A 53,415-nucleotide genomic window follows, 5' to 3' on the forward strand; every position below is an offset into this window, starting at 1 on the left:
CGTCGGCCGGGACCGGACCTACATCGTGAGCAAGCGGTGATCGGGGAGATCCCGGCCCGGATCCGGGAGCGGCTCGCCGAGCGGTCCCTCGAGCTCCCGGTGCTCGGCCCGCCGCGCTACGCCTACGAGCCGGCCGTGCTCTGCGGCGACGTGCTGCACGTGTCCGGCCAGATCTCCCGCACCGCGGCGGGGAAGCTCCTCCGCGGCACCCTCGGCGAGGACGCGACGACCGACGACGGAGTGGCCGCCGCCCGGGTCTGCGCGCTGAACCTGCTGGCCCGCATGCACGAGGCCGTCGGGTTGGCGAACGTGCACCGCGTGGTGAAGCTCAACGCCTGGGTGGCGAGCAGCCGGGACTTCGTGGACCAGCCGACCGTCGTCGACGGGGCGTCGCAGCTGCTGCGTGACGTGCTGGGCGACGCGGGCGGGCACGCCCGGACCGCGCTGGCCGTGCACGTCCTGCCGCAGGGAGCGTTGGTCGAGATCGACGCCGTGGCCGCGGTGCGGGTGTGATCCCGGGAACCCGCGCCGCGGTCACCAGGTCATGACGGCAGGCGCAGGCGGCCCTCAGGAGGGCGGGGTCAGCAGGCCGCGTCGGTAGGCCGGGACGAGGTTGCGTGGCACCAGGTGTCGGCGGCCCTCCACGGTGATCGGCACGAGGTCGGGGGCCTGTGCCTTCCAGCTCGACCGGCGGTGCCGGGTGTTCGCGCGCGACATGCGTCGTTTCGGGACGGCCATCAGTTCTCTCCCTCTCGTTCGTCGCGGGCGGCGAGGTCGCCGCCCACCGGCTCGGGGTTCGAGCACGGCTCGTCATGCGCCCAGCCGAAGGGGTCGGGCAGGGCGGACCAGGCGTCCTCCCCGGCGGCGACCTCGGCGTCGGTCAGCAGCGCCTCGCGCAGTCGCGCGTCGATCTCGTCGGGGTCGGCCTCGTGACAGAGCACGACCAGGTCCTGGGCCCGGTCGCCCCAGCGTGGGTGCCAGCCCAGCGCGGCCAGCGCCCGCCGCTGGTCGCTCACCTGCTCCCAGGCTTGCTCATCGGCGCCGTCGAGCCATTCGCCGACGTGCCCGATCTGCAGGCCACCGCCGGCGCTCTCGAGCCACAGCACGGCTTCGGGCCTCGTCGCCAGCCAGAACCGGCCACGGGCCCGCACGACACCGTCGAGCAGGGAGCTGATCGCGTCGTGCAGCCGGTCGGGGTGGAACGGCCGCCGGGCGGAGAACAGCAGCGTCCGCACGCCGTTCACAGCATCGAGCGGTGGGGTGCCGCGCAGCAGTGACTCGTGCACGTCGCTCGGCACACCGCGCCGCGCCTGCTGCGGTAGCCCGGCACAGAACAGCCGGTCGTCACCCCGCTCCGCGACCTGTCGCGGTGCCATCGGTGCCAGCCGGTCCAGGACGGCGGTGGTGCGGTCGACCTCGGCCGGTCCCGTCGATCGGGTCGTCACGATCACGTCGGCGAACTCGACCTGTCCGACGGCGAGCTGGGCCACGGTGCGCTCGTCCTCGGGCAGTGTGGACAGTCCGCGCTCGGGCAGCGTCGCGTCGCCGGTGGCGTCGTCGAGCCAGGTGTCCGGGTCGAGCACGGTCACCACGCCGCGCAGGTCCACCAGGTCGGTGACCGGGCGCGGCTGTCCCGGCGGATCCGAGCGCGAGTCGGCAGCGGTGCCGTTCGGCTCGACCGGTACCGAGCCGAGCGTCCAGCAGACCGGTTCCGGTTCCAGGCGCGGGTCCAGGTGCAGCACGATCCGGCGCACCTTCCCGGCCAGTGCTGCGAGCGTCGGTAGCACGTCCTCGCGGATCGTGCAGGTCACGCAGCCGTGCGCGAGCTCCAGCACGGTGCGCTCGTCGAGTTCGCGATCGCGGTAGCGGCGCCGCACCCGGCCGCGGTCCAGGTCGTGCAGCTCGTGGTGCAGGACGACGACATCCGGGTCGAGCTCCCGCATCCGCGCGACCGTCCGTTCCACCGCGTCGGGCACGGTCCCGCACAGGACCACCAGTTCGGTCATGACTTCCTCCCGGAGTGGACGTGGACAACCTCGGGTGTAGCCTAAACGAAAATGATTCTCATGTTGAGGAGGGTGAGGGATGGCCAAGACGACCGACGTCCGGCCGATCGTGAAGCTGCGGTCGACGGCCGGCACCGGCACGACCTACGTCACGCGGAAGAACCGCCGCAACGACCCGGACCGGCTGGTGCTGCGCAAGTACGACGCGCGGATCCGCAGGCACGTCGAGTTCAAGGAGGAGCGCTGATGCCGCCCCGGAACAAGCCGCTGCGCACCACCCGCCGCAAGCCGAACCCCCTGCTTCCCTACCCGAACGCGGGGCGGTGAGCAGGTGTCCCGACGTTGCGATCTGACCGGCCGCGAGCCGTCGTTCGGGAACCGGGTGTCGCACTCGCACCGGCGCACGAGCCGGCGCTGGGATCCGAACGTGCAGTCGAAGCGCTACTGGTTCGCCGAGGAGGGCCGCTGGATACGGCTGACGCTCTCGGCGAAGGGGATCAAGACCGTGGACCGGATCGGCGTCACCGCCGCGGTCGCGCGGATCCGCACGAGGGGAGTACGTGTCTGATGGCCACCACGGGACAGATCGCCAAGAACGAGCGCCGGAAGGCGATCGTGGCTCGGTACGCCGAGCGGCGGGCCGAGCTGAAGGCCGTCCTCGCGCGGCCGTCGGCCACCGCGCAGGAGAAGGCCGCCGCGGCGGCAGAGCTGCGTCGCCAGCCGCGCGACGCGAGCCCCACCCGGGTCCGCAACCGCGACTCGGTCGACGGGCGCCCGCGCGGGCACCTGCGCAAGTTCGGGGTGTCCCGGGTCCGGTTGCGGGAGCTGGCGCACGACGGCGCCCTGCCGGGGGTGCGCAAGTCCAGCTGGTGACTCACCCGCCGACGTCCAGCGGTCCCGGCCCCGGACCTCGAGTTCGGGGCCGGGAACCGATGGAGAGAACACGGTGTCGCGCTCCGGCGTGGCCGCCATCTCGAGGAGATGCACATGAAGGTGCGCACGTCGCTTCGTTCCCTGAAGAACAAGCCGGGAGCACAGGTGATCCGTCGTCACGGAAAGGTCTACGTGATCAACAAGAAGAATCCGCGGAACAAGGCCCGGCAGGGGTGACCGGATCGGGCCGCGCTGCAGCGTGATCCACGCGACGGTGTCGGTCCCGGAAAGTTTCGGGCTACTGTCCGCAGTCGCGCCCGAAGCCGTCCACGATGCGGAGTACCCGAGTGATGAACGTGCCGGTGTCGACGAGTCTCCCTGTCCTGGACATGTCCCTGCTCGACGGCGATGAGGCCTCAGCGGCCACGTTCCGGCACGCCGTGCGCCGCACGACGCACGAGACAGGGTTCTTCTACCTGACCGGGCATGGAATCCCCGGCGAGGTGGTCGACAGGGCGTTCGCCGCAGCCGAGCGGTTCTTCGCTCTGCCCGAGAAGAACAAGCTCGAGGTCGAGATGCTGCGCAGCCCGCACTTCCGTGGCTACAACCGCACCGGTGGTGAGCTCACCCGGGGCCGGGTCGACTGGCGCGAACAGATCGACATCGCTGCCGAGCGCGACCCCTGGAAGGAGCCGGCGGCTCCGGCCTACATGCGCCTGGAGGGGCCCAACCTCTGGCCGAGCGCACAGCCCGAGCTGCGGACGGTGTTCCTCGACTGGGAACAGCGGTGCTCGGTGATCGCACGCCGGCTGATGCGGGCCTGGGCGGTGGCGCTCGGGAGCCCCGCCGACGTCTTCGACGCGACCTACGGCGATCGCCCCTCGACGCTGATCAAACTCGTCCGCTACCCCGGCCGCGAGGACCGCGGACAAGGGGTGGGCGCGCACAAGGACCCCGGTGTGCTGACCCTGCTGATGCTCGAAGGGGGCAAGGGAGGTCTCCAGATCGAGCGCGACGGCGAGTGGCTCGAGGCTCCGGCGGTGCCCGGCGCGTTCGTGGTCAACATCGGCGAGCTGATGGAGTTCGCCACCGACGGCTACCTCAAGGCGACCGTGCACCGTGTGGTCTCCCCGCCGATGGGCGAAACCCGGTTGTCGATCCCGTTCTTCTTCAATCCCGCGCTGGACTCCACCGTGCCCCGGATCGATCTACCGGCCGAGCTCGCCGAACACGCTCGTGGCGTCAGCCAGGACCCCGACAACGTCATTTCCGGCACCTTCGGCGAGAACCTGCTCAAGGCCCGTCTCCGCGCACATCCCGACGTCGCCGCCGCGCACCACGCCGACCTCGTCACGAGCACGCCCTGACCCCGGTCGACCCGGCACGTCGTTGATCAGCGAGGGAAGGTCCCTTCGGCGCCCGCGGACGTGATGAGCCGGGTGATGCGCTCGGAGTGGACGCCGACTCGCCCGTAGAACTGGGGCGCGTCCCGATCGGCGCCGGGACGCCAGTTCGACACCCCGACGAGCTGCCCGTCGACGACCAGCGGCGAACCGCTGTCGGTCGGGCGCGACACGAACGCGCTCGGTCCTTCGCCTGCGCACAGGTAGGCGGCCGGGTCGTAGCGGTAGCCGTGCCACACCACCGGCGGTATGCGGCTGAAGGCATCGGCGGCCGCGGCGCTGCACCGTGCGTCGTCGAGCGTGGTGGTCGGGGTCTGCCACAGCACGGGCTCGTCGTGCGGCGACACGCGCCAGCCCGTCACCCGTTCCTGCGTCCCGGCCGCGGGCCACGCCCGGTCGAGGTCCGCCATGGGCAGGGTCGGCCCGGACACGGCGGTCGCGAGCAGCAGCACCCCGATATCGGGCGGGGAGTCGACGGGTCCGAACAGGCCGTCGAAGACGCCCTGCTGGTCGCCGGGCCACCCGGGCGACACCCACTTGTCGACGACCGCGACCGTGCGGCCCTCCTGGCTGCGAAGATCCGTGCGCCCCACCACGACGGAGATCTCGGCCGGCTCACGGCCGATGCAGTGCGCGGCGGTGACGACGGCCCGCGGCGCCACGAGCGTGCCGACGCAGGTCTTGCCCGGAGGCCCGCCGGGCGGTGGGCTACCGCCACCGTTGATCGCGACGACCCAGGGCTCGTCCGCGCTGGTCACCGGCCCGTGGCCGGCCACAGGGGGCAGCGTGGGCGCCGGCAGATACGCCCACACCACATAACTCAGCACCAGCGCCACGGGCAGTCCGAGCGCGAGCAGCCATCCCCGACGTCGGAGCTTCCCCCGATGCTCCCGCACCGGCAGACGCTAGCACGGTGATCACATTCACCACGTCGTCGTGATCAGGACGCGATTCGTTCCGGCGAGTGCGGCGAGCAATCTCGGAGTTCGGGCAGGCTGTAGTGGTCGGCGATGAGTTCCACCGTGCGGGCCTGCGTCCGCCGTGAATGCCCCATGACCACCAGCATCATCTCGTCGACCCCTGCCTGGTCATGGAGACGTTCGAGAGCGTCGGCGACCTCGGGGCCGGTGCCGTTGAGGAAGTGCTGCGTGTACGCGTCGAGGATCTGCTGTTCCTGCGCGGTGGCGCGGTGGACATCGACCTCCTCGGGCGGGAGGACCAGATAGCTGTCGCGCTGGAACATCCTGAGCATCGCCATGGCCGCCGTCCTGGCCTGGCGCCTGGCCTCGGCCGGGTCGTCGTGCGCGACGACGCCGACGCTGAGCAGGCTGTAGGGCTCGTCCAGCACCTCGGAGGGCCGGAAGCTCTCCCGATACAGGCGCATGGCGGTGGCGACGTCGGCGTTGCCGAACTGCAACGCGAAGGCATAGGGCCGGCCGAGCCGACCGGCCAGCTGTGCCGAGTACGGCGAAGACCCCAGGATCCAGGTCTCCGGACTCGTGGTGGGGAGCGGTACCCGGTTCTGTCCGGCCTGCCACGGCCCCGGTACGGCGTGAACGTTCGTGTAGGGGTGGCCCTGGGGAAAGTCGTCCGCCAGGAACCCGAGAAGTTCCAGAACCTGCTGGGGGAACTCGTCGTTCGCGTCACGGCCTCGACGTAGCGCCGCAGCGGTCGCGGCATCCGTACCGGGCGCGCGGCCCAGACCGAGGTCGATCCTCCCCGGAGCGAGAGTGTCCAACATGCTGAACTGTTCGGCGATCATCAAAGGCACGTGGTTGGGCAACATCACCCCGCCCGCGCCGAGGCGGATGCGCTCGGTCTCACCGGTCAACCGGGCCAGCATCATCTGCGGCGACGAGGTGGCCGCGCCCGGCATGCCATGGTGCTCGGACATCCAGAAGCGGCGATAGCCACGCCGCTCGGCCAGCTGAGCCAGCGCGATGAGCTCCGCGAAAGCCTCCTGCGCTGTCTGCCCGACGCCGGTGTGGGCGTTGTCGAGCACGGAAAGCGCGAACGGGGCGGTGCCGGAGGGCTGTGCCGGGGTCATACAAGATCTCAATTCTCACGGATGGATCGACGGTTCAACGTGACAGCCACGCTAGCACGGGTGTCATGGAAACTGGCAGCTGATAACGTGAGGCTGGTGGCGACGATCCCTCTTCCGCCCGCGCCAGGAGCTGACGACCACGTCAGCCTCGCGCTGGTCAACAGCACAGTGAGCCTCCCCGGTGGACGCCGGGCGGACGAGCTGGGCAGTCCCGAGGAAGCCACCGACTGGCTGCTCGGGCACGGTCTCGTCCCGGAGCGGACGGCCCTACTCGCGCACTGCCAGAATCAGCTCACCGGGTTACGGGAGAGCCTGCGGGTCGTCTTCGCCGCCCACGTGGAAGGCGACGTCCCGGACCCTCGGGCCCTGGACGGCGTCAACCGAGCCCTGACCACAGTGCCCAGCACGCCGCTGCTACGGCACGATCCACGCCACGGACTTCACCGGGCTCCGGAGCATCCCGTGACGCAACTCGTCGAACATGCCATGGCCCAGATCGCCGAGGACGCCGCCACGCTGCTCACCGGCGAGTCGGCCGGGCTGATCGCGCACTGCGCAGCGCAGCCGTGCTCGCGGTTCATGCTCCGCACCCACGCCCGTCGGCACTGGTGCTGCACCCGGTGCGGCGACCGTGTCCGAGCTGCCCGGGCCTACGCGCGCAAGCAGGATCGGAGCCCCGGCGCACGGCCTGCCCGCTCCGGGAGCACACAGGGGGCGGTGCCGGAGCACTGATCGCACGGTCGGTCAGCGGACCGGTTCCGCGGCGTCGTGGCCGGCTCCGCCGGAACCGGCCCTGCTCGGCCTCGCCGCGTGTCGGCGAATCACTGCGACGCGCAATCTTTGCGGGATCTTGACGGTGCCCTCCGCCCGTCGTGCGTCGCCCGGGCCTACTGTCGTGGGCGGTGTGCCGGGAAGTCTGGTCGGCGAGCGGAAGCGCACGTTCGTCGAAGGGACCACAATGGACACCTACCGTTCGGAACCCGGCCAGCGGATCCTCCAGCAGTGGTGCCGTGCCGAGCTGGACCGGGCCCTGCCGTCGGCGGACCGGCGTGTGGCCGCGACGTCACTCGGCCCGACCCACCTGGTCACCGTGGGGACGGGCCCGCAGGTTCTGCTGCTCCCGGGTACGAACTTCGGCGCCGCCACATCACTACCGTTGATCTCGATGCTGGCGGCGTCGTTCCGGGTCACGACGGTCGATCTTCCCGGGCAGCCGGGTCTGAGCGCCGGAACGCGCGTCGACGACGACGTGGTCAGCCGGCACCGCCGATGGCTCACCGAGGTCCTCGCCGCGATCGGCGACGCCCCGGTACTGATCGTGGGGGAGTCGCTCGGGGCGGCGGTGGCGCTGTGCGCCGAACCCGGCCCCAGCATCGGCGGGCTCGCGCTGGTGGTCCCCGCCGGTCTGGTGTCGGCCCGGGTGGATGCGGGCATCCTCGCGGCCTCGGTGCCGTGGCTGCTGCGGTCGACCCCGGCACGCGCAGAGCATCTGCTGGCGACGATGGACGGTGGCGCGCGTGTCGCCGACCGCGATCGGCTGGTGGAGTGGATGGCGATGGTGCCCCGGCACGCGCGCTCGAGCCTGGCGCCCTCTCCACTGCCCAACCAGGTGCTCACCGGGTGGCGGGACACGCCGTGCCGGGTGGTGGCCGGCGAGCACGATCGGTTCTTCCCTCCCGAGCGCCTCACCGTGCCGGCACGGAACCTGCTGCACGCCGGAACGACGGTCGTCGCGGGGGCCGGTCATCTTCTCGCCCATACCGCCCCGGAGGCCGTGGTCGAGGTGGTCGCCGACCTCCACCGGTCCGCGGACGACACGCCGTGACCACCAGACAGCACTGATGCCCGGGCAAAGGTGGACCGTGGACCCCGGACCTCGTTACGGCCATCATGATCAGACAAACGGAACCCGTCAGAATGGAACTCACATGAGCAAGCCGGTTCTCCTTGTACACGGCGCTTTCACCGGCGCCTGGGCCTGGACGGACGTGATCGAGAAGCTGGGCGAGCGCGGGGTGTCGGCGACGGCGATCGATCTGCCCAGCCGGGGACCGGAAGGGACGCTGGCCGGTGACGCGCAGGCCGTCCGGGACGCGCTCAAGGATCTGGGGCAACCGGCGGTGCTGGTCGGCCACTCCTACGCGGGCGCCGTGATCACCGAGGCGTCCGCGGACAACAGCGACGTCGCGCACCTGGTCTACGTGTGCGCCGCCCTGCCCCAGGCAGGCGAGTCGGTCGCCGCGCTCATGGAACGTGACCCCGATCCCGGCCAGCTGGGCACGGCCATGCGCCCGGCCGAGGACGGCACCGCGACGCTGGACCGCGCGGGGGCGAAGGACTACGTCTTCAACGATGCCACCGACGAGCAGGCCGCTCCTGCCCTCGATGCCCTGGGCTCGCATGCACTCGTGACGCTCGGGGAAGCCGTCACCGGCCTGGGCTGGACCCAGCATCCGTCCACCTACGTGCTCTGCACCCTGGACAAGTCGTTCTCACCGGCGCTGCAGCGCGAGTTCGCCGGCCACACCACATCGGTCGTGGAGATCGACGCCGGGCACGGGCCGATGCTCACCAGGCCGGCCGAGCTGGCGGACGCCATCGCCACCGCTGCGACCTCGTAATACCGAGCGCTATCCCGTTGACAGCGGAGCCCGGGGTGGCAGCAGGCAGGACGAACCGGCCGACGGCGATGGGTGGCGCGCGGCACCCACGTCGTCGCCGCGGTGCACGCCGACACCCACCCGGCCGGGCGCGAGGTGGGGGAGCAGGACCAGCCGCTCGTCGTAGTCCCCGCCCCGCTGCGGCCGGTACGCGAGCGGGGTCGCGGTGCCGATCTGTGCCAGCCGCTCCCGGAGCTCGGCCCGGGCCCGGTCGGCGTCCGCGTCGGTGAAGCGGTCGGCGCCGGCGAGGAGCAGCGGAGGCAGCACCTGCGCCCCGGCGTAGAACAGGGTGCCGTGCAGCAGTGGGAACAGCAGGTCGTCGACGTGCCCGTTGATCCCGCGGGGCCCGAACACCGGTGACGGGCCGCCTGCGCTGGTCACCACGAGCGCGCGCGTGCCGGCGAGCACGCCGTCGCCGTAGCGGCGGGTGCGGCCGTCGTCGCCGCGGACGCCGTAGGCGAAGCCCTCGACGAAGACGCGGTCGACCCAGCCCTTGAGGATCGCGGGCACGCCGAACCACCACAGCGGGAAGTGCAGCACCAGGGCGTCGGCCCAGCGCAGCTTCTCCTGTTCCGCCACGACATCGTGCGGGAGCTCGCCCGCCCGGTAGGCGCGTTGCGACGCCTCGCCGACGCGCAGTCGCTCGTCGGGCGGGTGGCGGTAGTCGTCGCCGGTGACGACGGGGTTCCAGCCCATCGCGTAGAGGTCGGACACACGGACCGCGTGCCCCTGTTCCTCGAGCGCGGCCCGGCCGTCGGCGGCGAGCACGCCGGTCAGCGAGCGGGGTTCCGGGTGCGCGACCACCCACAAGACGTTCACGGCACCGATCCTCGGCCGTGCCCACCGCTCGGACCAGTGGCCCGATGGCCACGTCGTGCGAGGATCGGGCCATGGCCTCACACGTCGGCCGACCGGCCGTCCACCGCGTCGCCGTCCTCGTCCGCGACGGGCTGCTGGCGATGGAGCTCGGGATCGTCCACCGGCTGTTCGGGCAGGCCAGGGACGCCACCGGCCGGGCGCTCTACGACGTCGTGACCTGCACGCTCGTCCCCGGACCGGTGCGCACCGACGCCGACGTCGAGGTACTCGTGCAGCTCGGGCCGGAGGTGCTCGACACCGCGGACACCGTGATCGTCCCGGCGTCCGACCTCGACTACGCGCCCTCCCCGCCGCCCGCCGGGCTCGCCGAGGCGCTGGCCCGGATCGGTCCGGGCGCGCGGATCGCGTCGATCTGCACCGGCTCGTTCGTGCTGGCCGCGGCCGGGCTGCTCGACGGGCTCCCGGCCACCACGCACTGGAAGTCGGCCGACCGGTTCGGCGAGCTCCACCCGCGGGTCCACCTCGATCCCGACGTCCTCTACACCGCCGCGGGCCGGATCCTGACCTCCGCGGGCGAGGCCGCCGGCATCGACCTGTGCCTGCACATGATCCGCACCGACCACGGCGCCGCGGTGGCCAACGATGTCGCGCGCGGCACCGTCGTCCCGCCGCACCGCGACGGTGGCCAGGCCCAGTACGTCCGCCGCCCGATCCCCGATCCGGCGGTGTCGTCGACGGGCCGGGCACGCGCGTGGGCGCTGGAGCGCCTGCACCGCCCCGTCACGCTGCGGGACCTGGCGGCGCGCGAGTCGGTCAGCACCCGCACGTTCACCCGTCGCTTCCGCGACGAGATGGGCACCTCGCCGGGCCGGTGGCTGGCGCTGCAGCGCGTGGAGCGGGCCTGCACGCTGCTGGAGGAGACCGACCTGCCCGTGGACGAGGTCGCGGAGCGCGCCGGGTTCGGCACCGCCGGCTCGATGCGGCTGCACCTGCAGGCCGAGCTCGGGACGTCCCCGACGGCCTATCGGCGCACCTTCCGCGCCCGTCCGGCCGCGTGACGGCGTGCGGCCCGGTCGAGGGGACGGTGCTGTTCGGAGCGGTAGGTTCAGCGGGTAGGACCGAAGGCACTCGCACTACCCCCGAAGGAGCGCGCCCGAGTGGAACGCAGTGTGGCGATCACCGGTACCCGCAGCATCAGCGATGCCCCTGGCGGCGAGCTGGCCGAGCTGTTCCAGGCGTACCTCAGACCGTTCTCCGAGTCGGCGGCCCGGTTCTACGTCGGTGGAGCCTCCGGCGTCGACACCGCCGCTCTGCAGTGGCTGGCGGAGAACTCCGAGGCTTCGCTGACCGTTGTCGTGCCCTGCCGGGTCGTCGATCAGCCGGCCGGTTCCGCCGAGGTCATCGACCGGCTGCGTGGCGAGGACCGGGCTGACGTCGTCGAGATGGGTGCCACGCTGCTGGGCAAGGCCGCCTACCACGAGCGCAACCGGTGGATGGTGGATCACTCCGGCCTCGTGATCGGGTTCCCGCGTGGTGACGAGTCCGTCGGGGGCGGTACCTGGTACACGCTGAACTACGCCGCCGAGCAGGGAAAGGCTCGGCTGGTGGTCCCGCTCTGACAGCTGGTCGGCGGGACGGGGTGCGTCGTCGCGACTGTTGTTGCGAGCACGACACGTCGTCCGCACGATGTCGACCGATGCCGAGGCCCGAGGGGCTGGCGACATCGGAGCCTTCCGGTCAGGATGGCCCGGTGAGCGACGGCGCGAGCGAACATTCGGTCCCGCGAGGCCGTGTTGAGCTGCGCCATCTCCGTGCGTTCGTGGCGGTAGCCGAGGAGCTCAGTTTTTCGCGGGCTGCGCGGCGGCTCCATCTCGTCCAGCAGTCTCTGAGCTCCCAGATTCGCCAGTTGGAGGATGAACTCGGGACGCAGCTGCTTCGCCGGACCACGCGGACGGTCGAGCTGACCACTGCCGGCGAGGTCTTCTTGACGCACGCGCGCTCGATCCTCGAGGCGGTCGGTGCCGCAATCGCGCAGACCCGCCGTTCCGCCGTCGGCGAGACCGGTCGACTGACGATCTGTTACACCCCGACCCTGGCCGCCGAGACGCTGCCCCGCCTCGTCACAAGGCTGCACGAGCGCTGTCCGGAGATGACACTGCAGCTCTGCGAAATGTGGCAGGCCGAGAGTGTCGATGCCGTCCGCACCGGCCGGTTCCAGGTGGGGATGGCTCGGTGCCCGGATGTCGTGAACGACATCGAGTACCTGCGCCTGCGCGACGAACCGCTCGGTGTCGTGGTCAGTGCACACCACCGTCTCGCCACACTCGGACAAATCGGAATGTCCGACTTGGCCGATGCCGCGCTGGCCATCTGGCCCCGGAGCTTGTCTCCCGGCTTCTACGACCTGACTGTGGATTTCTTCCGCGCGCACGGGTTCACCGGGCCGGTCCAGGAGTTCGAGTATCTCACCTCAGGTGTATTCCACAGTGATCCCGCGGCGCGCACCGAGGTTTTCGAGGGGCGAGCGTTCTCGGTCGCCTTCGCGACCCAGTTCGATCCAGTCCCGGAAGGCTTCGTGTGGAGACCGGTCGACCCGGCTCCGATGATCCCGGTGCACCTGTTCTGGCGCACCCGGACCGACGCTGTGACCCGGGCGTTCCTGACGGTGGCACAGGAGGTCGCCCAGCGGGCGGGCTGGCTCGCCGGGGCACATGTCCAGGTCGCTCCTCGCTGATCGAAAACCCGGCTCGATGTACCGGAGCTGCGCTGTTGGTCTCAAGCCACGCAGTGCAACGGCTCTCCGCCGTTGAAGGCCACCATGTCGTCGACCACCCCGTCGAAGTCGAGGGTGCATCCCAGAGGTTCGCCGCGCAGCTCGGAATAGGCCCTGTGCAAGTTGCCCACCAGGCGCTCAGGATCGGTCAGTCCGGCGAACTCTCCGAGGTCGGTCCGGCGCCCGCACTCCAGCGGCTCGACTCCCTCGGTAAAGCCCGCCTTCGCCCGATCCTGGAGGAATCGCAAGTACGTCAACTGGTCCCCGATGGCCCGAGGGCCGGTGACGGCACCGTGCCCTGGCGCGACGGTGCGGGCGCCGAGCTCCTGCACCCGGCCCAGAGCGTCGATCAAGCCTTGGACAGAACCCATCACGACGAACGGCGTTCCGCCGTTGAAGACCATGTCGCCGGCGAAGAGCAGCCCGATCTCCTCGATCCACACGGTCACGTCGTTCGTGGTGTGCGCGGGCCCCCAGTACCGCAGTGTTCCCGGCATGTCGTCGAACCAGACCTTCAGGTCGTCGGTGAACGTCACCTCCGGCGGACGGATCTCGATCTCCCCCCAGTCCACGCCGGGGAACCACTTCTTCGTCTCGAACCCGGTCGCGATCGTGGCCTCGCGGCACAGCTCATGCCCGATGATGGTTGCCTCCGGGAACAAGAAGTTGCCGTAGGTGTGGTCCGCATGGTGGTGGGTGTTGATGACAGTGCGGATGGGCTTGTCGGTCAGCTCGGCGACGGCCCGGCGCAAGGCCCGCGCGCGGTGCTCGGTCATCACGGTGTCGATCAGCGTTGAGCTTCCCCCGCTTCGCCGGAGTCTTCGAAGACTGGTCCCATCGTGAGGGACTGGGAAGGAAGGCTCTGTTGGCAGCACCGAGGAAGTACCCCGATGAGCTGCGGGAACGGGCGGTTCGGCTGTATCGACAGTCCGAGCCGCGGCCGTCGTTCAAGCGGCTGGCCGAGCAGCTCAACGTGCACCCCGAGGCCTTGCGGAACTGGGTCCGCCAGGCCGAGGCCGACGCCGGCGAACGGCATGACCGCCCAAGCACTGACATGGTTGAGGAGAACCGCAGGTTGGCGGCCGAGAACGCTGAGCTGCGGCGGGTCAACGAGGTCCTGCGCGCGGCGAGTGCGTATTTCGCCAGCGAGATCGGCCCGACCCGGAGGTGGTCATGAGCTTCATCGACACTCATGGCTTCCCGGCCGGTCTCGTACTGCGGGTCCTGGGCATCCCGGAGTCCACCTTCTACGACTGGCGGGCCCGCCAGGCCGCCCCGAGCCGGCGCGAGCTCGACGACGCGGCGCTGCTCGAGCAGATCGTCAAGGTGCGCAGCGTCAGCGAGTTCGCCGCCACCTACGGCTCGCCGCGGGTGTGGCTGGAGCTGCGTCGCCAGGGCGTGCGGGTCGGGCGCAAGCGCATCGAGCGGATCATGCGTGAGCACGGGTTGCAGGGCGCGCACCTGCGCCGGGGCTGGCGCCACGGCTCGACCCGGCAGGATCCGAACCACACCGCCGCCCCGGACCGGGTCGAGCGCGACTTCCGGGCCGACGCGCCGAACCGGCTCTGGGTCGCTGACCTGACGCGGCTGGTCACCGGCGAGGGCGTGCTGTGGCTGGCCTCGGTGCGCGACGCGTTCGCCAACCGGGTCGTCGGCTGGGCCACCGGTGAGCGGGCGACCACCGCGCTGGTGCTCACCGCCCTGGATCATGCGCTGCGCTCCCGATCGGCGCGCTCCGGCGAGTTGATCTTCCATAGCGACAAGGGCGCCCAGTACACGGCGCTGCGGTTCACCCAGCGCCTGGTCGACTCCGGTGTCGCACCCTCGACCGGGTCCACAGGCGACAGCTACGACAACGCCCTCGCGGAGAACCTGTGGTCCACGCTCAAGATCGAACTCGTGTACTGGCCGGGTACGACGTTCGCCACCCGCGCCGAGGCCGAGCACGCCCTGCTGCGCTACATAGACGGCTGGTACAACCCCCGCCGGATCCAGGCCGGGCTCGGCGGGCTCTCACCTGACGAGTACGAGGACGCCTACGATCGCGGCCAGCGCGACGATCACAGATAACCCGGACTCCGCGAAACCGGGGGAACCTCACGTGACAGCCTCGCGCCCGACGTGGATGCCGACGTTGTTCAGGCCCCAGCTGCCGTCGAGCTGGACGTAGAGGTGGAAGCCGTGGCCCAGATCGTGCACGAAGGGCTCGGGCACGGTGGCACTCACGAGCCCGCCACCGGTGCCTCGGATCCGGTGAGCCCGAACTCCGGCATGATCTCGTTACCGAACAGCTCGAGCATCGGCAGCGCCTCGTCGCGCGGGATCATCCCCCAGTGGTAGAGCCACACGAAGAAGTCGATCGGCATCTTCTCCAGGAAGCCCTCCACCTGGCGCTTGACCTGGTCGACAGTGCCCCCGATCAGAAGCCCACTGTTGATCAGCCGGTCAGCCAGGTGCTCGCCCGGCTTCGGCACGGGGCCTTCCTCTCCGTCGTAGCGGGCCGCCTCCATGAACCCGAACTGCTCATACCAGCCATGCCACACCGGCGCCTCGTACAGCTCCACGCTGCGCCGGATCCGAGCCCGTACTTCATCGTGAGGTTCCCCCGGTTTCCCGGAGTCCGGGTCATCTGTGATCGTCGCGCTGGGATCGATGGTAGGCGTCCTCGTACTCGTCGGGTGAGAGCCCGCCGAGCCCGGCCTGGATCCGGCGGGGGTTGTACCAGCCGTCGATGTAGCGCAGCAGGGCGTGCTCGGCCTCGGCACGAGTGGCGAAGGTGGTGCCCGGCCAGTACACGAGCTCGATCTTGAGCGTGGACCACAGGTTCTCAGCCAAAGCGTTGTCGTAACTGTCGCCTGTGGACCCTGTCGAGGGCGCGACACCCGCGTCGACCAGGCGCTGGGTGAATCGCAGCGCCGTGTACTGGGCGCCCTTGTCGCTGTGGAAGATCAACTCTCCGGAGCGCACCTGACGCGAGCGCAGCGCATGATCCAGGGCGGTGAGCACCAACGCAGTGGTCGCCCGCTCACCGGTGGCCCAACCGACGACCCGGTTGGCGAACGCATCCCGCACGCTGGCCAGCCACAGCACACCCTCCCCGGTGACCAGCCGCGTCAGATCCGCCACCCAAAGCCGGTTCGGCGCGTCGGCCCGGAAGTTGCGTTCGACCCGATCCGGGGCGGCGGTGTGGTTCGGATCCTGCCGGGTCGAGCCGTGCTTCCAACCCCGACGCAGATGCGCGCCCTGCAGGCCGTGGGCGCGCATGATCCGCTCGATGCGCTTGCGCCCGACCCGCACGCCCTGGCGGCGCAGCTCCAGCCACACCCGCGGCGAGCCATAGGTCGCGGCGTACTCGTTCACGCTGCGCACTTTGACGATCTGCTCGAGCAGTGCGGCATCGTCGAGCTCACGGCGCGAGGGATACTCGCGGCGGGTCCGCCAGTCGTAGTAGGTCGAGGCGGGGATGCCCAGGACCCGCAGTACGAGACCGGCCGGGAAGCCATGGGCGTCGATGAAGCTCATGACCACCTCCGGGTCGGGCCGATCTCGCTGGCGAAATACGCACTCGCCGCGCGCAGGACCTCGTTGACCCGCCGCAGCTCGGCGTTCTCGGCGGCCAACCTGCGGTTCTCCTCGACCATGTCAGTGCTTGGGCGGTCATGCCGTTCGCCGGCGTCGGCCTCGGCCTGGCGGACCCAGTTCCGCAGGGCCTCGGGGTGCACGTTGAGTTGCTCGGCCAGCCGCTTGAACGACGGCCGCGGCTCGGACTGTCGATACAGCCGGACCGCCCGTTCCCGCAGCTCATCGGGGTACTTCCTCGGTGCTGCCAACAGAGCCTTCCTTCCCAGTCCCTCACGATGGGACCAGTCTTCGAAGACTCCGGCGAAGCGGGGGAAGCTCATCGTCGGGCGTGCCGTTCGGGTAGACATAGAATGTCCGGCACACACCGATGCCCTGGCCGAAGCGTGGGGAACGGCCGCGGGCCGCGGCGCCCTCCTGGTAGATCTCCATCAGCTGGCGCAACATCTCGTGCGAGCCCATCAGGATCGTCGGGGTGACGTCCTCCTCCCCGCACCAGCGCAGGGTGCCGGGGCTGGCACCGAAGGCCTGGAACAGCTGCGGGTGCGGGGTGGTGTGGGGCCGGGGAACCACCGAGACACCCTTGATCGTGCCGTTCTCGTCGACCTCGCCCGGAGTGCCGTAGCGGCCGGTGATCGACTCGGCCGGGGGCCAGTTCGGGATGCCTTCGCGGGGGTACGGCACCTGATAGGTCGGCCCGTCGTAGGTGAGCAGATCCTCCGCCCAGGCCTTCTTCATGATCGCGAAGTTCTCGGTGAACAGTAATCGGTTACGGGTGTCCGCCTCGCTCGCGTCGGACGCTGTGGAGGTCACTCCGAAGCGTTGGCACAGGATGTTCTGCCAGCGAGCCTGGTAGCCACGGGCCATGCCGACGAACAGCCGTCCGTCGAGCATGTGGTCGGCGACCGCGATCTCCTCGGCGAGCCGGATCGGGTCGTGCGCGGGCAGCACCAGCCCGAGCTGGCCGTGCCGGAGCCGGGTCGTGTAGCGGGAGAGGTAGACGTTGAGCAACAGCGGGGCCGGCGAGATCTCCATCCCCTCGGAGTGCATGTGGTGCTCGGTGTGGCAGATACCCCAGTACCCCAGATCGTCGGCGGCCTGGCACAGGTCGACCAATCCGGCCAGCATCCGGTGGTAGGCCCCGCTGTCCCTCCCGATTGGGCGCCGAGCGAGCATCTCGTCCTCGGCTCCGAGCGCGGGGTAGACCTGCAGAATCACCTCGGTCATCGTCTGCCTCCTCCGGTCAGATCGATCGCCTTGCGGCTCGCCGTGCGCTTCGCGCCGACGGTGTTGCGCAGCACCCCGATGCCCTCGACCTCCAGCTCGACGACGTCGCCGGGCTTGATCCAGCGGTCGAGTTCCAGCCCGCAACCGCGCCCGACGGTGCCGCCGCCCAGAACGTCGCCCGGGTGCAAGGGCTGGTCCTCGGAGAGCAGCGAGATCACCTCGGGAAATCCGAAGTTCATCGCCCCCAGATCCCCGTGCGACCAGGTCTCGCCGTTCACTCGCGCGGCCACCCGCGCCGTGGTGATGTCCATCGATTCAGCTGTGGTCAGGCACGGGCCGAGTGAGGTGGCGAAATCCTTGCCGAACGCGGGACCGATCCCGACGGCCATTTCGCGGAACTGGATGTCGCGCGCGCTCCAGTCATTGAAGATCGTATAGCCTGCGATGCAGGATTGCGCCTCCTCGGGGCCGACTCGGAACGCAGGTCGGCCGATCACAGCGGCCACCTCGAGTTCGAAGTCCAGCTTGTCCGTGTAGTGCGGCCAGGGCACCTCGTCGTCGGGCCCGATGACAGTGTCGGGGTTGCCCTTCCAATGAACGGGGATGTCGTACCACTCCGAGGGGACTGTGCCGAAGCTGTTCTTGACGTGCTCCTCGACCAGCATGAAATCCCGCATCGAGTTGGGTCGAGGCAGCGGAGCTCGGAGCCGCACACGATCCGCCGGCTCGCTCCGCCCGACTTTCCGTGCTGCCGCCTCGGCGAGCGAAGTCCCCTCGTCCCCGAGACGAAGAAACTCGATCATGGTGGCCGGGCCTCGGATCGCGACCACGTCATCCCCGCGGTGCACGCCGATCCGCGGGACTCCCTCGTCAGCACTGACATAGGTCACTAGTGGCCGAGTTCGTTAGTTCGTCGGGGGTCATGCGGCGGTAGTGAGGGTGCTGGGCTGCTCTGGCGGGCCGATCCGGTCGAGTAGGGCGCGGAGATCGCGGCGGGTGAAGGTCCAGTCGAAGGGTGTCGCGGCGCGGTTGTAGCGGTCTTGGAAGGCCAGGATGCGCTCGGCGAGGGCGTCGAGGTCGGCGAAGTCGACCGGGCTGATAGCTTTGCGTTGCAGGATCGAGAAGTAGATTTCGACCTGGTTGAGCCAGGAGGCGTGGATCGGTAGGTGGACCAGTGTCGCGCTCGGCCAGGTTGTGTTCATGCGGTCGATCGAGGCCTGTCCGGCGTGGCTGGAGCCGTTGTCCACGACCCAGAACACCCGCCGTGCCGAGGCGTAGGGCTCGCAGCTCATGACGTGTGTGACCAGGTCGGTGAACGGTTCGATCCCGGTCTTCGGGGCGATGGTGCCCATGACTCGGGCGTGGTGGATGTCGTAGGCGGCGAAGTAGGCCAGGGTCCCGCCGCGGCGGTATTCGAACTCGACCTGGCGGGTCCGGCCCGGCCCGGCGGGCCGGCCGGGGTGGCGGCGACGCAGGGCTTGGAGCTGGGACTTCTCATCGGCGCTGATCACGTAGTCGTCCGGGCCCAGCGGTGCACCGTTCCAGGTGCGGGCGTAGAGGTCCAGGACCCGGGCGGCCTTGGTCTCGAAGTTCGGGTCGCGGGGGAAGATCCAGGAGCGGTGCTGCCAGGGTTTGATCACCGCACGGGTCAGCGCCCGACGCACTGTGGACGCCGAGATCGTCTCGGCGATACCGCGGGTGACCGCTTCGGTGGCCAGTTCGGTGCTGCTCCAGCGCGAGAGCGGTATCCCGGTCTCCGCGGGCAGGGTGCAGGCCAGCGCGGTGATCGCCGCGCTCTGCACGGCGGTGAACCGGCGCGGTCGCCCGGTGCGGGGCCGATCGGCGAGACCGTCGAGGCGCTCGGTGGCGAACTGTCGTCGCCACCTGCGCGCGGTGTCGACACACACTCTGAGTTCGACGGCGATCGCGGCGTTGGTCGCACCGGCCGCGGCAGCGAGCACGATCCGGGCCCGCAGCCGGTCGCGGTGCTCGGTGCGCCCGCTGCGCGCCCGCGCGGTCAACACCGCCTCCTCCGCCGCGGTGAGCACGATGATGAACGGGCTGGTGACCGGCACACCCGGGTTGTCGACCCCGACCACGATTTCGGCCACCGCGACACGCCGTGATCACCCGTAACAGCGGCCGACGGTCGATCGCGAGGGCCGGGCAACGCCGACCAGGGCTGTCACGATGGGCAAGTGGCGCCCCGTTTCCCCGAGTCGACCAAGACCTCCGTGCGGCAACGGTTACGCGCTCGGGCCCGTGAGCGTTGGCCCCAGATCACCGAACTGCACATGCGTCACCACGGCGTGTTCACCTACATCGGGGCCAGCACCGAGACCGAGATCCTGCCGCTGTGTCGGCTGCGCTACGTCGGATCGGCCCATGACTGGCAGGTCGCGATCTACCGGGCCAGCCACGACGACTACGCCGAGTCGATTTTCCCCGACGGGCTCCCGTTCGGGACCTGCCAGGACGCACTCGACCTCGCCTGCGGCCTCTACCTCAACGACCCCACCGCCTGGCACGACCTCAGACCCCCGACGAACTAACGACCGGAACCACTAGTGGCCGAGTTCGTTAGTTCGTCGGGGGTCATGCGGCGGTAGTGAGGGTGCTGGGCTGCTCTGGCGGGCCGATCCGGTCGAGTAGGGCGCGGAGATCGCGGCGGGTGAAGGTCCAGTCGAAGGGTGTCGCGGCGCGGTTGTAGCGGTCTTGGAAGGCCAGGATGCGCTCGGCGAGGGCGTCGAGGTCGGCGAAGTCGACCGGGCTGATAGCTTTGCGTTGCAGGATCGAGAAGTAGATTTCGACCTGGTTGAGCCAGGAGGCGTGGATCGGTAGGTGGACCAGTGTCGCGCTCGGCCAGGTTGTGTTCATGCGGTCGATCGAGGCCTGTCCGGCGTGGCTGGAGCCGTTGTCCACGACCCAGAACACCCGCCGTGCCGAGGCGTAGGGCTCGCAGCTCATGACGTGTGTGACCAGGTCGGTGAACGGTTCGATCCCGGTCTTCGGGGCGATGGTGCCCATGACTCGGGCGTGGTGGATGTCGTAGGCGGCGAAGTAGGCCAGGGTCCCGCCGCGGCGGTATTCGAACTCGACCTGGCGGGTCCGGCCCGGCCCGGCGGGCCGGCCGGGGTGGCGGCGACGCAGGGCTTGGAGCTGGGACTTCTCATCGGCGCTGATCACGTAGTCGTCCGGGCCCAGCGGTGCACCGTTCCAGGTGCGGGCGTAGAGGTCCAGGACCCGGGCGGCCTTGGTCTCGAAGTTCGGGTCGCGGGGGAAGATCCAGGAGCGGTGCTGCCAGGGTTTGATCACCGCACGGGTCAGCGCCCGACGCACTGTGGACGCCGAGATCGTCTCGGCGATACCGCGGGTGACCGCTTCGGTGGCCAGTTCGGTGCTGCTCCAGCGCGAGAGCGGTATCCCGGTCTCCGCGGGCAGGGTGCAGGCCAGCGCGGTGATCGCCGCGCTCTGCACGGCGGTGAACCGGCGCGGTCGCCCGGTGCGGGGCCGATCGGCGAGACCGTCGAGGCGCTCGGTGGCGAACTGTCGTCGCCACCTGCGCGCGGTGTCGACACACACTCTGAGTTCGACGGCGATCGCGGCGTTGGTCGCACCGGCCGCGGCAGCGAGCACGATCCGGGCCCGCAGCCGGTCGCGGTGCTCGGTGCGCCCGCTGCGCGCCCGCGCGGTCAACACCGCCTCCTCCGCCGCGGTGAGCACGATGATGAACGGGCTGGTGACCGGCACACCCGGGTTGTCGACCCCGACCACGATTTCGGCCACCGCGACACGCCGTGATCACCCGTAACAGCGGCCGACGGTCGATCGCGAGGGCCGGGCAACGCCGACCAGGGCTGTCACGATGGGCAAGTGGCGCCCCGTTTCCCCGAGTCGACCAAGACCTCCGTGCGGCAACGGTTACGCGCTCGGGCCCGTGAGCGTTGGCCCCAGATCACCGAACTGCACATGCGTCACCACGGCGTGTTCACCTACATCGGGGCCAGCACCGAGACCGAGATCCTGCCGCTGTGTCGGCTGCGCTACGTCGGATCGGCCCATGACTGGCAGGTCGCGATCTACCGGGCCAGCCACGACGACTACGCCGAGTCGATTTTCCCCGACGGGCTCCCGTTCGGGACCTGCCAGGACGCACTCGACCTCGCCTGCGGCCTCTACCTCAACGACCCCACCGCCTGGCACGACCTCAGACCCCCGACGAACTAACGACCGGAACCACTAGCCGCACAGCTTCGACCTCCTCGCACACCTCCGACGGTATGCGTAGGTGGCTCGACCACGGAAACACCGGTTGATGGTCGATTAACCATCACGAATGGTGAATGTCCAGCGCGTCGGGACGAACACCTCCACCGTGTTCGCGCCGGGTGCGGGCTGGGCCGACGGGATCCTCGCCCCGGTCGGATGCTCGTGGGTGCTGTCGTGGTCGGCCTGCTGACAGACCTGGACGGGCGCGGGCGGCTGGTGCTCGCCGGCGTGACGGTGGTCTCGCCGGCGATGCTGCTCTGCGGGCTCGCGCCCGGTGCTCGGCTGTTCGTCGCCGGGTGCTCTCGTCGAGCTCGGCGGCGCGGACCCTGTGCTATCTGCTCCTCCCACCCCCTGCGTCGCGCTCGGCCTCGTACTCGTCCCGGTGGTACCGGGCCGGGTGGACGATCCGGCCGGCATCGCTTCGATGAGGAACAGGGGAACCGCACCACCGACATTCGCCCGACTCGGCGTAGCTCAGTTGGTCGAGCAAGCGGGCATCCCGTTCGGACTGTCCGGGATGCGCCTGGTGGGTGTTGCCGAACGCGGCTTGCGGCAATGACGGCGCATCGATCGCACTTGTGGCCCCCGGGGAGTGACGGGGCGTATACGTCGGCGGAGGCTGAGCGGGTCCGTTGACGGCGGCGTGGATGGCTTCCTCGACATCGAGTGCGTGCCAGTCGCGCGGGTGCACCGCATGCCCGTTCTGGGCGCGGTGTGCTCCGGGATGGCCGCACCACATGCAACCTCCGATCGCGTCGACCGTAGCCCGGGACTCGATGTCCGCGCGGATCTCGGCGGCCCGAGCCTCTGCAGCCCGTGCGGCCGCGGCCGCTCGCTTCTCCTCCTGCGCGGCGCTGATCTTCCCGACCACTGTGAACACCACGGCGAGCGCGATCACGCCCACGAGCAGGCTCCCGAGCACCGGTGAGGTGTCGAATGCCGTGCCGATGAAGCCGACCATCATGACCAGACCGATCACGCCGAGACAGCCGAGGCACCCAGTGTTGCTCGCCGCATCGTTGGTCTGGGCATTCGTCTGGTTGACGTTGACGTTGACGTTGACGTTCACCGGTCCGTTGCGTTCGACCATGTCCAGCCTTCCGTGGCGTCGGCGTGGAGCTGACACCCATTCAGCGGCCGGAGGCTCTAGTAGACCGTCGCATCTAATTGTTGGGGTAGAGGTGGCGGAGCTTGATGCGGGCGTCGGTGGTGGTGAATTGCCAGTTGACCTGACGGTGGTCGGTGTTGGTGGCGTCTTGCCAGGCGGCGAGTTCGGTGTTGAGGGTGTCGATGTCGGTGATGCGCCGGTCGAGGCACTGGCGGGTGAGAGCTGAAAGTTCGATCTCGGCGATGTTGAGCCAGGAGCCGTGGCGGGGCGTGTGGTGGATCTCCAGTCGTTGTGCCAAGGCAAAGGCCGTGGAGGGTTCGAACGCTTCGTAGAGAGAGCCGACTCCGTGGGTGTTGAGGTTGTCCATGACCAGCACGACGGTGTCGGCGTCGGGGTAGTCGTGGGTGAGCAGGTGCTGCACCTGACGGGCCCAGTCGATCTTGGTTCGGCGTGGTTGAGCGTCGACGCGGCGCCAGCCGCGTAGGGGTTCGGCCCAGACGAAGATCGAGCAGGTGCCGTTGCGGACGTACTCGCTGTCCTCTTTGCGGTCGTGACCGGGCTCGGCGGGGATCGGCTCGCGGACCTGCCCTAGCAGCTGGTAGGGCTTCTCGTCCATGCACACCACCGGTCGGCGGGGGTCATAGGGGCGGGCGTAGACAGCCAGGACGTCTTCCATCCGAGCGGCGAACTCGGCGCTGGCGTGCGGTGGGATCGTCCAGCACTTCTTCAGATGAGGACGCAGTTTCGTTTTTTTAACACTCGGCCGATGGTGGAGTGATCCAGATCGGGCAGGTCGGCGACCAGGGCGACCTGACGCTCGAGCAAGCGCAGCGACCAGCGTGTATAGCCCTGCGGTGGGCTCGAGCAGGCCAGTGCGATCAACCGGGCCTCGACCTCGCCGGTCACGATCGGCGCTACCGGCGGTGTCTCACGCGGCTTGCGGCCGATCGTGGCCAGCACGTCGCCGTCGGTCTCGTCGAACCGTTTCGCGATCGACCGGACCGTGTTTTGGGAGACCCCGACCCGATCCGCGACCATCGACCGAGCGTCCACCGGGCCGACGTTCTCGTCCAGCTCCAGCAGTACCCGAGCACGGATGATCATCCGCGCCGGATGCGTGCCGGTCACGGTCAGCTTGGACAGGAACTCGCGATCAGCAGCCGACAGGCCGATCGTGAACACCTTCGGACGAGCCATCGTCTGGGCATCCTCTCAACACGAGCAACATGATGAGAGGCTCATACACCAGATAGCGATAGTTTTAGCGGCGACACGCTACTAGTCCGTTAGCGCCACTGATCAGAATTGATGACGGCCGGCCGTCAAGCGGTGGCCGACGCCCGGAGGCTCTGCAGGACACCGCCGGCCGCCCGCCCGGTCGGTGTCCCGTCGCGCACGGCCTGCACACCGTTGACGAACACGGTGTGCACTCCCTCGGCCAACTGCCACGGGTCGGTGTAGGTCGAGCGGTCGACCACGCTGTCCGGATCGAACACCACGATGTCGGCGACCGCTCCCGCACGGAGCACCCCGCGGTCGTGGAGAGCCAGCCGGCCCGCAGGTAGGGACGTCATCTTGCGCACCGCGTCCTCCAGCGTCAGGACACCGCGCTCGCGCACGTACCGGCCCAGGACCCTTGCGAACGTGCCGAAGCTGCGCGGATGCGGTACGCCGTCGCCGGTCGCGTCCAGCACGGCACCGTCGCTGGCGACCGAGACCATCGGGTGCCGCAACACGGTGTCCACATCGTCCTCGGCCATCGCGTGGTTCACGATGCTGACCTGCACCCGGTGCATCTCGAGCACGTCGAGCGCGGCGTCGACCGGATCGACGCCGTCGCGAATCGCCAGATCGGTCAGCGAACGGCCGATGTCTCCTGTGTACGGTCCCTCCCCGAGCTCGGCCAGCACGACACCGCTCGGGTCGATGTCCTCGGTGAAACGCGTGCGCAGCGCTTCGGCGATCCGCGCCCGGGTCGCGGGTTCGGCCAGCCGCTGCAGCAGGGCGTCCGGGCCACCGTCGACCGCCCATGGGGCAAGCCGCGACGCCAGGCCGGTGCTCGACGCCGTGTACGGGTACACGTCCGCTGCCACATCGACACCACGCTCGCGAGCGGCGTCGATCAGCTCGAGCGCGCGGCGCACCGAGCCGTGGTTCGGCCGCCCCATGCACTTGAGGTGCGAGACCTCCAGGCGTGCACCACCGCGCTCGGCTGCGTCGATCGCCTCGGCGACGGCGTCGACGACCCGGTCGGTCTCGTTGCGCACGTGAGTGGAGTAGAGCATCCCGTGCTCGGCCGCCTCCGCGACCAGCGCCGTGACCTCCTCGGCGGTGCCGAAGACACCCGGGGCGTAGATCAGCCCCGATGACAGTCCGAGCGCACCGGCACGGGCCGCGTCGGCCACGAGCGCCCGCATCCGGTCGAGCTCGCGGGGCGTAGGTGGCCGATCGGCTCCGCCGAGCACCGCGTGCCGGATCGTGCCGTGCCCGACCTGCAGGCCGATGTTGATCGCTGGTCGGGCCCGCTCGACGGCCCGCCGGTAGCCGGCCGCGTCGTCCCAGTCCCAGCTCAGTGTGCCCTCGCCCAATGGCAGGCGGTGCCGTTCCCCGTCCGCCCGTACGGGAAACGGTGAGAATCCGCAGTTGCCGGTCAGCAGCGTCGTCACGCCCTGGTGCAGCTGTGTCGTGGCGTGCGGAGATCCCTCCACGGTGAAGTCCGCGTGGGAGTGCAGGTCGATGAACCCCGGTGCGACGACCGCTCCGTCGGCCTCGACGACGGTCTGGCCTTCGAGCCCCACTCCGACCCCGCTGATCCGGCCCGCGCTGATCCCGACGTCGGCACGACGGCGCGGTGCACCCGTCCCGTCGACGACCTGTCCGCCGCGGACGACGATCTCGTGTTCGGTCATGCTCGGCTCCTCAGACCTCGAAGAAGAGGATCACGGCGTACATCAAGGCCGCCGGTAGCAGCACCAGCCAGCCGGCTACGAGCAGGCTGCGCAGGTTCGACGACCGGGCCAGCCCCATCGCGCCTACCATGTTCGCGTTGGGGAACGGCCCGTAGGTGTCGATCTTCGAAGCGAACAGCAGGACGATCACCCAGGCGTTCACCCCGATCCCGAGGCTCGCCGCGAGGCCGCCGAAGACCTCGTCGAGCAGCACCACCTGCGCCGCGGTCGCGCCGGGCACGCCGACCCACCCGAGCAGCGCGATGACGGCTACGAACAGCAGCGGGGACATCGCGCCGAACTCGGCGGAGAAGGTCTCCAGGACGACGTCGAACGGCTTGAGTTCGTCGACGACCAGGAAGAAGGCGGCCAGCAGCCAGAACAGCAGGAACATCGTGACCTGCGTGCCGGCCCCCTGGATGACGTGCCGGGCGATGGAGGACACCCGCAGACCGGCGGCCAGGCCGGTGACGACGGCGAGGACGGGCAGCGCGAGCAGCGGGAAGGACGTCCCCGCTTCGGTCGCGACGGCGTAGACGATCGATGCGAGCAGCGTCGCGACGAACGCCACCGTCGCCGGCCCGCGCCGGAACGAGGCATCGGTCGGCTCCGGAGCGGCGACGTCGGCGTCGTCGTACCCGTCACCCGTCCCCTCCGTGCGGCGCTGGATCCACGGCACGATCAGCAGGCCGGCCACGATCGACAGCAACGCCAGCGGGCCTGCGCCGTACAACAGGTACGGCAGGTAACCGACCTCGGCCGCCGACATGATCGCCACGTTCGACCCGGCGAACGGCGCGATCGCCAGACCGGCGCAGCCACCGATGAACATCATCGCGGCGGTCGCGGAGCGGGTGAAGCCCAGCCGGGCGACGACCGGAAGCAGGATCGGGGCGGCGATCGCGAGCGCGCCGGCCAGGGTTCCGAGAGCGGCGACCAGCGCCAGGCACGCCAGCATCACTCCGAGGATCGTCCGGGTCCGGCTGGTGTGACCGACCACCCGCAGCACCGACTGCACGATCGTGTCCGCGACGCCGGTCACCCGCAGGATCTCGCCGACACCGGCACCGAGCATGATGATCAGGCCGATCATCGTGACCATCTCGCCGAGCGAGTCCCCGAGCAATTCGGCGGCCGCGACCGGTGTCGGCAGCAGCACCAGCAGCGCGGAGATCACCGCGACGGCGGTCGCGACCGTGATGTTCATGCCCGACAACGCCAGGCCCGCGTAGAGCACGATCGGGAGGAGTCCCCACAGCGTCGGGGGAGAGGTGACCATGCCTGCGACCAGCGACGTCAGCAGCCCGGCGACGGCGGCACAGGACACCAGACGTTCCCGTAGGACTGATCCGCGCGGGCTCTTCCCGGTCTCGGCCGGCGGCGAGGTGTCGGGCGACGCGGTGCCTGCTCGTGCCGGCGCGGCGGGACCCGGCGGATCGTTCGATGTGCTCATCGGTCTTCCTTCATCGGTGGGAGAGATTGGTGAGCAGGCCGGCCGGCTCCGGCTCGGTGTCCGCGCCGAGGGCGAACGTCCGCTGCCGGACCTGCGCGAGGAACTCGTGGTCGACCGTCACACCCAGCCCGGGCCGCGTGGACACCCGGACGACGCCTCCCTCGGCGGTGATCGGTTCGGTGACGTCACGGGCGTAGTACTTCGCCGATGCCGAGACGTCGGAGGGGAGCGTGAACCCGGGCAGGCTCGACAGCGCGACGTTCGCCGCGCGGCCCACTCCGAACTCGTGCATTCCGCCGCACCACGCCGGCCAGCCGAGTTCGCGTGCCGCGTCGTGCGCGCGGACGGCTGCGGTCAGCCCGCCCATCCGTGACACCTTGATGTTCAGTACACGTCCGGCGCCCAGGGCGTCCGCGACGCGCAGGTCGTCGACGGTTTCGACGGACTCGTCGAGGCAGACGGGCGTCGTGAGGCGCGCCTGCAGCGCCGCAGACGTAAGAAGGTCTCGCGGGGCGAACGGCTGCTCGATCATGAGCAGGCCCGTGTCGTCGAGCGCCTCCAGCGCGGCGAGGTGTTCCGGATCGTCCCGGTAGGCACCGTTCGCGTCGACCTGCAGCATCAGCTCCGGGAAGGTGGATCGGACGGCCCGCACCGGCTCGGTGTCCCAGCCCGGGGCAATCTTGAGTTTGACGCGCCCGTAGCCGGCGTCGACGTGCCGGCCCACCTGCGCGAGCAGGTCGTCCACGGTCCGCTCGATGCCGAGCGAGACGCCCGCGACGACCGTGTCGCGGGTGCCGCCCAACGCCGAGCCGAGCGGCACGCCCTGGCCGGTCGCCCACAACGCCCATGCCGCCGCGTCCACCCCGGCAGCGGCGAAGCGGTTCCCCCGCACCTTTCCGAACAGATCCGGCACCCGGTCCGGCGATTCGACGTCCGCGCCGACGACCGCGGGCAACAGGTACTCGGTCGCGATGAGCCAGCTCGTGCCGACGGTGTCGGCCGCGTAGTACGGGTCGCTCGGTGAGGCGATCTCTCCCCACCCGACCCGGCCCCGGTCGTCGGTCAGCTCGACAAGAATGTGGTCGAGATGGGCCTTGCGGTGCGAGCTCGTCTCGAACGAATGCACCAGCGGCAGCCGGACGAGATGTAGCCGGCCTTGCACGATCTTCATCAGGATTCCTCAGCGGGGTCGATGTGGAGGCCCAGCTCGGCGGAGACCCGGTCGCGCTCCTGCAACCGGCGCCGGGCTCCCTTCGCGCTGGCCGTGGTCAGGGCGGAGAGGATGTGGGTGGCGGACGCGACGGCGGTCGGCGAGTCCGACCAGGAAGCGCTCTCGGTCGGCACGACCACGACCTCGGCCGCGACGTCGGTCAGCGGACCGTCCGCGGAGTCGGTGATCAGGACCAGCGAGCCGCCGGCCTGGACGAACGCCCGGCTGATCTCGACGGTGTCCTTCCGGTAGCGGCGGAACGAGTAGGCGACGAGCACATCGGTGTCGCGGACCTCGGTGAGGACGTCGACCGCCGGAGCGAGGCTTCCATCGATCTGGGTCACCTGGGACAGCGCCGCCCCCAGGTCGCCGGCGAGCAGCCGGGCGAACGCGAACGACTTCCCGGTACCGAGGATGAACCGGCGGCGGGCTCCGACGACGTGGGCCGCGGCTCGCTCGATGCTCCCGTCCTCGGTGAAACGCTCCAGGACGGCCTGCAACGAGGCCAGCTCCTGCTCGACCAGGCGCCTGCGCAGCACGCTCCCGGACCGGCGCTGCATCCGCGCGTCGAACCGCTGGCTCGGGCTGACCAAATCCCGGTCGGCCCCCGGCTCGCCGGGCTGTGCGGGGCTCACGACGTTGCTCCGGTGAAGACATAGACGGCCCGGTCCGGTGCGACTCGCACGCACGACCGGGCGACCATGCCGTGCCCCAGCAGCGCCCGGAAACCCTCCCGGATCCGGTCGCGAACAGGTGCCGGTACGAGCCCGTTCGCCGGTACGACGAGGCTTCCCACATCCCCGTCGAGTGTCCAGTGCCCCATCTCGCCCGTGGCCGGCCCGGGCGTGGGCGGAGCGACCGGCGGCTCGGCCACGTCGGATTCGGTGAGGTCCCAGTCGACGACGACGCGGTCGGTGCCGGGGCGGTGGTAGAAGTCCTCGACGTACCAGCGTCCGGCTGCCCCGAGCACGTCCAGGTTGAAGTGCCCGTTGCGGGCGACGGCCGGGTCGAACGACCAGCGCATCCTGGTGGCGCCGGCAGCACGGGCGGACGCGGCCTGGGCGAGTTTGATCGTGCGACCGAGACCACGGCCGCGGTGCTCCGGTGCGACCGCAGCCGTCTGGGAGTAGTGGTAGACGCTCCCGTCTCGGGAACCGCAGAAGCCGACGGCGAACCCCAGCAACGCGCCGTCCTCGACCATCCCGAGTGCGGTGCCGCCGTTGCGCAGCACCGCGCTGAGCAACCGGGTGTTCAGCTCGAGACCGGACTCCGGAGCGCCGCCGAACACGCTCCGGTAGAGCGCGACCGCCTGGTCCTGAAGGTCCGGATCGTCGAGATCGCGGACCACCGCAGCCCCCCGAAGCTGCTCGACCATCACGAGCGGAGCAAGGTTGTGAAACGCATGGACGTACAGTTGTCGACGTAGACGCAGGTAGTCAAGATCTACTTGAAAAATTCGGTAGTGATACGTTCCGTATCTATGAACCCGCTCGCCGCGGACGCGGCTCGAATGCAGGCCGATGTGGAGCGTTACGTCCGGCTCGAATCACCGTCCGCCGACGCACCGAGGCTCGACGCGCTGCTCGAGGTCGTCGCCGCCGGCTGGGAACGGCTCGGGGGACGGGTGTGGACCGAGCCCGCACCGCAGGGCGCGCACCTGTGCGTCGAGATCGACGGCGCAGCGGGGCGGGAGGCCGAGCTACCGGTGCTCCTGCTCGGCCACCACGACACCGTCTGGCCGGTGGGCGCCCTTCCGCTGCGGGCCGCCGACGGGATCCTGTACGGCCCGGGCGTCTACGACATGAAGGGCGGTCTCGTCGTCGCCGAGACCGCCGTACGAGCGCTACGCGCCTCCGGGCGGGCACACCGCCCGATCCGGGTGCTGGTGGTCGCCGATGAGGAAGTCGGGTCACCGACCGCTCGACACCTGGTGCGTGATCGGGCCACGGGCAGCGCGGCGGTCCTGGGGTTCGAGCCTCCGCACCCGGACGGCGGGCTCAAGACCGCTCGGTGGGGTAGCACCCGGCTCCGTCTGACCTGCACCGGCCGGGAGTCTCATGCGGCCCTCGCGCCGGACGACGGGGTCTCGGCAGTCGATGAGCTCGTCGACCAGCTCGGCGCGGTCCGGGCTGCGACCGAGCACCGCGAGGGCGTCCTCTGCAATGCGGGAACCGTCGGGGGAGGGGGACGGACCAATGTCGTCGCGGGTGACGCCTGGTGCGATCTGGGCCTGCGGTTCGAGACTCCCGATCAGGAAGCCGATGTACTGGCCCGGCTTGCGGCACTGCGACCCGTCCGGCCCGGGGCCGTCGTACGTACGGAGATCCTCGGCGCCCGTCCGCCGTGGGCCGCCACTCCGATGACCGCGCAACTGCTCACCGTCGCCACGACGGCGGGCGAGGCATGCGGCCAGAGCGTGACCGGGCGGCCGGCCCGCGGGGGCGCGGACACGAACCTGGTCGGCGGGCTCGGTGTCCCGGTCCTCGACGGCTTCGGTCCGGTCGGTCGGGGCGCACACGCTCCCGATGAGCAGATCGTCATCTCGTCGCTCGCAGAACGGGCGGAGCTGGTCACCGAGCTACTCGCGCGGCTGTAACCCCTTGGGCCGTGGCGCTTCGACGACGGCGCGGGAGGTAATCGGAACCGGGCCGGATCGGACCACCCGGCGTCCGCGTAGCCGACGTCGAAGTCCGTCGTCCAGCGACGATGTACAGGGTCCGCCGCCGTGGTCCAATGATTTCATCGACCGGTCGGTCGAAAGGTGGCTGGACGCACGGGAGAGGCGAAGCACGCATGACGACACGCGAGAGCCGCGCGCGGGACGAGATCGCGCGCTCGGTGGTCGGCCGGGAACGCGAGCTGACACTGGTTCTGGCCGCGGTCGCCGCGGGTCGTGACGTCGTGCTCGAGGGGCCGCCCGGCACGTCGAAGTCGACGATGCTCCGGGCGATCACCGAGCACTGGGGGGTGCCCTTCGTGCTCGTGGAGGGCAACGCCGAGCTGACCCCGGCTCGCCTGGTGGGACACCACAATCCGGCCAGGGTCCTGCAGGAGGACTACTCGCCCGACAACTTCGTCCCGGGGCCGCTGGTCGAGGCGATGCGCACCGGCGGGTTCCTCTACATCGAGGAGCTGAACCGCGCGCCGGAGGACACGCTCAACGTCCTGCTCGGGGCCATGGCGGAGCGGGCGGTGACGGTGCCCCGGGTCGGGACGATGCGCGCCGAGCAGACCTTCCGGGTCCTGGCGTCGATGAACCCGTTCGACAACGTCGGTACCGCCCGGATCTCCGACTCGGTCTACGACCGGTGGAACCGGCTGGCCGTCGGCTACCAGTCCGATGTGGAGGAGAGCGACATCGTCGCGCGCCGTACCGGCTGCACCGATCGAGGGCTGGTCGACGACGGCGTCGCGCTGACCCGTGCGACGCGCGCGCACCCGGAGCTGCGCCGCGGCTCGTCCGTACGCGGGGCGATCGACCTGGTCGCGATCGCGATGGAGTTGGAACGGATCTCGCCGGAGGGCGAGCGCCCCCCGCTGATGCTCGACGCCGCGCTGCTCGCCCTGTCGGCGCGGATCGGGGTGGACGAGGCGTCGGACGCCACCCCGGAGCAGGTCATCACCGAGATCTGGGAGAACCATTTTTTCTCCGTCCCCGGCGGGCAGCGCCGGGTCCGCACAGCCTGAGGGTTCCCAACGCTGTCGAGCTGCCCACCGCTGAGCGCGGTGACCGACGGACACTGCAACCCCTGCGCCGCAAGCCCAAGAAGCTCTCCGCGGCTCCGGACCTGTTCCGCAACGGCCCGGGGGTCCCGGTCGTCGCCGAGCTCGATCCCGAGCGCGGCGCCGGGGACGACGCCCGGCCCGTCGGTGGGCAGGGCGTCCTGGTGACCGCTCAGCAGGCCGCTCGCAAGGACCTCGCCGATCTGCTGGAGGAGACCCCGCCGGACCCGGCCGTGGCGTCGATGGCACAGACGATCGCCCGCCGGCTGTCGGTACGGCGCCGTCCTCGCGACGCCCGCGCCGAACGCGGCACCGGCGTGCTCGCCTCGATGCCGTACGCCTACCGCTCCGACGAGATCGATCTGGACGCGACCATCGAGCGGCTCGTGGAACGGCCGGTGCCCGATGACACCGACGTGATCGTCCGCGAACGGATGAGCTCGCGGCGCGCGGCCGTGCTGATCGTGGACGTGTCCGGGTCGATGCGCGGTGAGAAGGTCCGGATCGCCGCCGCCACGGTCGCGGCCCTCTCCGCGGACCTGGCCGGATCGGGGGATCAGCTCGCGCTGATCGCCTTCTGGTCCGACGCCGCGGTCGTCAAGGGTCTCACCGAGCGGGCGGAGCCGTCGGCGCTGCTGGACTCGTTGCTCCGGATCCCCGCCCGGGGACTCACCAACGTCGGGTTCGGGCTGTCGGTCGCGCGCGCCGAGCTCGCCCGGTCCGCGGCCCGGCGCCGTACCGCGATCCTGCTCACCGACGCCGTCCACAACGCCGGCCCGGACCCGCGGGATCTCGCCCGGCGCTTCCCGGAGCTGCACGTGCTGCTCGAGACCGACGGCGAGCACGACCTGCCGCTGGGCCGGGACATCGCTCGCCTGGGGCGTGGGACCTGCACGCCCGTGGCGACGCATCGCGACGTCGCGCCGGCCCTCAACCGGATCATGAACCGCTGATCAGTCAGCCGTCCCGGGGCCCGTCCCGGAACGCCCCGCGGAACCGGGCGCCGGGGTGACGCTCGGGTAGCCGGTCGTGCCCGAAGAGCCTGCCCCGCAGGGTCCGCGCGTCGCCGTAGGACGCCTTGGCCAGCCCACGCTCGCGCAGCACCGGCAGCACGAGCTCGACGAACTGCTCGTAGCTCGACGGCAACCGGTGGTTGACCAGGTTGATCCCGTCCACACCTACCGCACGCCAGCGTTCCAGCTCGTCGGCGATCATGTCCGGGGTCCCGACGACCGTCTGCCCGTCCATCCGCCGCCGGGCGAGATCGGCCAGCACGGGCTCCCGCTCCGGGTTCTCCGCGCGCAACCAGTCGACGTGTCCGCGACCACCGTTGTTCGGGATGTCGCGCAGCGGCGTGTCGTCGGGCAGCCGGGTGCCGTCCGGGAGGATGCCGAGGGAGACGTGGGTCCGGTACCCGGTCACCGACGCCCAGGCCCGCAGCTCGTCGTACCGCTGCTGGGCCTCGGTGGCCGTGCGGCCCGCGGCGATGCTGAGCAGCTGGAAGAAGCGGATGTCGTCGGCGCGGCGGCCCTCCGCCTCGGCGAGCGCGCGGGTGCGGGCGATGTGGTCGCGCGCGACCTCCGGCGACGGGGTGTTGATGAAGACCGCCTCGGCGTGCCGGGCGGCGAACGCCATCCCGCGCGGCGACCCACCGGCCTGGAACAGCAGCGGCGTCCGCTGCGGGCTGGGGGAGGGCAGATGCGGGCCCTCCACCTGGTACCGGGGACCCACGTGCCGGATCTTGTGGATCCGCGCCGGGTCGGCGTAGCGGCCGCCCTCCCGGTCGACGAGCAACGCGTCGTCGTCCCAGGACCCCTCCCACAGCTTGTAGGCGACGCTGACGTACTCCTCGGCCCACTCGTAGCGCTCGTCGTGCTCGACCAGCCCCGTCATGCCGAAGTTGCGCGCCGCGTTCTCCTGGGACGAGGTCACGATGTTCCAGGCGATCCGGCCGCGACTGAGGTGATCGAGCGTGGAGATCTGCCGGGCGAAGTTGAACGGCGGGTTCTGGATGATGCTGGACGTCGATGCCAGACCGATCCGGCGGGTGGTCGCGGCCAGCGCACCGAGCAGGACGATCGGGTCGTTGCTGGGGATCTGCACCGCCTCGTGGACGTTGTCGGCGTACCGGCCGTCGACCGGGCCGAAGATGCCGGAGACGTCGGCGAAGAACAGCGCGTCGAACATCGCGTCCTCCAGCAGCTTCGCCACCTCCACCCACAGGTCGAGGGTGTCGAACTCGACCTGCCGGGCGTCCGGATGACGCCACTGGCCGTGGTGGAGGTGCGAGGGCGTGTTCATCAGGAACGCGTTGAACAGCAGCGGAACGCTCATGGCAGGGTCCTCCCGGTGGTGGAACGCTGACGGGCCGTACTCACCACGTGACGGGGAGCGCGTCCACACCGACGATGAGCGGGTTCTGCTTGAGCGCGAGGTCGTCGATCGCGACCGCGGGCCGGATGCCCGGGAAACGGCGCAGCAGCATCGGCAGCGCGACCTGCAGCTCCGCCCGGGCCAGGGTCTGGCCGACGCACTGGTGTACGCCTGCGCCGAACGCGATGTGCCGGTCCGGCTCCACGCTGGTGACGTCGAGGACGTCCGGCGCGGCGAAGGCACGCGGATCGCGGTTGGCGGCCGGAACGTTGAGGATGACGCCCTCGCCCGCACGGATCAGGTGGCCGTCGATCTCGACATCGGCCAGCGCGACGCGGTTGAGGTTGTTCTCGATCACCGACATGTAGCGCAGCAGGTTCTCCACCGCGGTGGCCACGACCGCGGGATCGTCGGTGTCGCGCACCAGGGCGAGCTGCTCCGGGTGCTCGGACAGCACCAGGAAGCTCATCGCGATCATGCTGGCGGTGTTCTCGTACCCGGCGACCAGCAGGAGGATCGCCATGACGACGCACTCGTCCTCGGTGATGTCGCCGTTCGCCAGGTGGGTGTTGACCAGCCGGGAGTAGGTGTCCTCGCCCGGTACCCCGCGCTTGCGCCGCATCAGTTCGCCCAGGTAGGCCTGCAGGTCGCGGCCGGCTGCGAGCGTCTGTTCGCGGGAGGCGTTCGGCGTCATCATGGTCGAGATCCGGTCGCGGAAGTACCCGGTCTCGTCGAAGGGCACGCCGAGGATCTCGCAGGCGATCAGCGCGGGGGCCGCATGTGTGTAGGCCGGAACGAGGTCGACCGGAGGTTCCCGGCGGGCCATGTCGTCGAGCAGGCCGGCGCAGGCCTGCTCGATCCGCGGCCGCAGCGCCGCGACCCGCCGTCCGGTGAAGTCACGGGCGATCATCCGGCGCAGCCGGGCGTGTTCGGGGTCGTCCTTGCGCAGGAGCGAGGTCCGGGTCGGCGTCGGCGCGCTGGTGCCCTCGGAGATCGTCGGCATGCCCGGGTGGCTCCACTCCACGCTGAAGCGGTCGTCCGCGAGGATCCGGCGCAGGTAGTCGATGCGGGTCGCGACCCAGGCCTGCCTGCCGTCCCACAGGCGGACCTTCGTCAGCCCCTCCGCCTCCCGCCACTGCCCGTACTCCTGCGGCGGGTGGAAGGGACAACGGCCACGGGCCTTCGGATACGTCGGCATGTCGACCGGCGTGCCGGACATCGAACCTCCTCCGGCTCGTCGCCGGTGGCGACGAGCCCCGACCGGGACGGGCGGGGGCCGGTGGTGGCGATCCCCGTCTCCACGCTAGCGCCCCGCCGGCCGGATTGATCGACTGGATCACCGGTGCAGGGCCGAGAAGAGCGCCCTCTTCTGTTCTAGGATCCCGGGTTCGTCGTCATCACCACGGCCGAGTCGCCGCCGCACCGACATCCACCTGCAGCACGCGCTCACCCCGCGCCTCGGGCAGCGGCAGCGTCGATTCCGTCGGGTGGGGACCGACGCCGCACCCCGGGGAATGAACGACGATCACGTGGGTAACCGCGATCTCGGTCGGTCTGCCGACCGTTGCCCTGCAGCACCGGAACCGGCGGTAGGAGTGCGATGAGAGCCACGATCGGCCCGCGGGTCCCGGAGAGCTGGGAACTCGTCGGCCAGGGCGGACCACGTCCGTTCACGTCCTATGTGGAGTACCGGCGCCCGGACCGGAGCACCTACCGTTACGAGTCCCGGCTCGGCCGGAAGGGGTACGGGCCTCGCCGCCCGTCCGGCCCCGCCGGCACGCGGTCACACCGGAGCCCGTGGCAGCGGTTCTGGGCGCCGGACCGGCTCGCCTGGTGGGTCGCGATCCTCTTCGTCGCCGGCTCGCTGTTGTTCGTGCTGGGCGCGGCGGCCTCCCTGGTGCCGAGCCTGTTCGGCGGAGAGCACGCGATGTCACTGGTCGCCGAGGGGTGCTACACGCTGGGCGCCGTCCTCTACACCGTCAGCGTCTACGGGCAGCTGCTGGAGTACCTCAACGCCGACGACCGGATCACCACGGCGGAAGGCAGCCGTCCGCCCGAGCACTGGCGGTGGTGGGCCTGGGATCCCACCCGGCTCGGCTTCCTCGTGCCCTTCGTCTTCCTCGTCGGTGCCGTGGTGTTCAACTACGAGACGATCGCCGCGCTGCTGTCCACGCTCGGACTCGTCCCGGGGACGGTCGGGCTGTGGGTCACGTGCCTGGTCGGTTCGGTGCTGTTCCTCATCGCCTCGGTGCTGCAGATCGCGGAGGTGGGTCATGGCCGGCTCCGGGCCGAACCGCGCAACATCTCGTGGTGGGTCGCGGTGCTGTTCGTGATCGGTTCGGTCGGCTTCATCGTGGGTTCGCTACCCGGGTTCGGCACCGGCGACGGGTTCCCGACCGCCGAGCAGGAATCCGGAGCGCTCATCGTGAAGATCGGCTTCCTGCTCGGCGGCGTGGCCTTCACCGCCGGCAGCTACCTGATGCTGCCGGAGTTCTTCGAGGAGCTCGACCGCAGGCGTCCGGTCACCCGCTGACGAAGGGGCTGCCCTCGCCCGGGCCACTGTGGATCGCCTGGGGGTCGGCACCGCGGCGGACGAGTTCCGAGCCGCGCTCGTAGTCGTCGTCGGCCTCATGGGTGGCCACGCCGCACACGACGCCGTCCTGCCGGTACCAGGCGGTGAAGCCGCCGCCGCCGTGTCCGGAGACGGCCACCTCGTCGAAGCCGTCGCCCCAGGCGGCGTACTTGAGGGTGCGGTCGCCGATCACCGTCCAGAACCCGGGTGGGGAGTCCCAGTACGTGTCGGCGCCCGCCGCCGTCGTGCCGGCGATGCGCCCCATGGTCTCCGCGTCACCCCAGTGCTCGACGGCCAGGTGGCGACCGGCGGCGGCGTTGCGGGCCAGGGCGACGTCCCCGGTCGTTGCTGCACACCGTCACGTCGCAGCCCCGCAGGGCCATGGACACGGCGGCCTCGCACCCGATGAACCCGGATCCCACGACGACCACCGAGCGCGCCTGCCCGACCCGGTCGCACAGCACGCGGGCGTCGGCCAGGGTCCGCAGGTACAGCGCACCCTCGGCGCCGGGTACCGGCAGCCGGACGGGCGCGGAGCCGGTGGCGAGCACGCAGCAGTCGTAGCCGACCGTCGTGCCGTCGTCGAGGTGGGCGCGCCGGGCGCCGGTGTCCAGGGTGGTCACGGCGCACCCGGTGCGGACCTCGACCTCGTCGACGCCGTCCGGGGCCAGCAGCAGATCCGTCTCGGCGGGCGCGTCCGTCCCGCCACGGAGCAGGTCCTTCGACAGCGGGGGCCGGAAGTACGGCGGGGTGTCGTCGTCGGAGACGAGAAGTACCCGTCCCTGCCCGCCCCGGTCGCGGTAAGCGGTGGCCGCGTGGTGCGCCGCCGGACCGCCCCCGATGACCAGGAGACCGGCCGCTGACGTGGGTGCGCTCCTGCCACGGGCCTACCCGCGCCGGGCGCGTCGACACCGGTCGCCGCGGTCCGGCGCGGCAGGTCGGCGAGCCCGCCGCGGGCCCGGCCCCGGTGCCGCGGGCTGGTGCGGACGGTTCCCGGTACGCCGGGGACGACCCGGAATCCGGCCGCCCGCAGCCGGGCAACCATCCCGTGGTCCTTGCCGCTGGCCAGCGACGGGAACCCGCCGACGTGTCCGAACGTGTCCGCCCGGAGCCCGAGGTTCGCCGCGTAGACGGGGTGCTCCGGGTCCGGTGGCTCACCGGGCGGGCGGGGCGAGCCGGGCAGGTCGAGGACGACGCCGCCGGCCACCGCGTCGGCTCCCGCCGCGGCCAGCGCGAGGTGCCCGGTGACCCAGCCGGGCGCGACCGTGCTGTCCGCGTCGGTGCTGAGCAGCCAGGTCCGGGTCGGTACCCAGCAACTGCAACACCGTGCGGGCGGCCGCCGAGCGCAGCGACCCGACCGGCAGGGCCGGGGCCTCGGCGCCGTGCTCGCGCACCAGCGTACGTACCCGGGCGGCGGCCGGATGGGTTGCGGCTGCCGTCCGGGCCCGGCCGGCCGTGGCGTCCGAGCACCGGCGGCGGGTCCGTCGACGACGGCCCGGGTTTCCGGGCGGGCGTGCCGGGTACGAGCGTTGCGTGGCAGGCGACGACCGCGGCACCCGCGAGGAGTTCGACGACGCGGTCAACATGACCCGCGCGGAGCTGCAACGCTGGCTGGACACCGACGAGTCGAAGTCGGTGGGGGACACCGGCGGGCAGGGCGAGTCGACCGGACACGAGATGGGCCGCCGGATCGTGGAGCTGCAGCAGACCAAGGCCGGGGACCTGGACGACGACGACCTGGCCGCGATGCGCAAGGTCGTCGGGTACGTGTACCGGCACCTGCAACAGCCGCCGACCAAGCAGGACGTCGAGACCTCGAAGTGGCGGTACTCGCTGATGAACTGGGGTCACGACCCGCTCAAGGACGAACAGCCGTCGGTCCACGAGTTCTGAGCGCAGAGGAGAACAGAGTGCGCCGGTCGACAACCCTGGCCCGCTGGACACTGGGCGTCGTCCTCATCACGTGGCGATACATGTGGTCGACCACCCCGCTCCACCGGACGACCGCCGCGGGCGATCTCACCGATGTCGGACCACCACTGCCCGACGAGCTGACCGACAGCCGTTGCCAACCGATGGGGACCGGTGTGGGTCCGGTGTTCCACCGGCTGTTCACTGTGGACATCGACGGCTCGCGGCTGTCCGGGTCCGAGCTGCTCGCCACCCTGGCCGCCGACCTCAACCGAGCGGTGCCCACCGAGGTCGTCGGCGTCGAGCGGATCGCCGGTGGGGCCAGAGGTCTGGCCCTCGGGGACGAGGTCGTGGTTCACATGCCGGGGCCGTGGGACGGTCCGGTGCGCGTGGTGGACGCCACGAGTACCTCGTTCCGCCTCGCGACCCTTTCCGGCCACATGGAGGCGGGACAGATCGAGTTCCGCACGGTTGCTCACGGGTCGCTTCTGCGGTTGGAGATCGAGGTGTGGGCCCGGCCAGCCAGCCGGACCGTGCAGATGCTCTACGCCCGGCTGCGGGTGGGCAAGGAGATCCAGCTGAACATGTGGGTGCGGTTCTGCCTGAGCGCGGTGCGCCTCGCCGGAGGGCGTGCTCGCGGCGGCGTGACGATCCGGACCCGGGTGGTGGACGAGGACCTGCTCCCCGGGGCCCGCGCCACCATCTCGGAAAGGAGCAGAGCATGAGCAACAACGAGTTCCGCAAGGGCGACAAGGTGTGCTGGAGCAGCCACGGTGGCGAGGCCGACGGCGAGGTGATCAAGAAGGTCACCTCCGACACCGAGGCGGCCGGGCGCACGGTGCGCGCGTTTCCCGCCGACGGACGGTCGCCCGGTCCCGACGGGGTGTAGCGTCGCAGGTGGGTCGAAACCACGGCTTAGAGCGTCCGGCAAATGATGTTCAGCGGAGTCGGCGGGTGGTCGGCCGGGTGGGCCAGCGGTAGAGCACGCGTGCGCGGTTGATCAGGCGGCGGATCACGGTCAACGCGGCGGCGAGGTTGAGGTAGAACTCGGCGATGTCGCGGCGCTTGTCGGTGAACCGGCGCAGCTTGCCGAACCCGTTCATCCACGCGTGCAAGCGCTCGACCGGCCACCGCCGCCCAGCCTGGATCGGGGCGGGTTCGCCCTTGAGCGCGATGTGGGCGTCATAGCCGAGGACCTCGAGCAGGTCGCGAGTCTTGGCCGAGTCGTAGCCCCGGTCCAGATGCATGCCCGGCAGATCGGGCAACGGACCGATCATGTCGCAAACCCCGGCCAGGGTGGGTTCGAGCAACGGCGAGTCGTGATCATTGGCGCGGGCGGCGACCAGGTGCAGCGGGATCCCGTTCCCGTCGCCGGCCACCGAGCGTTTGGTGCCCTGTTTGCCCCGGTCAACCGGGCTGCGCCCGGATACCTCACCGCCGCACGGGGACTTGGTGATCGACCCGTCCACGGACAGGTCATCGAGGTCGAGTCCGATCATCTGGTCGTAGCCGGCCAGGGCCTGGCGCAGCGTTTCTCGACCGACGCCGGCCCGGGCCCAGTCGTCAAGGCGGCGGCGGATGGTGCGGTCCGAGCAGCCCGGTGAGGCGAGGCGTTCGTAGCCGCTGCCGTGCACCAGCGCGGCGAGCACGTGTTCGAACACGACCCGGTCCGGGATCCGGCGGCGGTGACAGCCCCACGGATGGGTCGGGGAGAACTCGGGCCGTCGTTCGGACCCGATCAGGTCAGCGAACTCGACCCACAGCGGCTCGATCAGGGATGCTGGCAACAGAGGCACGGACCCTCCAGGCGATCACAGGACTTCAGCAATCCCATGATCACTTCTGGGTCCGTGCCTCTACCTGCAACGACACGCGGCGACCTCATTTGCCGGACGCTCTTAGTCCGAGACGGGCGCAGGTCTTCGTTGCCGCGCGTTCCGGTATGCCGCCACGGCTCTGCCGTTCTCGCCCAGGGCTTCCTGCTGCAGCCCGTGCCTCACTCGTCGCGAGGGGTACCCGCACATGCAGCCAGACCAGAGCGACCAACTGGTCGTCTCGCTCCGTAGAGCCGCCCACGAGCTGCTGGGCCGGCGCAGCATCAGCGATCTCGAACAGACTCTCGCGCAGATCGTGGCTGCCGCGGTGGACACCGTCCCGGGAGCCGACGCCGGCGGCATCTCGATGACCGAGGACGGCACCATCGGCTCCCGTGCACCGGTCGGCGGGGACGTGCGCAAGCTCGACGAGCTGCAGGCCGAGCTCACCGAGGGCCCCTGCATCACCGCGGCGATGGAGCCGCCGGCCGACGGGATCGTGCACGCGCGGGACCTGGCAAGCAGCCCGGACGCCGACCGGTGGCCGCGCTTCGCCCCGCAGGCGGTCGGGCAGGGCTACCGGTCGATCCTGTCGACCCAGCTCTCGACCAACGGTGGTACCCGTGCCGCGCTCAACCTCTACTCCCACGAGCCCGACGCCTTCGACGATGCCTCCCGCACCATCGCCGGACTGTTCGGCGTCCAGGCCGCCGTGCTGCTCTACGGCGTCGACCACGCCGCCCACATGCAACAGGCCCTGGACACCCGCGACGTGATCGGGCAGGCCAAGGGCATCCTGATGGAACGCTTCGACGTCGACGAGGACCGCGCCTTCCAGATGCTGGTGCGCTCCTCGCAGGACCTCAACCTCAAACTCATCGTCATCGCCCGCTGGCTGACCAGCCCCGAGGGCCGCCACAAGGCGAGCTCCCCACCCTCGGGTCGATGACGCCCGGCATCGGTCGGCTCACGGCGTCGAGCCGACGACGCCGTTCACAGGTCGATCCGCCCGGTGGTCAGGGGTGGAGGCGATGTGGTGGAGCTTGATGTCGAGGTTCTGCGAGGCGCCACGTAGGGCGTGGGCGGATGGCAGCGCTGTCCGCGATTTGCGTACCGTCGGCCGTGGAGCGGATGCCCGACACCGTCTTTCTGGTGTGGCGCAGAACGATGAGCTCCGCGCACCGGTACGGTGCAAGATCCCTTGCCGAGGTGGTCTCACGTGACCATGGCCGCCAGGCCGAATCCTGCCCCCGAGGACCCGGCCTCCTCCGACGTGCTCCAGTACGCGCGCCCGGTACCCGCTCGCGAATCCCGCCTCGCGAGCTCGATGCGACCACCCCGGCCGCCCACGTGATGCGTTGGGTCCTCGACGCCGGTCCGGTGTCCGCGACCGTGACCGAGGCCCTGACGGCGCGCGCCGGATGAACCCTGTGCCGGGCCGGAAGCCGTCCTGCCGGGTCGGTCCGATGACGATCGAGGTCGCCGACGTCGGCGATCGCCGTGGCGCGACGGGGCGGATCGCGGGAGACCAAGCGGTAACGTGAACGCCCTCCTCTCCGATCGATGTCCGACCGGGATTCCCGGACGCCGAGAGCCAGGAGCCGACGATTTGACCGACACGCAGCAGCCGACCGGTGAACCGGACACCACGGTCGACGCACGCTGGGTCGCCGCGCCCTGGGCGGCGCTGACGGTCAGCGTCGATGGCACCGTGCTCGAGGCCAACGACGCGGCCTACGGCGAGCTGCCGCAGCTGCGCCCCGGACAGCCCCTGGCGCAGGTGCTACCGCGGCTGGCGACCGCGCACGAATCGGTGGACGTGCGCAGCGGCGCGTCCGCCCCGGTCTCCGACGTCGTCGACGGTCGTGCCGTACAGGGCCGGCCTGTCCGGCACCACGACGGCTCCGTCACCTGGTGGCTGACCGATGTCACCGACGTCGACTCGCTGCGCGACCAGCTGCGCCGCGAGCAGACCCGGACGTCGTTCCTGTCCGAGGCGTCGGCGGCGCTGTCGGGCTCGCTGAACCCGCTGCGCTGCACCCAGGTGATCGCCGAGCTCGCGGTGAGCGGGAGCGGGCCGGCCGACGGGCGCTGGTGATCACATCCGAGGGCCGCGAGCAGTTCCGGGTCGCGACGGCGGTGCGTGCGGGCGGCCCGGCCCGCGGGATGTCGCTGCGCGTCGATCCCGATCAGGTGCCCGGCATGGCGGAGGCACTGCGGGGCTTCCCGCCGGTCCCGTCCCGCCGGATCGACCCCGCGGTCGCGCCCGACTGGCTCGTCCCCGCCGGTCTCGGCGAGGTCGGTTCGATCGTCGTCGCCTCGCTGCCGGGGCACGGCGTCCCGGCCGGGGCTCTGGTCCTGCTGCGCCGGGCCGGTACCGGCCCGTTCGGTGAGGACGACGAGGTGACGCTGCGGGAGTTCGCCGGCCGGGCCGGGTTCGCGATGTCCGCGGCCCGGACGTTCGCCCAGCAGGCCTCGATCACCGAAACGCTGATGCGCGACCTGCTCCCGCCGACGTTGCAGCAGGTCGCGGGCATCGACTTCGCCGGCGGATACCGGCCCGCGCAGGACCACGGACGAGTCGGCGGCGACTTCTACGATGTGCACCCGGGGGCCGGGGACGGCGAGGAGATCCTCGCCGTCCTCGGCGACGTGTGCGGCAAAGGGCTGGAAGCGGCCGTACTCACCGGCAAGATCCGCAGCGCGCTGCAGGTGCTGCTGCCGCTCGCCGGCGACCACCAGCGCATGCTGACACTGCTCAACGGCGCCCTGCTGACCGACGCCGCCGACGCCCGCTTCGTCACCCTCGTGCTCGCCTCCGTGACACGCCGGGGTCCCCGCGTCGCGCTGCGCCTGACCTGCGCCGGCCACCCGGCGCCGCTGCTCATCCGGGCCGACGGCCGGGTCGAGGAGGCCGCGACACGGGGCACGCTGGTCGGCGTGCTTCCCTCGGCCGAGGCCACCACCGTCGAGACGGTGCTGGCCCCCGGCGAGACCTGCCTGCTCTACACCGACGGGATCACCGAGGCCCACGGCGGTGCGCTGGGCCGGGACCTGTTCGGCGAGGAACGCCTGCACCGTGTCGCCGCCGAATGTGCCGGGCTGCCGGCCGAGGCCGTCGTCGAACGGGTGCAGATGGTCGCCGCCGAGTGGGCCGGCAGCAACAGCCACGACGACATGGCCGTACTGGCCATCACCGCACCCCGCGAACCCCGTCCCGATGCGGTCGACGGCCCGGGCCGGGGCACCGCGTGACCCGGACCGACCACTACGTCACGCTGCTCTGGGACGCGGTGTCACGCGCCGACGAGTACGCGGCGGCCGACGTCGTCGCCGACGCCCTGCGTGACGGCGTGGCCGCCGAGTCCGTGCTGCTCGACGTGATCGGCGCGGTGCAGGCCGAGGTCGGCGTCGAATGGGCCGCGGACCGGCTCTCCGTGGCTCAGGAGCACGGGGCGACGGCGATCAACGAGCGGATCATCAGCTCGGTCGTGCCGGCCGACGGGCGTGGCACCGGTGGTCGCGGCCGGGTCACCGTGGCGTGTGTGGACGGTGAGTGGCACGCGCTGCCCGCCCGGCTGCTCACCGAGGTCCTCCGGCTGCGCGGCTTCGACGTCGACCACCTGAGTGCCCGGGTACCGGCCGAGCACCTGGTCGCCCACCTGCACCGCACCGGTCCGGACGCGGTGGCGCTGTCGTCGTCGCTCGCGACCCGGTTGCCCACCGCGCACGCCACCATCTCCGCATGCCGGGCGGCGGGCGTCCCGGTGCTCGTCGGAGGGCCCGCCTTCGGTAGGGACGGCCGGTACGCCCGGCTGCTGGGCGCGGACGCGTGGGCACCCGACGCGCGGGCGGCGGCGGACATCCTCGCGGCCGGTCTGCCGAGACCGGCGCACCCGCACGCCCGGTCGGCCGACCTGCCCTCCGTGTCCGACCAGGAGTTCGGCCTGGTCAGCCGGAACGCGCCGGCACTCGCCGCCTCGGTGCTGGAACGGCTGACCGAGCAGTACCCGCAGATGGCGGACGACGACAGGCAGATGCTGCGGACCACCGAGGACGTCCGGCACACCGTCGACTTCCTCGCCGCCGCGCTCTACACCGGTGACGCCGGCGTCTTCACCGACTTCCTCGACTGGAGCACGTCGATCCGCGCGGCCCGCTCGGCCCCGGCCCACGTGCTGGTGTCGGCCCTCGAGCTACTGGGCGCGGAACTGCGCGAGTCGCCCCGCGCCGCGCACCTGCTGGCCTCAGCATCGGCCACGCGATGACGATGTCGACCGGTCCGCTGCGGGCCGGAGGGTTCAGCCGCCGAGTTCTTCCCGCAGTCGGGCGACGACGCGGCTGAGCAGGCGGGAGACGTGCATCTGGGAGACGCCGATCTCGGCGGCGATCTCGGACTGGGTGCGGTCGCCGAAGAAGCGCAGCAGCAGGATGCGCCGTTCGCGTGGGGGTAGGGCGTCGATCCGCTCCCGCAGCTCGTCGCGCATCGTCGCGGCCTCGAGGTCGGGATCGTCGGCGCCCAGCCGCTCGCCGAGGGTGAGTTCGCCGTCGGGGCCGGGGATGTCGAGGGAGGCTGCGCGGTAGGACTCGAGTGCGCCGAGTGCTTCGACGACGTCGGCGATGGTGGTGTCGAGTTCCTCGGCGAGCTCGCTGGGTCGGGGTGCGCGTCCGAGGCGTTGGGTGAGTGTGATGGTGGCGCGGTTGATGCCGACGCCGAGTTCTTTGAGGTCGCGCGGGACCCGCAGGGCCCAGCTGTGGTCGCGCAGGTAGCGCAGGATCTCACCGCGGACGCTGGGGATGAGGTAGCCGAGCGGCCCGCCGGTGGCGGCGTCGGGGTTGTAGCGGTCGAGGGCTTTGATCAGGCCGAGGGTGGCGGCCTGTTGGATGTCCTCGGCGGAGTGGGTGGCGGTGAGGTAGCGGCGGCTGAGGTTGCGGACCAGGGGCAGGAACTCGCAGATCAACCGGTCGCGCAACGGCCCGCGGCCCGGGTCGTGGGGTTGCATCGCGGCGAGCCGGCGCAGGTCGGGTTCGAGGTCGTCGTAGCCGTGGGGCCCGTCGCGGCGTGTGGGCTGGGTCCGCTGGGCGGGCATTCGGGTCTGTGTGCGCACGGAGATCTCCCCGGGTCGTGTGGTCACCGAGTCCGCTGCGTCGTTGAACGGGCCGGACGCGATCGAGACCGCGGTGTCCGGTGAGGACCACGGTAGGAACGGGTCCCGTGCGCCGCAACCGCTGGTGCCCCGGGCCATCAGCGGGGGTGGCCCGGCGCCGGTGCGGCCGGATCCGAACGCTCCGGCCCGGTGTAGACGTCCGGGCCGACGGTGGGAGCGGCCGGGGCGTCCGGACCGTCAGATGGTGGCGCCGAACCTGTCAGCTGGTGGGGCCGGGCTCGTCAGTGGTGATCGTTCGATCAGTGCCGATCGGTGCCGAGGATGGCACCGATCGGCACCGATCCGATGATCACCCGTGTAGGCCGGCGGGCGCCGGGCAAATGATCACTCCCGCAGGCCGGCGGGCGCCGGCAAAGGGCCCGAGCTGCAGCCGAGCTCACGCCGCGGCCGGGTTCGTGTCCCCGTCGCACCGGGCGAGCGCATCGGCGATGGCATGGCGGGCGCTACGGCCGGTGAGCAGCTCCAGGTGGCTACCCGTCACCTCGACGTTGTGCGCGGATCCGTCGATGCTGGCGCGGACCGGAACGACCCGGTCCGATCGGCTGTAGATGCTGGTGAACGGCGTCCCGTCGGGCCACGGAGCGCGCAACAGTTCCCGGAAGCGACGGCAGCAGCCGCCGAACAGGCAGCTCATCCGGGCCATATGGGGCAGTCCCACGGTCCCGGCCACGGTGACGGTCGCCGCCACGGCCAAGGTGGGCAGGGCCAGGCTGAACAGGTCGAACGGCGACCCGAGGGTGACCAGGCCTGCCACGTGGTCGGGGCTCTGCGCGCCGGCTGCACGGGCGAACTGCCCGCCGCGGCTGTGGCCGAGCAGTCGCACCGGTCGCCCGGCCTGTTCGGCGCAGTCACGGATCCGGTCGGTCAGGACGTCGACGCTGCGTTGCGCGCAGTCCAGCCCCGCGCCGATCGCCATCGGAGTGGCGTCGTAGCCGAGGCCGGTCAGCCACTGCGTCATCGGCGTCAGCACGCGCGCGGTGGTGGCGAGCCCGCCGACGAGCACCACGGGATTTCCGGTGACCGGCGCGGCCTCAACCTTGTCGCTCGGTCCGTGCGGCGCCTCGCCGTCGAGGACAGGAAGAACCGCGCCTGCGATCCGGTCGACGCCGCGGATGATCAGTTCGGTCGCCATCGGTCACCCCAGCCGATAGATGTCGTTGTGGGCTGCTGGCTCAACCGGAAGGTGCCGCGGCTACCCGCCGATACGTCGGCTACACCGCCCCAGTCCGTACGAACGGCGCCTGGCCGGTCACACCACTCGGACCGAACGGGCGCCGTCGGGTCGCGCACAGGCCTATCCGGTGCGTGGCCGCCCGATCAGCGGGTAGGTCCGAGGGGTGGACGCCTCGGACACCCGCCCGGACCCCACCGGCCCCACCCGGTACGGCTTCGCGATCGACCCCCGGTACCGGGTACTGCTCCTGCCTTTCGGCGTGCTCGACCCGGCCGACGCCGAGGTCGTGCTGGACGAGGACCGGCTATTGGTGCGCTTCGGGCACTGGTCGCTCGCGACCCCGACCCGGAACCTGGCGGGCGCGCAGGTCACCGGCCCGTACAGGGCGTCGAAGGTGCTCGGTCCGCGCTTGCCGCTCGCCGACCGCGGCGTCACCTTCGGCACCAGCACCGAGCGCGGGGTCTGCATCCGGTTCCACCGGCCGGTCCCCGGCCTCGAACCACTCGGCGTACTGGTCCATCCCGCCGTCACCGTCACCGTGCAGGATCCGGAGGCGCTGGCGGCGGCCGTCGAGGGCCACGCCGCGTAGGTCCGTGCTCGGGCCCCGGCTCGCCCGCAGCCGCTCCCGTGTGACATCCGGCCCCGCTCGCGAGATGTCCAGGGCGCCGCGGACCGAGCTACCGAAGGCCGTAACCGGCGTCAGCGGTGGAGGTACTCCTCGCGGCGGTGCAGCATCGCCAGCGCCATGGCGGGCAACATCAGCACGTGGCCGGCGACCATGACGTCGTGCCCGGAGAGGGCGCCGAGCCAGTACCCGGGGAACAGCACCACGAACGACAGGTACATCGCCGATCCCATCTCGGCGATCGCCGGCCACGAGTGCCGCCGCCACACCATCCAGGCGGCCATCCCGGCCGTCATCCAAGTCGCCATCAGCAGGCTGTGCGCCTCGACGCCCACGTCGCCGACGAACATCGACAGCGGCCCGAGCACGAGCATTCCCACGCCCATGGCGGCGAGCATCTGCAGGTAGTGCACGACGAAACCGCGGTCGGTGAGCGCGCCGCGGACAGTGGGGGCAGTCATCACCGGCCGACGTCTCGGCGGTACACCCCGCCGAGTCCCGGCCGCTGCGCGCCGACGCCGCGCGCAGCGTCGTCAGAGGACCGGGCGATCGCGTTCCGCGGAACGCCCGCATCGTCGCCGCGGCCGGGTCGAGAGCCTGCTCCGGTGAGCTCAGGCTGAGGACGCGTGCGCCGGATCCTCCGACAACGCATCGGTGAGCAGCGCGACGAGCGCCTCGTGCTGCACGTCGCCCGACGTCCCGCCCTCGTCCTCGACGCCGTCGAGGGCCTGGGCGGCGAGGCCGGCCTTGCCGTCGATCAGCTCGGCGATCCGGGCGTCGATCGTCTGTGCGGCGATGATGCGCCACGCGGTGACGGGCTGGGTCTGGCCGATGCGGTGGCTGCGGTCGATGGCCTGGGTCTGTTCCGCGGCGGTCCAGGACAGTTCCGCAAGCACGATGTTCGACGCGACCTGCAGGTTGATGCCGACGCCGGCCGCGGTGAGCGAGCAGACCGCGACGGCGACGTCCGGGTCCTCGACGAAGGCGTCGATGTTGCGTTGGCGCGCGGCCGGAGTCTGGTCGCCGCGGATCGAGGCGAACCGGACGCCCTGCTTCGTGAACGTCTCCTCGGCCGTGTCCATCACGTCGACGTGCTTGGCGAAGAACACGACCTTGCCCGCGCTGCGAGCGAGCTGCGCGGCGTAGTCGGCGGCGAGGCCGGCCTTCGCCCGGCCGATGCGGCGCATCGTGCCGAACACGTTGTCGCCACCGGGGGAGTTCGTCGCGTCCTTCTGCTCCCACTTGGCGACCTGGCGCACGAGGTCGTGGTCGATGCCCTCGACGACGGCGCCGGCCCGTCGGTTGGCGAGCGCGTCGGAGTAGCGCTCCACCATCCGGCGGGCGAGATCGCGCTCGGCCGCTCGGATGGACCGGCCGGTCGGACCGTCCAGCTCGACGGGGAGGTCGGCGATGCGACGCGCCGGGATGTCGGCGGCGACGTCGACCTTGCGCCGGCGGACGATGCCGTGGTCGACGACGCACTGGCGGGCGGCGGCGTAGAAGCGTGGGTCGGCGGGTGTCAGGCCGGTCGAGGTCAGGGCGTCCATCAGCTCGGGGAGCGGCTTCTTCCCGTCGATCCAGCCGAGGAACTGCCAGATGGCGAGGAAGTCCTCGATGTCGTTGATCAGCGGGGTACCGGTGAGGGCCATCAGCAGCGGACGGGCGGTGTAGCCCCGGATGCGCTCGGAGAGCTCCAGGACGTGCCGCGAGCGCTGGGAGGTCTTGTTCTTGATGAAGTGCGCCTCGTCGATGACCATCCCGCGGAAGCCGAAGTCGCCGAGCCACCCGACGTGCCGGTCCAGCACGTCGTAGTTGACGACGACGACGTCGGCGAAGCCGTCGATGGAGTCACCGTCGCCGTAGATCACGGTGGCCGGCCGCCGGGGCGTCCACCGCTCGGCCTCACGCACCCAGTTCGTCTTCACGACGTTGGGCACGACGACGAGCAGCGGGTAGGCGTCCGCGGCCTCGGCGGCGAGCAGCGCCTGGGCCGTCTTGCCGAGGCCCGGCTCGTCGGCGAGCAGGAACGTCCGGTGCCCGGCCGCGGCCGCGGCGACCAGCTGGGCCTGGTGCGCCATGAGCTCCGCACCGCGCGGTCCGCGCCGGCCGGCCGGTTCCGGCAGGGGCATGCACGCCGAGGCCCCGGTACCGGCGCGCTCGAACGACCGGAGCAGCGGCTCGAGCAGTTCCCAGCCGGTCAGCGGGGTGGGCCGGGGCGCGTTCGGCCGGGTGGCGGCCGAGAAGTCGGGTGCGAGGAAGGGGTTGGCCATCTGCCGCGAGACGACCGACTGCGGCACCACCCCGGGCCGGGCGGGCTCCGCGGAGGGCTCCGCGGGAGGCGGGTCGTCGACGACCGTCCCGGGGACCGGCTCGACACCCGCCTTGCGGAGCACGTCGCGGGTGAGCGACCGGGCCTCGTCGGAGACGACGGCGTCCTCGCTGAGCAGTGCCAGCAGGTCCGCATCGCGGACGGCGGTGGACGCCAGGGTCATCGCGAGACCGTCGAGGCGCTTGAGCCGCTCGGCCCGGTGTGCCTCGCTGCTGTTCTCGTCCGCGAGAACCTGGGCCCGCTCGTTGCGCAGCAGCAGCGTGACCGCCTGGAACTTCGTGCGCGTCGCAGGTGTCACCCTGCCGTTCCGCAGGGCGGTCTGGACCTCCCGGACGGAGTTCGCCAGGACCGACATGACGTCGCCACCGTGGTCACGGCCGCGCCTACGGTCCTTCGGTGCGTCACGGCGAGCCCTGGTCTGGGGCCTGCCTCGTCGAGCCAAGAACTTTCCTCCTTCTGGATACACGGCGGGGCGGCCGTGGCTGCCCCCACCGCGCACGGTGCTGCGGTCGGGCGACGGGCGTCGAAGGCACCCTGAGGGGGTGCGCCGAGTGGCGACCCGAGCCTGCAGGGAGTTGCTGCCGAGGGACCGAACGGTCCGAACCCGATAACCGCGCGTCCGGTCGATTTGCCGGACGCTTCTGATCCATCCTATCGCGCCCGGGCCGGACGCGCGATCGGCATCGGCCGGGCGGTGGCCGCCACCCGGTGTGACCTCACTCGCGCGAGGATGCCCGGGCCCTCCCGGGGCGGAGCGAGGTCATGAGGATCGGGAACCCAGGACACAGTCGACGGCCGTGTAGAGGGTCTCGGTCTCGGACTGCAGGATCGAGTCCTCGGCGGGCAACGCCCTCTCGAGGCCGAGCCCGTTCACGACGGTGATCAGGAATCTCGCCCGCCGGGTGTTGTCGCCCTCGGGAAGGGCGCCGTCGTTCGTGAGGGCAGTCAGCCAGTACTCGACGCGGCGACGTGCCTCTCGTTCCACGGCGAGGTATGCCGCGTGGATCTCCTCGGTCGGCTCGGGAACGACGAACTCGTCGACGACCTTGCGCATGCCTTCTCGGGCTCGTTCCCCCACCCCGACGCGGGTGAGCACCTGCCGGAGGCAGTCGACCAGCCGGTCCCGGGCGGGCACCGAGCTGTCGTGGATCCGGTCGTCGGAGATGACGAGGTCGTAGATGCGGGTGAGCACCTCGTCCTGGAGCTCGCGCTGGGTCGGGAAGTGGTACCGGAGCGAGCCCGTGCTCAGTCCGGCCCGTGCCGCCACCGCTCGCACGGACAGCTTCGCACCGGGGTCCTCGCCGAACATCTCCATGGCCGCTCGGAGGATCTTGTCCCGGCTGCTGAGGTTCGCCTTGTCCTGCTCCATCGTGCACCTCCTCTCGCATCGTACTAACACACCGTGTTAGCGTCCCGACCAGTGACTAACACAGTGTGTTAGAAGAGTCGCTCGAGTGTCGGGGGTAGGCATGTTGAAGGACTGGCGGCGGCGTCGGGCCGTCCAGCGGGTGAAGCCCGGTGACGGGCGCCCGCTGAAGCGTTTTCGCTGGTGGCAGATGTTTCTCGGGCGTGCGTTGCTGCATCTTCAGCTGACCGGGGACGACGGTCGCCGGGTCGTGTACAGCGTCGATGTGCGCCACCAGGGCGACGGGAAGGACGGCGTGGTCCGGGCACAGCTCTACCGCGACGGCCGCCGGCACGCCGTGTCCAAGGTCCCTGCCGTCTTCCCGGTCGAGGGTGGCGCGATCGAGGTGGCGACGACCGGCGCCGGTGTCAGGCGCTGTCACTACGTCGCCGCCGACGGCACGGAGCGCCAGCTCGTCCCGGACCCGAAGTCGGCCGAGGGGCGCCGCGCCCGCCTCGAGCGCGACCGCCCGTCGGTGAGCCGGTTGCTCGGCGTCGTCTCGGTGATCATGCTCATGGTCGGCGTGGGTCTCAACCTCCTGCAGATCATCGAACCGATCTCCCGGATACCTCCCATCGCCGAGAACCTCGGCGTGTTCGAGTCGCCGATCCACCTGCCGCTCTGGCTCAACGTCACGCTCGGTCTCGGTGCCGCGCTGGCGAGCACCGAACGCGCACTGCGGCTGCGCTACCACTGGTTCCTCGATGCCGGCGGGAACTGACGGCCCGGCCGGCGTGGAGTACCACCGGGTCCTCGCCGGGGAGAAGCGGCGTATCGGACGCGGCATCATTGCGATCGCGCTCCTGCTCGCAGGGATGCTGGTCTTCGCCGCGCTGCTCGTCGGGGGCGCCGCGGCGATCGACGCGCGGTGGGGCAACACCGGCTACACCCCGCTCCAGCACGGCGCCGCTCTGGCCTCGATCGCCCTGCTCACCCCGTGGAGCATGCTCATCCAGCGGTGGCTCTACGGCGTGCGCGGCGCCTCGCTCCACTCCGTGGTCTCGCACGTCAGGTTCGGTCTGTTCGGACGGGCGTTGTTGCTGGTCGGCCCGCTGTGGGTGCTCGTCGTGGTCGCCCAGAGCGCGGCGAACGGGCCCGGCCGGTCGGCGGAGTGGTCGTTCGCGACCGTGATCGGATTCCTGGCCGTCACCCTGCTCCTGACGCCCCTGCAGTCGGCGGGGGAGGAGTACGGGCTGCGCGGTCTCGTCTTCCGGGTCGCCGGAAGCTGGGCGCGCGGACCGCGGGCGGGACTGGTCCTCGGTGTCGTGGTGTCCGGTGCCGTTTTCACGATCATCCACGCGGCGACCGACCCGTGGCTGAATCTCAGCTACGTCGTCGTCGTCGCCGTCGCACTGGCGATCGTCACCTGGCGTACCGGGGGCATCGAGGTCGCGATCGTCGTGCACGCCATGAACAACACGCTCTCCTTCCTGTTCACCGTCGCCCTGCACGACGACCTCGCCGAGTCGCTCGCGAACCGGTCCGTGGGCGCTGTGACGGCCGCCGGCGTCCTCCCGTCCATGGGCGCCGTCGCCCTCGTCGCGGCGGTGGTGTGGCTGTGCACCAGGCAGTCGGGGCCGGTGCGAACTCCTCGGCCGGCCGGTCGCAGCCGCGCAGCAGCATATTCGGGAGCCGAACGCGATTCTTGGTAGTACAGTCGTGCTAGCAAAATCACGGAGTGATCTGCCTGCCGCGGCCCCGAGCTGAGAGGAAGGTGGCCGGTGAACGGCTATGTCTTCGGCGCGACCGATCTCGTCGACGAGCAGCGGGAGGCCATGCAACGGTGCCTGGACCCGATCACGTTCGCGCGGCTGGAGAGCCTCGGCGTGGGGCAGGGCTGGCGGTGCCTGGACGTGGGTGGCGGCGGTGGCTCGGTGGCGGACCGGCTCGGCGAAAAGGTGGGGGAGACCGGGTCGGTGCTGGTCACCGACACGGCCCCGGACGGC

Annotated in this window: 65 protein-coding genes (2 of these 65 running past the window's edge); 33 read left to right on the forward strand and 32 right to left on the reverse strand. The window is 70.9% G+C overall.

Features of this window, described 5'->3' with window-relative positions:
• Both JOF36_RS16160 and JOF36_RS16165 read left to right on the forward strand, forming a co-directional pair.
• Nucleotides 1-40: the final stretch of a M24 family metallopeptidase gene (locus JOF36_RS16160; RefSeq protein WP_210027694.1), read on the forward strand. It extends 1,619 nt beyond the left edge of the window; only the last 40 of its 1,659 coding nucleotides appear in the window; its start codon lies off the left edge, out of view; the stop codon is at nt 38-40.
• Nucleotides 37-513 (forward strand): RidA family protein, encoded by a 477-nt coding sequence (locus tag JOF36_RS16165; protein ID WP_307862410.1) that lies wholly within the window; start codon nt 37-39, stop codon nt 511-513. The genes JOF36_RS16160 and JOF36_RS16165 overlap by 4 nt, the downstream gene beginning before the upstream one ends.
• 54 nt (nt 514-567) lie before the next feature.
• Here JOF36_RS16165 and rpmF read toward each other — a convergent pair whose 3' ends face one another.
• Together rpmF and mrf are read right to left on the reverse strand one after the other, a co-directional pair.
• Nucleotides 568-738, reverse strand: coding sequence for a 50S ribosomal protein L32 (rpmF, locus tag JOF36_RS16170; RefSeq protein WP_210027696.1), 171 nt, complete (start codon nt 736-738; stop codon nt 568-570).
• Complete coding sequence (gene mrf / locus JOF36_RS16175; RefSeq protein ID WP_210027698.1) at nt 738-2,006, reverse strand: ribosome hibernation factor-recruiting GTPase MRF; 1,269 nt, start codon at nt 2,004-2,006, stop codon at nt 738-740. Before mrf ends, rpmF begins: the two co-directional genes overlap by 1 nt.
• Nucleotides 2,007-2,085: 79 nt before the next feature.
• On the opposite strand from mrf, the gene rpmG reads away from it, so the two are divergent.
• The 5 genes from rpmG to JOF36_RS16200 all read left to right on the forward strand — a co-directional run bounded on the left by rpmG (nt 2,086) and on the right by JOF36_RS16200 (nt 4,246).
• The gene (rpmG, locus tag JOF36_RS16180; RefSeq protein WP_210027700.1) at nt 2,086-2,253 is read left to right on the forward strand and encodes a 50S ribosomal protein L33; all 168 of its coding nucleotides are present in this window, start codon (nt 2,086-2,088) and stop codon (nt 2,251-2,253) included.
• A gap of 84 nt (nt 2,254-2,337) precedes the next feature.
• Entirely contained in the window at nt 2,338-2,574 is a 237-nt protein-coding gene (rpmB, locus tag JOF36_RS16185) for a 50S ribosomal protein L28 (RefSeq protein WP_210027702.1), read from the forward strand.
• On the forward strand, nt 2,574-2,879 hold the full coding sequence (gene rpsN, locus JOF36_RS16190; protein ID WP_210027705.1) for a 30S ribosomal protein S14: 306 nt from the start codon (nt 2,574-2,576) through the stop codon (nt 2,877-2,879). The genes rpmB and rpsN overlap by 1 nt, the downstream gene beginning before the upstream one ends.
• 114 nt (nt 2,880-2,993) lie before the next feature.
• Nucleotides 2,994-3,116: a type B 50S ribosomal protein L36 gene (gene ykgO / locus JOF36_RS16195; protein WP_085916765.1), complete on the forward strand. Its 123-nt coding sequence runs from the start codon at nt 2,994-2,996 to the stop codon at nt 3,114-3,116.
• 113 nt (nt 3,117-3,229) lie between these two features.
• On the forward strand, nt 3,230-4,246 hold the full coding sequence (locus tag JOF36_RS16200; RefSeq protein ID WP_210027706.1) for an isopenicillin N synthase family dioxygenase: 1,017 nt from the start codon (nt 3,230-3,232) through the stop codon (nt 4,244-4,246).
• Nucleotides 4,247-4,272: 26 nt separating this feature from the next.
• Here JOF36_RS16200 and JOF36_RS16205 read toward each other — a convergent pair whose 3' ends face one another.
• Both JOF36_RS16205 and JOF36_RS16210 read right to left on the reverse strand, forming a co-directional pair.
• The gene (locus JOF36_RS16205; RefSeq protein WP_210027708.1) at nt 4,273-5,178 is read right to left on the reverse strand and encodes a S1 family peptidase; all 906 of its coding nucleotides are present in this window, start codon (nt 5,176-5,178) and stop codon (nt 4,273-4,275) included.
• Nucleotides 5,179-5,222: 44 nt separating this feature from the next.
• The gene (locus JOF36_RS16210) at nt 5,223-6,329 is read right to left on the reverse strand and encodes an LLM class flavin-dependent oxidoreductase (RefSeq protein ID WP_210027710.1); all 1,107 of its coding nucleotides are present in this window, start codon (nt 6,327-6,329) and stop codon (nt 5,223-5,225) included.
• A gap of 96 nt (nt 6,330-6,425) precedes the next feature.
• Here JOF36_RS16210 and JOF36_RS16215 point away from each other — a divergent pair, with 96 nt between their 5' ends.
• From JOF36_RS16215 to JOF36_RS16225, 3 genes are all read left to right on the forward strand, one after another.
• Nucleotides 6,426-7,061 carry a CGNR zinc finger domain-containing protein gene (locus JOF36_RS16215; RefSeq protein WP_307862411.1) on the forward strand — a complete coding sequence of 212 codons (636 nt, stop codon included), beginning with the start codon at nt 6,426-6,428 and terminating at the stop codon, nt 7,059-7,061.
• Nucleotides 7,062-7,287: 226 nt separating this feature from the next.
• Nucleotides 7,288-8,154, forward strand: coding sequence for an alpha/beta fold hydrolase (locus JOF36_RS16220; RefSeq protein WP_210027713.1), 867 nt, complete (start codon nt 7,288-7,290; stop codon nt 8,152-8,154).
• 103 nt (nt 8,155-8,257) lie between these two features.
• Nucleotides 8,258-8,950 carry an alpha/beta fold hydrolase gene (locus tag JOF36_RS16225; RefSeq protein ID WP_210027715.1) on the forward strand — a complete coding sequence of 231 codons (693 nt, stop codon included), beginning with the start codon at nt 8,258-8,260 and terminating at the stop codon, nt 8,948-8,950.
• Nucleotides 8,951-8,959: 9 nt separating this feature from the next.
• Here JOF36_RS16225 and JOF36_RS16230 read toward each other — a convergent pair whose 3' ends face one another.
• On the reverse strand, nt 8,960-9,808 hold the full coding sequence (locus tag JOF36_RS16230; protein WP_210027716.1) for an NAD(P)H-dependent oxidoreductase: 849 nt from the start codon (nt 9,806-9,808) through the stop codon (nt 8,960-8,962).
• Between the two features lie 44 nt (nt 9,809-9,852).
• Between JOF36_RS16230 and JOF36_RS16235 the strand changes: the two genes are divergently transcribed.
• The 3 genes from JOF36_RS16235 to JOF36_RS16245 all read left to right on the forward strand — a co-directional run bounded on the left by JOF36_RS16235 (nt 9,853) and on the right by JOF36_RS16245 (nt 12,542).
• A complete protein-coding gene (locus tag JOF36_RS16235) occupies nt 9,853-10,866 on the forward strand; it encodes a GlxA family transcriptional regulator (RefSeq protein ID WP_210027717.1) in 1,014 nt (337 codons plus the stop codon).
• A 99-nt stretch (nt 10,867-10,965) separates the two neighbouring features.
• A complete protein-coding gene (locus tag JOF36_RS16240) occupies nt 10,966-11,427 on the forward strand; it encodes a DNA-processing protein DprA (RefSeq protein WP_210027718.1) in 462 nt (153 codons plus the stop codon).
• 131 nt (nt 11,428-11,558) lie between these two features.
• Entirely contained in the window at nt 11,559-12,542 is a 984-nt protein-coding gene (locus JOF36_RS16245; protein WP_307862412.1) for a LysR family transcriptional regulator, read from the forward strand.
• Between the two features lie 41 nt (nt 12,543-12,583).
• On the opposite strand, the gene JOF36_RS16250 is transcribed toward JOF36_RS16245, so the two are convergent.
• A complete protein-coding gene (locus JOF36_RS16250) occupies nt 12,584-13,456 on the reverse strand; it encodes an MBL fold metallo-hydrolase (protein WP_307862413.1) in 873 nt (290 codons plus the stop codon).
• Here JOF36_RS16250 and JOF36_RS16255 point away from each other — a divergent pair.
• Together JOF36_RS16255 and JOF36_RS16260 are read left to right on the forward strand one after the other, a co-directional pair.
• Nucleotides 13,447-13,758 carry a transposase gene (locus JOF36_RS16255; protein ID WP_210026741.1) on the forward strand — a complete coding sequence of 104 codons (312 nt, stop codon included), beginning with the start codon at nt 13,447-13,449 and terminating at the stop codon, nt 13,756-13,758. The two genes, JOF36_RS16250 and JOF36_RS16255, sit on opposite strands and share 10 nt — an antisense overlap.
• Complete coding sequence (locus JOF36_RS16260) at nt 13,755-14,651, forward strand: IS3 family transposase (RefSeq protein WP_210026740.1); 897 nt, start codon at nt 13,755-13,757, stop codon at nt 14,649-14,651. Before JOF36_RS16255 ends, JOF36_RS16260 begins: the two co-directional genes overlap by 4 nt.
• Nucleotides 14,652-14,678: 27 nt before the next feature.
• On the opposite strand, the gene JOF36_RS40175 is transcribed toward JOF36_RS16260, so the two are convergent.
• From JOF36_RS40175 to JOF36_RS16290, 7 genes are all read right to left on the reverse strand, one after another.
• On the reverse strand, nt 14,679-14,807 hold the full coding sequence (locus tag JOF36_RS40175; protein WP_281071450.1) for a hypothetical protein: 129 nt from the start codon (nt 14,805-14,807) through the stop codon (nt 14,679-14,681).
• Nucleotides 14,804-15,145, reverse strand: coding sequence for a hypothetical protein (locus JOF36_RS16265; RefSeq protein ID WP_210027720.1), 342 nt, complete (start codon nt 15,143-15,145; stop codon nt 14,804-14,806). The genes JOF36_RS40175 and JOF36_RS16265 overlap by 4 nt, the downstream gene beginning before the upstream one ends.
• A 61-nt stretch (nt 15,146-15,206) precedes the next feature.
• On the reverse strand, nt 15,207-16,103 hold the full coding sequence (locus JOF36_RS16270) for an IS3 family transposase (protein WP_112276250.1): 897 nt from the start codon (nt 16,101-16,103) through the stop codon (nt 15,207-15,209).
• Nucleotides 16,100-16,411 carry a transposase gene (locus JOF36_RS16275; protein ID WP_210026741.1) on the reverse strand — a complete coding sequence of 104 codons (312 nt, stop codon included), beginning with the start codon at nt 16,409-16,411 and terminating at the stop codon, nt 16,100-16,102. The genes JOF36_RS16270 and JOF36_RS16275 overlap by 4 nt, the downstream gene beginning before the upstream one ends.
• Nucleotides 16,412-16,433: 22 nt before the next feature.
• On the reverse strand, nt 16,434-17,387 hold the full coding sequence (locus tag JOF36_RS16280; protein WP_245350869.1) for an LLM class flavin-dependent oxidoreductase: 954 nt from the start codon (nt 17,385-17,387) through the stop codon (nt 16,434-16,436).
• Entirely contained in the window at nt 17,384-18,052 is a 669-nt protein-coding gene (locus tag JOF36_RS16285; RefSeq protein ID WP_245350870.1) for a fumarylacetoacetate hydrolase family protein, read from the reverse strand. Before JOF36_RS16285 ends, JOF36_RS16280 begins: the two co-directional genes overlap by 4 nt.
• A gap of 255 nt (nt 18,053-18,307) precedes the next feature.
• Nucleotides 18,308-19,498 carry an IS630 family transposase gene (locus JOF36_RS16290; protein WP_307862202.1) on the reverse strand — a complete coding sequence of 397 codons (1,191 nt, stop codon included), beginning with the start codon at nt 19,496-19,498 and terminating at the stop codon, nt 18,308-18,310.
• Nucleotides 19,499-19,681: 183 nt separating this feature from the next.
• Between JOF36_RS16290 and JOF36_RS16295 the strand changes: the two genes are divergently transcribed.
• Nucleotides 19,682-19,939, forward strand: a complete 258-nt coding sequence (locus tag JOF36_RS16295) for a hypothetical protein (protein WP_245350673.1) — start codon at nt 19,682-19,684, stop codon at nt 19,937-19,939.
• A 43-nt stretch (nt 19,940-19,982) separates the two neighbouring features.
• Here the strand turns inward: JOF36_RS16295 and JOF36_RS16300 are convergent, their stop codons facing one another.
• The gene (locus JOF36_RS16300) at nt 19,983-21,173 is read right to left on the reverse strand and encodes an IS630 family transposase (RefSeq protein ID WP_307862202.1); all 1,191 of its coding nucleotides are present in this window, start codon (nt 21,171-21,173) and stop codon (nt 19,983-19,985) included.
• Between the two features lie 183 nt (nt 21,174-21,356).
• Between JOF36_RS16300 and JOF36_RS16305 the strand changes: the two genes are divergently transcribed.
• Together JOF36_RS16305 and JOF36_RS40180 are read left to right on the forward strand one after the other, a co-directional pair.
• On the forward strand, nt 21,357-21,614 hold the full coding sequence (locus tag JOF36_RS16305) for a hypothetical protein (protein WP_245350673.1): 258 nt from the start codon (nt 21,357-21,359) through the stop codon (nt 21,612-21,614).
• 109 nt (nt 21,615-21,723) lie between these two features.
• Nucleotides 21,724-21,846 (forward strand): hypothetical protein, encoded by a 123-nt coding sequence (locus tag JOF36_RS40180; protein ID WP_281071454.1) that lies wholly within the window; start codon nt 21,724-21,726, stop codon nt 21,844-21,846.
• Nucleotides 21,847-21,987: 141 nt separating this feature from the next.
• Here JOF36_RS40180 and JOF36_RS16310 read toward each other — a convergent pair whose 3' ends face one another.
• The 8 genes from JOF36_RS16310 to JOF36_RS16345 form a co-directional block, all read right to left on the reverse strand.
• Nucleotides 21,988-22,746: a hypothetical protein gene (locus JOF36_RS16310; RefSeq protein WP_210027721.1), complete on the reverse strand. Its 759-nt coding sequence runs from the start codon at nt 22,744-22,746 to the stop codon at nt 21,988-21,990.
• A 73-nt stretch (nt 22,747-22,819) separates the two neighbouring features.
• The gene (locus JOF36_RS16315) at nt 22,820-23,602 is read right to left on the reverse strand and encodes an IS630 family transposase (RefSeq protein ID WP_307862753.1); all 783 of its coding nucleotides are present in this window, start codon (nt 23,600-23,602) and stop codon (nt 22,820-22,822) included.
• Nucleotides 23,491-23,961 (reverse strand): helix-turn-helix domain-containing protein, encoded by a 471-nt coding sequence (locus JOF36_RS16320; protein WP_210024894.1) that lies wholly within the window; start codon nt 23,959-23,961, stop codon nt 23,491-23,493. The genes JOF36_RS16315 and JOF36_RS16320 overlap by 112 nt, the downstream gene beginning before the upstream one ends.
• A 125-nt stretch (nt 23,962-24,086) precedes the next feature.
• Nucleotides 24,087-25,673, reverse strand: coding sequence for an N-acyl-D-amino-acid deacylase family protein (locus tag JOF36_RS16325; protein WP_210027722.1), 1,587 nt, complete (start codon nt 25,671-25,673; stop codon nt 24,087-24,089).
• 10 nt (nt 25,674-25,683) lie between these two features.
• Nucleotides 25,684-27,165, reverse strand: a complete 1,482-nt coding sequence (locus tag JOF36_RS16330; RefSeq protein ID WP_210027724.1) for a Na+/H+ antiporter NhaC family protein — start codon at nt 27,163-27,165, stop codon at nt 25,684-25,686.
• A gap of 10 nt (nt 27,166-27,175) precedes the next feature.
• Nucleotides 27,176-28,336 carry an o-succinylbenzoate synthase gene (gene menC / locus JOF36_RS16335; RefSeq protein ID WP_210027725.1) on the reverse strand — a complete coding sequence of 387 codons (1,161 nt, stop codon included), beginning with the start codon at nt 28,334-28,336 and terminating at the stop codon, nt 27,176-27,178.
• Nucleotides 28,336-29,010 carry a MurR/RpiR family transcriptional regulator gene (locus JOF36_RS16340; protein WP_307862414.1) on the reverse strand — a complete coding sequence of 225 codons (675 nt, stop codon included), beginning with the start codon at nt 29,008-29,010 and terminating at the stop codon, nt 28,336-28,338. The genes menC and JOF36_RS16340 overlap by 1 nt, the downstream gene beginning before the upstream one ends.
• Nucleotides 29,007-29,723 carry a GNAT family N-acetyltransferase gene (locus tag JOF36_RS16345; protein WP_210027726.1) on the reverse strand — a complete coding sequence of 239 codons (717 nt, stop codon included), beginning with the start codon at nt 29,721-29,723 and terminating at the stop codon, nt 29,007-29,009. Before JOF36_RS16345 ends, JOF36_RS16340 begins: the two co-directional genes overlap by 4 nt.
• A 132-nt stretch (nt 29,724-29,855) precedes the next feature.
• Between JOF36_RS16345 and JOF36_RS16350 the strand changes: the two genes are divergently transcribed.
• The 3 genes from JOF36_RS16350 (at nt 29,856) to JOF36_RS16360 (ending at nt 33,051) form a co-directional block, all read left to right on the forward strand.
• Nucleotides 29,856-30,971: a M20/M25/M40 family metallo-hydrolase gene (locus JOF36_RS16350; RefSeq protein WP_245350871.1), complete on the forward strand. Its 1,116-nt coding sequence runs from the start codon at nt 29,856-29,858 to the stop codon at nt 30,969-30,971.
• Between the two features lie 197 nt (nt 30,972-31,168).
• Complete coding sequence (locus JOF36_RS16355; RefSeq protein WP_210027727.1) at nt 31,169-32,062, forward strand: AAA family ATPase; 894 nt, start codon at nt 31,169-31,171, stop codon at nt 32,060-32,062.
• Between the two features lie 200 nt (nt 32,063-32,262).
• Nucleotides 32,263-33,051, forward strand: a complete 789-nt coding sequence (locus tag JOF36_RS16360) for a vWA domain-containing protein (protein WP_307862415.1) — start codon at nt 32,263-32,265, stop codon at nt 33,049-33,051.
• A 4-nt stretch (nt 33,052-33,055) separates the two neighbouring features.
• On the opposite strand, the gene JOF36_RS16365 is transcribed toward JOF36_RS16360, so the two are convergent.
• A complete protein-coding gene (locus JOF36_RS16365) occupies nt 33,056-34,432 on the reverse strand; it encodes an NtaA/DmoA family FMN-dependent monooxygenase (protein WP_210027728.1) in 1,377 nt (458 codons plus the stop codon).
• 40 nt (nt 34,433-34,472) lie between these two features.
• A complete protein-coding gene (locus JOF36_RS16370; protein WP_210027729.1) occupies nt 34,473-35,690 on the reverse strand; it encodes a cytochrome P450 in 1,218 nt (405 codons plus the stop codon).
• A gap of 381 nt (nt 35,691-36,071) precedes the next feature.
• Here JOF36_RS16370 and JOF36_RS16375 point away from each other — a divergent pair, with 381 nt between their 5' ends.
• Nucleotides 36,072-37,004 carry an NfeD family protein gene (locus tag JOF36_RS16375; RefSeq protein ID WP_210027730.1) on the forward strand — a complete coding sequence of 311 codons (933 nt, stop codon included), beginning with the start codon at nt 36,072-36,074 and terminating at the stop codon, nt 37,002-37,004.
• Here JOF36_RS16375 and JOF36_RS16380 read toward each other — a convergent pair.
• Nucleotides 36,994-37,308 (reverse strand): oxidoreductase C-terminal domain-containing protein, encoded by a 315-nt coding sequence (locus JOF36_RS16380; protein WP_210027731.1) that lies wholly within the window; start codon nt 37,306-37,308, stop codon nt 36,994-36,996. The two genes, JOF36_RS16375 and JOF36_RS16380, sit on opposite strands and share 11 nt — an antisense overlap.
• A gap of 10 nt (nt 37,309-37,318) precedes the next feature.
• Nucleotides 37,319-37,891, reverse strand: coding sequence for an FAD-dependent oxidoreductase (locus JOF36_RS16385; protein ID WP_210035763.1), 573 nt, complete (start codon nt 37,889-37,891; stop codon nt 37,319-37,321).
• Between the two features lie 685 nt (nt 37,892-38,576).
• Here JOF36_RS16385 and JOF36_RS16390 point away from each other — a divergent pair.
• The 3 genes from JOF36_RS16390 to JOF36_RS16400 are packed head-to-tail and all read left to right on the forward strand — an operon-like array spanning nt 38,577 to nt 39,843.
• Entirely contained in the window at nt 38,577-38,936 is a 360-nt protein-coding gene (locus JOF36_RS16390) for a DUF3140 domain-containing protein (protein WP_307862416.1), read from the forward strand.
• Nucleotides 38,937-38,953: 17 nt separating this feature from the next.
• Nucleotides 38,954-39,679 carry a DUF1990 family protein gene (locus JOF36_RS16395; RefSeq protein WP_307862417.1) on the forward strand — a complete coding sequence of 242 codons (726 nt, stop codon included), beginning with the start codon at nt 38,954-38,956 and terminating at the stop codon, nt 39,677-39,679.
• A complete protein-coding gene (locus tag JOF36_RS16400; protein WP_210027732.1) occupies nt 39,676-39,843 on the forward strand; it encodes a hypervirulence associated TUDOR domain-containing protein in 168 nt (55 codons plus the stop codon). Before JOF36_RS16395 ends, JOF36_RS16400 begins: the two co-directional genes overlap by 4 nt.
• 49 nt (nt 39,844-39,892) lie before the next feature.
• On the opposite strand, the gene JOF36_RS16405 is transcribed toward JOF36_RS16400, so the two are convergent.
• Complete coding sequence (locus JOF36_RS16405; protein ID WP_210026896.1) at nt 39,893-40,750, reverse strand: IS5 family transposase; 858 nt, start codon at nt 40,748-40,750, stop codon at nt 39,893-39,895.
• A gap of 226 nt (nt 40,751-40,976) precedes the next feature.
• Here JOF36_RS16405 and JOF36_RS16410 point away from each other — a divergent pair, with 226 nt between their 5' ends.
• From JOF36_RS16410 to JOF36_RS16420, 4 genes are all read left to right on the forward strand, one after another.
• On the forward strand, nt 40,977-41,717 hold the full coding sequence (locus JOF36_RS16410; protein ID WP_210027734.1) for a GAF and ANTAR domain-containing protein: 741 nt from the start codon (nt 40,977-40,979) through the stop codon (nt 41,715-41,717).
• A gap of 660 nt (nt 41,718-42,377) precedes the next feature.
• Nucleotides 42,378-42,866, forward strand: a complete 489-nt coding sequence (locus tag JOF36_RS39090; protein WP_245350872.1) for a nitrogen regulation protein NR(II) — start codon at nt 42,378-42,380, stop codon at nt 42,864-42,866.
• The gene (locus tag JOF36_RS39095) at nt 42,863-44,023 is read left to right on the forward strand and encodes a PP2C family protein-serine/threonine phosphatase (RefSeq protein WP_307862418.1); all 1,161 of its coding nucleotides are present in this window, start codon (nt 42,863-42,865) and stop codon (nt 44,021-44,023) included. Before JOF36_RS39090 ends, JOF36_RS39095 begins: the two co-directional genes overlap by 4 nt.
• The gene (locus JOF36_RS16420; RefSeq protein ID WP_210027735.1) at nt 44,020-45,036 is read left to right on the forward strand and encodes a cobalamin B12-binding domain-containing protein; all 1,017 of its coding nucleotides are present in this window, start codon (nt 44,020-44,022) and stop codon (nt 45,034-45,036) included. The genes JOF36_RS39095 and JOF36_RS16420 overlap by 4 nt, the downstream gene beginning before the upstream one ends.
• Before the next feature lie 33 nt (nt 45,037-45,069).
• On the opposite strand, the gene JOF36_RS16425 is transcribed toward JOF36_RS16420, so the two are convergent.
• Nucleotides 45,070-45,876: a sigma-70 family RNA polymerase sigma factor gene (locus JOF36_RS16425; protein WP_307862419.1), complete on the reverse strand. Its 807-nt coding sequence runs from the start codon at nt 45,874-45,876 to the stop codon at nt 45,070-45,072.
• A 436-nt stretch (nt 45,877-46,312) separates the two neighbouring features.
• Nucleotides 46,313-47,068, reverse strand: coding sequence for an esterase/lipase family protein (locus tag JOF36_RS16430; RefSeq protein ID WP_210027736.1), 756 nt, complete (start codon nt 47,066-47,068; stop codon nt 46,313-46,315).
• A gap of 205 nt (nt 47,069-47,273) precedes the next feature.
• Here JOF36_RS16430 and JOF36_RS16435 point away from each other — a divergent pair, with 205 nt between their 5' ends.
• On the forward strand, nt 47,274-47,699 hold the full coding sequence (locus JOF36_RS16435; RefSeq protein ID WP_210027737.1) for a hypothetical protein: 426 nt from the start codon (nt 47,274-47,276) through the stop codon (nt 47,697-47,699).
• A 110-nt stretch (nt 47,700-47,809) separates the two neighbouring features.
• Here JOF36_RS16435 and JOF36_RS16440 read toward each other — a convergent pair whose 3' ends face one another.
• The 3 genes from JOF36_RS16440 to JOF36_RS16450 form a co-directional block, all read right to left on the reverse strand.
• Nucleotides 47,810-48,196 (reverse strand): hypothetical protein, encoded by a 387-nt coding sequence (locus JOF36_RS16440; RefSeq protein ID WP_210027738.1) that lies wholly within the window; start codon nt 48,194-48,196, stop codon nt 47,810-47,812.
• Nucleotides 48,197-48,346: 150 nt separating this feature from the next.
• Entirely contained in the window at nt 48,347-50,419 is a 2,073-nt protein-coding gene (locus JOF36_RS16445; protein ID WP_210027739.1) for a DEAD/DEAH box helicase, read from the reverse strand.
• Between the two features lie 405 nt (nt 50,420-50,824).
• The gene (locus JOF36_RS16450) at nt 50,825-51,433 is read right to left on the reverse strand and encodes a TetR/AcrR family transcriptional regulator (protein ID WP_210027740.1); all 609 of its coding nucleotides are present in this window, start codon (nt 51,431-51,433) and stop codon (nt 50,825-50,827) included.
• Between the two features lie 100 nt (nt 51,434-51,533).
• Between JOF36_RS16450 and JOF36_RS16455 the strand changes: the two genes are divergently transcribed.
• From JOF36_RS16455 to JOF36_RS16465, 3 genes are all read left to right on the forward strand, one after another.
• Entirely contained in the window at nt 51,534-52,190 is a 657-nt protein-coding gene (locus JOF36_RS16455) for a hypothetical protein (protein WP_210027741.1), read from the forward strand.
• Nucleotides 52,174-53,121: a CPBP family intramembrane glutamic endopeptidase gene (locus JOF36_RS16460; RefSeq protein WP_210027743.1), complete on the forward strand. Its 948-nt coding sequence runs from the start codon at nt 52,174-52,176 to the stop codon at nt 53,119-53,121. The genes JOF36_RS16455 and JOF36_RS16460 overlap by 17 nt, the downstream gene beginning before the upstream one ends.
• Nucleotides 53,122-53,190: 69 nt before the next feature.
• Nucleotides 53,191-53,415, forward strand: partial view of a class I SAM-dependent methyltransferase gene (locus JOF36_RS16465; RefSeq protein ID WP_210027745.1) — the 5' end (the start) only. The gene runs 585 nt beyond the window's last position; only the first 225 of its 810 coding nucleotides appear in the window; it begins with the start codon at nt 53,191-53,193; its stop codon lies beyond the right edge, outside the window.

This window comes from Pseudonocardia parietis, assembly GCF_017876315.1.
Classification (GTDB): Bacteria; Actinomycetota; Actinomycetes; order Mycobacteriales; family Pseudonocardiaceae; genus Pseudonocardia; species Pseudonocardia parietis.

What these genes read in the sequence shown, in the direction of transcription:
- rpmF (WP_210027696.1), bottom strand. Translation starts at nt 738, where the DNA reads ATGGCCGTCCCGAAACGACGCATGTCGCGCGCGAACACCCGGCACCGC.
- mrf (WP_210027698.1), bottom strand. Translation starts at nt 2,006, where the DNA reads ATGACCGAACTGGTGGTCCTGTGCGGGACCGTGCCCGACGCGGTGGAA.
- rpmG (WP_210027700.1), top strand. Translation starts at nt 2,086, where the DNA reads ATGGCCAAGACGACCGACGTCCGGCCGATCGTGAAGCTGCGGTCGACG.
- rpsN (WP_210027705.1), top strand. Translation starts at nt 2,574, where the DNA reads ATGGCCACCACGGGACAGATCGCCAAGAACGAGCGCCGGAAGGCGATC.
- ykgO (WP_085916765.1), top strand. Translation starts at nt 2,994, where the DNA reads ATGAAGGTGCGCACGTCGCTTCGTTCCCTGAAGAACAAGCCGGGAGCA.
- JOF36_RS16200 (WP_210027706.1), top strand. Translation starts at nt 3,230, where the DNA reads ATGAACGTGCCGGTGTCGACGAGTCTCCCTGTCCTGGACATGTCCCTG.
- JOF36_RS16210 (WP_210027710.1), bottom strand. Translation starts at nt 6,329, where the DNA reads ATGACCCCGGCACAGCCCTCCGGCACCGCCCCGTTCGCGCTTTCCGTG.
- JOF36_RS16220 (WP_210027713.1), top strand. Translation starts at nt 7,288, where the DNA reads ATGGACACCTACCGTTCGGAACCCGGCCAGCGGATCCTCCAGCAGTGG.
- JOF36_RS16225 (WP_210027715.1), top strand. Translation starts at nt 8,258, where the DNA reads ATGAGCAAGCCGGTTCTCCTTGTACACGGCGCTTTCACCGGCGCCTGG.
- JOF36_RS16235 (WP_210027717.1), top strand. Translation starts at nt 9,853, where the DNA reads ATGGCCACGTCGTGCGAGGATCGGGCCATGGCCTCACACGTCGGCCGA.
- JOF36_RS16260 (WP_210026740.1), top strand. Translation starts at nt 13,755, where the DNA reads ATGAGCTTCATCGACACTCATGGCTTCCCGGCCGGTCTCGTACTGCGG.
- JOF36_RS16270 (WP_112276250.1), bottom strand. Translation starts at nt 16,103, where the DNA reads ATGAGCTTCATCGACGCCCATGGCTTCCCGGCCGGTCTCGTACTGCGG.
- JOF36_RS16280 (WP_245350869.1), bottom strand. Translation starts at nt 17,387, where the DNA reads ATGACCGAGGTGATTCTGCAGGTCTACCCCGCGCTCGGAGCCGAGGAC.
- JOF36_RS16285 (WP_245350870.1), bottom strand. Translation starts at nt 18,052, where the DNA reads ATGCTGGTCGAGGAGCACGTCAAGAACAGCTTCGGCACAGTCCCCTCG.
- JOF36_RS16295 (WP_245350673.1), top strand. Translation starts at nt 19,682, where the DNA reads ATGCGTCACCACGGCGTGTTCACCTACATCGGGGCCAGCACCGAGACC.
- JOF36_RS16305 (WP_245350673.1), top strand. Translation starts at nt 21,357, where the DNA reads ATGCGTCACCACGGCGTGTTCACCTACATCGGGGCCAGCACCGAGACC.
- JOF36_RS40180 (WP_281071454.1), top strand. Translation starts at nt 21,724, where the DNA reads ATGGTGAATGTCCAGCGCGTCGGGACGAACACCTCCACCGTGTTCGCG.
- JOF36_RS16310 (WP_210027721.1), bottom strand. Translation starts at nt 22,746, where the DNA reads ATGGTCGAACGCAACGGACCGGTGAACGTCAACGTCAACGTCAACGTC.
- JOF36_RS16320 (WP_210024894.1), bottom strand. Translation starts at nt 23,961, where the DNA reads ATGGCTCGTCCGAAGGTGTTCACGATCGGCCTGTCGGCTGCTGATCGC.
- JOF36_RS16325 (WP_210027722.1), bottom strand. Translation starts at nt 25,673, where the DNA reads ATGACCGAACACGAGATCGTCGTCCGCGGCGGACAGGTCGTCGACGGG.
- JOF36_RS16330 (WP_210027724.1), bottom strand. Translation starts at nt 27,165, where the DNA reads ATGAGCACATCGAACGATCCGCCGGGTCCCGCCGCGCCGGCACGAGCA.
- menC (WP_210027725.1), bottom strand. Translation starts at nt 28,336, where the DNA reads ATGAAGATCGTGCAAGGCCGGCTACATCTCGTCCGGCTGCCGCTGGTG.
- JOF36_RS16350 (WP_245350871.1), top strand. Translation starts at nt 29,856, where the DNA reads ATGAACCCGCTCGCCGCGGACGCGGCTCGAATGCAGGCCGATGTGGAG.
- JOF36_RS16355 (WP_210027727.1), top strand. Translation starts at nt 31,169, where the DNA reads ATGACGACACGCGAGAGCCGCGCGCGGGACGAGATCGCGCGCTCGGTG.
- JOF36_RS16365 (WP_210027728.1), bottom strand. Translation starts at nt 34,432, where the DNA reads ATGAGCGTTCCGCTGCTGTTCAACGCGTTCCTGATGAACACGCCCTCG.
- JOF36_RS16370 (WP_210027729.1), bottom strand. Translation starts at nt 35,690, where the DNA reads ATGTCCGGCACGCCGGTCGACATGCCGACGTATCCGAAGGCCCGTGGC.
- JOF36_RS16375 (WP_210027730.1), top strand. Translation starts at nt 36,072, where the DNA reads ATGAGAGCCACGATCGGCCCGCGGGTCCCGGAGAGCTGGGAACTCGTC.
- JOF36_RS16380 (WP_210027731.1), bottom strand. Translation starts at nt 37,308, where the DNA reads ATGGGGCGCATCGCCGGCACGACGGCGGCGGGCGCCGACACGTACTGG.
- JOF36_RS16400 (WP_210027732.1), top strand. Translation starts at nt 39,676, where the DNA reads ATGAGCAACAACGAGTTCCGCAAGGGCGACAAGGTGTGCTGGAGCAGC.
- JOF36_RS16410 (WP_210027734.1), top strand. Translation starts at nt 40,977, where the DNA reads ATGCAGCCAGACCAGAGCGACCAACTGGTCGTCTCGCTCCGTAGAGCC.
- JOF36_RS16430 (WP_210027736.1), bottom strand. Translation starts at nt 47,068, where the DNA reads ATGGCGACCGAACTGATCATCCGCGGCGTCGACCGGATCGCAGGCGCG.
- JOF36_RS16440 (WP_210027738.1), bottom strand. Translation starts at nt 48,196, where the DNA reads ATGACTGCCCCCACTGTCCGCGGCGCGCTCACCGACCGCGGTTTCGTC.
- JOF36_RS16445 (WP_210027739.1), bottom strand. Translation starts at nt 50,419, where the DNA reads ATGTCGGTCCTGGCGAACTCCGTCCGGGAGGTCCAGACCGCCCTGCGG.
- JOF36_RS16450 (WP_210027740.1), bottom strand. Translation starts at nt 51,433, where the DNA reads ATGGAGCAGGACAAGGCGAACCTCAGCAGCCGGGACAAGATCCTCCGA.
- JOF36_RS16455 (WP_210027741.1), top strand. Translation starts at nt 51,534, where the DNA reads ATGTTGAAGGACTGGCGGCGGCGTCGGGCCGTCCAGCGGGTGAAGCCC.
- JOF36_RS16460 (WP_210027743.1), top strand. Translation starts at nt 52,174, where the DNA reads ATGCCGGCGGGAACTGACGGCCCGGCCGGCGTGGAGTACCACCGGGTC.